The 57,671-nt window shown below is 29.1% G+C and carries 56 protein-coding genes and 2 other annotated features (1 of these 58 running past the window's edge); of the genes, 15 read left to right on the top strand and 41 right to left on the bottom strand.

Annotation, left to right across the window (positions count from 1 at the left end; all coding sequences use genetic code 11):
* Positions 1-960: the 3' portion of a glycosyltransferase family 4 protein gene (locus V7Q02_RS03735; protein WP_333859636.1), read on the top strand. 159 nt of this gene lie to the left of the window's left edge; only the last 960 of its 1,119 coding nucleotides appear in the window; its start codon lies beyond the left edge, outside the window; its stop codon occupies positions 958-960.
* A 189-nt stretch (positions 961-1,149) separates the two neighbouring features.
* On the opposite strand, the gene V7Q02_RS03730 is transcribed toward V7Q02_RS03735, so the two are convergent.
* On the bottom strand, positions 1,150-2,415 hold the full coding sequence (locus tag V7Q02_RS03730; protein ID WP_333859635.1) for an ABC transporter substrate-binding protein: 1,266 nt from the start codon (positions 2,413-2,415) through the stop codon (positions 1,150-1,152).
* A 100-nt stretch (positions 2,416-2,515) separates the two neighbouring features.
* Entirely contained in the window at positions 2,516-3,730 is a 1,215-nt protein-coding gene (locus V7Q02_RS03725) for a radical SAM/SPASM domain-containing protein (protein ID WP_333859633.1), read from the bottom strand.
* 205 nt (positions 3,731-3,935) lie between these two features.
* Between V7Q02_RS03725 and V7Q02_RS03720 the strand changes: the two genes are divergently transcribed.
* On the top strand, positions 3,936-4,547 hold the full coding sequence (locus V7Q02_RS03720; protein ID WP_333859632.1) for a DNA-3-methyladenine glycosylase: 612 nt from the start codon (positions 3,936-3,938) through the stop codon (positions 4,545-4,547).
* Positions 4,548-4,566: 19 nt separating this feature from the next.
* On the top strand, positions 4,567-4,842 hold the full coding sequence (locus V7Q02_RS03715; RefSeq protein ID WP_333859630.1) for a GIY-YIG nuclease family protein: 276 nt from the start codon (positions 4,567-4,569) through the stop codon (positions 4,840-4,842).
* Between the two features lie 44 nt (positions 4,843-4,886).
* On the opposite strand, the gene V7Q02_RS03710 is transcribed toward V7Q02_RS03715, so the two are convergent.
* The 6 genes from V7Q02_RS03710 to V7Q02_RS03685 form a co-directional block, all read right to left on the bottom strand.
* Entirely contained in the window at positions 4,887-5,954 is a 1,068-nt protein-coding gene (locus V7Q02_RS03710) for a mannose-1-phosphate guanylyltransferase (RefSeq protein ID WP_333859629.1), read from the bottom strand.
* Positions 5,955-6,099: 145 nt separating this feature from the next.
* Positions 6,100-10,155, bottom strand: a complete 4,056-nt coding sequence (locus V7Q02_RS03705) for an AAA domain-containing protein (protein WP_333859628.1) — start codon at positions 10,153-10,155, stop codon at positions 6,100-6,102.
* Positions 10,156-10,366: 211 nt separating this feature from the next.
* Positions 10,367-10,975, bottom strand: a complete 609-nt coding sequence (locus V7Q02_RS03700; RefSeq protein ID WP_333859704.1) for a DedA family protein — start codon at positions 10,973-10,975, stop codon at positions 10,367-10,369.
* Between the two features lie 114 nt (positions 10,976-11,089).
* Positions 11,090-12,115 (bottom strand): LacI family DNA-binding transcriptional regulator, encoded by a 1,026-nt coding sequence (locus tag V7Q02_RS03695; protein WP_333859627.1) that lies wholly within the window; start codon positions 12,113-12,115, stop codon positions 11,090-11,092.
* Positions 12,116-12,182: 67 nt separating this feature from the next.
* The gene (gene ileS, locus V7Q02_RS03690; protein WP_333859625.1) at positions 12,183-15,287 is read right to left on the bottom strand and encodes an isoleucine--tRNA ligase; all 3,105 of its coding nucleotides are present in this window, start codon (positions 15,285-15,287) and stop codon (positions 12,183-12,185) included.
* A gap of 145 nt (positions 15,288-15,432) precedes the next feature.
* Positions 15,433-15,656, bottom strand: a binding site (T-box leader).
* Between the two features lie 83 nt (positions 15,657-15,739).
* Positions 15,740-17,545 (bottom strand): N-acetylmuramoyl-L-alanine amidase, encoded by a 1,806-nt coding sequence (locus V7Q02_RS03685; RefSeq protein ID WP_333859624.1) that lies wholly within the window; start codon positions 17,543-17,545, stop codon positions 15,740-15,742.
* 225 nt (positions 17,546-17,770) lie between these two features.
* Here V7Q02_RS03685 and V7Q02_RS03680 point away from each other — a divergent pair, with 225 nt between their 5' ends.
* Positions 17,771-18,403, top strand: coding sequence for an MBL fold metallo-hydrolase (locus V7Q02_RS03680; protein WP_333859623.1), 633 nt, complete (start codon positions 17,771-17,773; stop codon positions 18,401-18,403).
* Between the two features lie 63 nt (positions 18,404-18,466).
* On the opposite strand, the gene V7Q02_RS03675 is transcribed toward V7Q02_RS03680, so the two are convergent.
* The 3 genes from V7Q02_RS03675 to V7Q02_RS03665 form a co-directional block, all read right to left on the bottom strand.
* Positions 18,467-18,832, bottom strand: coding sequence for an ArsR/SmtB family transcription factor (locus V7Q02_RS03675; RefSeq protein WP_333859622.1), 366 nt, complete (start codon positions 18,830-18,832; stop codon positions 18,467-18,469).
* 34 nt (positions 18,833-18,866) lie between these two features.
* On the bottom strand, positions 18,867-19,391 hold the full coding sequence (gene nrdG, locus V7Q02_RS03670) for an anaerobic ribonucleoside-triphosphate reductase activating protein (protein ID WP_333859621.1): 525 nt from the start codon (positions 19,389-19,391) through the stop codon (positions 18,867-18,869).
* Positions 19,392-19,533: 142 nt separating this feature from the next.
* Positions 19,534-21,639, bottom strand: a complete 2,106-nt coding sequence (locus V7Q02_RS03665) for an anaerobic ribonucleoside triphosphate reductase (protein ID WP_333859620.1) — start codon at positions 21,637-21,639, stop codon at positions 19,534-19,536.
* A gap of 263 nt (positions 21,640-21,902) precedes the next feature.
* Here V7Q02_RS03665 and V7Q02_RS03660 point away from each other — a divergent pair, with 263 nt between their 5' ends.
* Complete coding sequence (locus V7Q02_RS03660; RefSeq protein ID WP_333859619.1) at positions 21,903-22,094, top strand: hypothetical protein; 192 nt, start codon at positions 21,903-21,905, stop codon at positions 22,092-22,094.
* Between the two features lie 102 nt (positions 22,095-22,196).
* Here V7Q02_RS03660 and V7Q02_RS03655 read toward each other — a convergent pair whose 3' ends face one another.
* The 12 genes from V7Q02_RS03655 to V7Q02_RS03600 all read right to left on the bottom strand — a co-directional run bounded on the left by V7Q02_RS03655 (position 22,197) and on the right by V7Q02_RS03600 (position 33,729).
* Positions 22,197-22,385, bottom strand: coding sequence for a ferredoxin (locus V7Q02_RS03655; RefSeq protein ID WP_333859618.1), 189 nt, complete (start codon positions 22,383-22,385; stop codon positions 22,197-22,199).
* 163 nt (positions 22,386-22,548) lie between these two features.
* Positions 22,549-23,397 carry a hypothetical protein gene (locus V7Q02_RS03650; RefSeq protein ID WP_333859617.1) on the bottom strand — a complete coding sequence of 283 codons (849 nt, stop codon included), beginning with the start codon at positions 23,395-23,397 and terminating at the stop codon, positions 22,549-22,551.
* A 115-nt stretch (positions 23,398-23,512) separates the two neighbouring features.
* Complete coding sequence (locus V7Q02_RS03645; RefSeq protein WP_333859616.1) at positions 23,513-24,109, bottom strand: hypothetical protein; 597 nt, start codon at positions 24,107-24,109, stop codon at positions 23,513-23,515.
* 4 nt (positions 24,110-24,113) lie between these two features.
* Entirely contained in the window at positions 24,114-25,421 is a 1,308-nt protein-coding gene (locus tag V7Q02_RS03640; RefSeq protein WP_333859614.1) for a DUF7922 domain-containing protein, read from the bottom strand.
* A gap of 91 nt (positions 25,422-25,512) precedes the next feature.
* Positions 25,513-26,358 carry a 16S rRNA (adenine(1518)-N(6)/adenine(1519)-N(6))-dimethyltransferase RsmA gene (gene rsmA, locus V7Q02_RS03635; protein WP_333859613.1) on the bottom strand — a complete coding sequence of 282 codons (846 nt, stop codon included), beginning with the start codon at positions 26,356-26,358 and terminating at the stop codon, positions 25,513-25,515.
* A complete protein-coding gene (gene rnmV / locus V7Q02_RS03630) occupies positions 26,351-26,911 on the bottom strand; it encodes a ribonuclease M5 (RefSeq protein WP_333859612.1) in 561 nt (186 codons plus the stop codon). The genes rsmA and rnmV overlap by 8 nt, the downstream gene beginning before the upstream one ends.
* A 434-nt stretch (positions 26,912-27,345) precedes the next feature.
* Positions 27,346-28,401, bottom strand: a complete 1,056-nt coding sequence (locus V7Q02_RS03625; RefSeq protein WP_333859611.1) for a ubiquitin-like domain-containing protein — start codon at positions 28,399-28,401, stop codon at positions 27,346-27,348.
* 366 nt (positions 28,402-28,767) lie between these two features.
* Positions 28,768-29,541, bottom strand: a complete 774-nt coding sequence (locus V7Q02_RS03620) for a TatD family hydrolase (RefSeq protein ID WP_333859610.1) — start codon at positions 29,539-29,541, stop codon at positions 28,768-28,770.
* A 136-nt stretch (positions 29,542-29,677) separates the two neighbouring features.
* A complete protein-coding gene (gene metG, locus V7Q02_RS03615) occupies positions 29,678-31,633 on the bottom strand; it encodes a methionine--tRNA ligase (protein WP_333859703.1) in 1,956 nt (651 codons plus the stop codon).
* Between the two features lie 37 nt (positions 31,634-31,670).
* Positions 31,671-31,917 (bottom strand) — a binding site (T-box leader).
* A 22-nt stretch (positions 31,918-31,939) separates the two neighbouring features.
* Positions 31,940-32,518, bottom strand: coding sequence for a uracil-DNA glycosylase (locus tag V7Q02_RS03610; protein ID WP_333859609.1), 579 nt, complete (start codon positions 32,516-32,518; stop codon positions 31,940-31,942).
* An 87-nt stretch (positions 32,519-32,605) separates the two neighbouring features.
* Complete coding sequence (locus V7Q02_RS03605; protein ID WP_333859608.1) at positions 32,606-33,124, bottom strand: spore maturation protein; 519 nt, start codon at positions 33,122-33,124, stop codon at positions 32,606-32,608.
* A gap of 29 nt (positions 33,125-33,153) precedes the next feature.
* Positions 33,154-33,729 (bottom strand): nucleoside recognition domain-containing protein, encoded by a 576-nt coding sequence (locus tag V7Q02_RS03600; RefSeq protein WP_333859607.1) that lies wholly within the window; start codon positions 33,727-33,729, stop codon positions 33,154-33,156.
* Between the two features lie 190 nt (positions 33,730-33,919).
* Between V7Q02_RS03600 and V7Q02_RS03595 the strand changes: the two genes are divergently transcribed.
* Complete coding sequence (locus tag V7Q02_RS03595) at positions 33,920-34,162, top strand: metal-binding protein (protein ID WP_333859606.1); 243 nt, start codon at positions 33,920-33,922, stop codon at positions 34,160-34,162.
* Between the two features lie 79 nt (positions 34,163-34,241).
* Here the strand turns inward: V7Q02_RS03595 and V7Q02_RS03590 are convergent, their stop codons facing one another.
* Both V7Q02_RS03590 and V7Q02_RS03585 read right to left on the bottom strand, forming a co-directional pair.
* Positions 34,242-35,735 (bottom strand): N-acetylglucosaminidase, encoded by a 1,494-nt coding sequence (locus V7Q02_RS03590; RefSeq protein WP_333859605.1) that lies wholly within the window; start codon positions 35,733-35,735, stop codon positions 34,242-34,244.
* A gap of 39 nt (positions 35,736-35,774) precedes the next feature.
* Positions 35,775-36,650 carry a polysaccharide deacetylase family protein gene (locus V7Q02_RS03585; RefSeq protein WP_373844394.1) on the bottom strand — a complete coding sequence of 292 codons (876 nt, stop codon included), beginning with the start codon at positions 36,648-36,650 and terminating at the stop codon, positions 35,775-35,777.
* 653 nt (positions 36,651-37,303) lie between these two features.
* Here V7Q02_RS03585 and V7Q02_RS03580 point away from each other — a divergent pair.
* Positions 37,304-37,465 carry a hypothetical protein gene (locus tag V7Q02_RS03580; protein WP_333859603.1) on the top strand — a complete coding sequence of 54 codons (162 nt, stop codon included), beginning with the start codon at positions 37,304-37,306 and terminating at the stop codon, positions 37,463-37,465.
* A gap of 187 nt (positions 37,466-37,652) precedes the next feature.
* On the top strand, positions 37,653-38,147 hold the full coding sequence (gene ispF / locus V7Q02_RS03575; RefSeq protein ID WP_333859602.1) for a 2-C-methyl-D-erythritol 2,4-cyclodiphosphate synthase: 495 nt from the start codon (positions 37,653-37,655) through the stop codon (positions 38,145-38,147).
* A gap of 79 nt (positions 38,148-38,226) precedes the next feature.
* Here the strand turns inward: ispF and V7Q02_RS03570 are convergent, their stop codons facing one another.
* Both V7Q02_RS03570 and V7Q02_RS03565 read right to left on the bottom strand, forming a co-directional pair.
* The gene (locus V7Q02_RS03570) at positions 38,227-38,823 is read right to left on the bottom strand and encodes a DUF1836 domain-containing protein (RefSeq protein ID WP_333859601.1); all 597 of its coding nucleotides are present in this window, start codon (positions 38,821-38,823) and stop codon (positions 38,227-38,229) included.
* Between the two features lie 293 nt (positions 38,824-39,116).
* The gene (locus V7Q02_RS03565) at positions 39,117-39,632 is read right to left on the bottom strand and encodes a hypothetical protein (protein WP_333859600.1); all 516 of its coding nucleotides are present in this window, start codon (positions 39,630-39,632) and stop codon (positions 39,117-39,119) included.
* Positions 39,633-39,859: 227 nt separating this feature from the next.
* Here V7Q02_RS03565 and V7Q02_RS03560 point away from each other — a divergent pair, with 227 nt between their 5' ends.
* Both V7Q02_RS03560 and V7Q02_RS03555 read left to right on the top strand, forming a co-directional pair.
* On the top strand, positions 39,860-40,510 hold the full coding sequence (locus V7Q02_RS03560; protein WP_333859599.1) for a PspA/IM30 family protein: 651 nt from the start codon (positions 39,860-39,862) through the stop codon (positions 40,508-40,510).
* Positions 40,511-40,518: 8 nt separating this feature from the next.
* A complete protein-coding gene (locus tag V7Q02_RS03555; protein WP_333859597.1) occupies positions 40,519-41,172 on the top strand; it encodes a DUF1292 domain-containing protein in 654 nt (217 codons plus the stop codon).
* A gap of 134 nt (positions 41,173-41,306) precedes the next feature.
* Here V7Q02_RS03555 and V7Q02_RS03550 read toward each other — a convergent pair whose 3' ends face one another.
* Complete coding sequence (locus V7Q02_RS03550; protein ID WP_333859595.1) at positions 41,307-42,710, bottom strand: HD domain-containing protein; 1,404 nt, start codon at positions 42,708-42,710, stop codon at positions 41,307-41,309.
* A 380-nt stretch (positions 42,711-43,090) separates the two neighbouring features.
* On the opposite strand from V7Q02_RS03550, the gene V7Q02_RS03545 reads away from it, so the two are divergent.
* Positions 43,091-43,336: an AbrB/MazE/SpoVT family DNA-binding domain-containing protein gene (locus V7Q02_RS03545; protein ID WP_012104103.1), complete on the top strand. Its 246-nt coding sequence runs from the start codon at positions 43,091-43,093 to the stop codon at positions 43,334-43,336.
* 127 nt (positions 43,337-43,463) lie between these two features.
* Here the strand turns inward: V7Q02_RS03545 and V7Q02_RS03540 are convergent, their stop codons facing one another.
* From V7Q02_RS03540 to V7Q02_RS03480, 13 genes are all read right to left on the bottom strand, one after another.
* On the bottom strand, positions 43,464-44,549 hold the full coding sequence (locus V7Q02_RS03540; RefSeq protein WP_333859594.1) for a C40 family peptidase: 1,086 nt from the start codon (positions 44,547-44,549) through the stop codon (positions 43,464-43,466).
* A 345-nt stretch (positions 44,550-44,894) separates the two neighbouring features.
* Complete coding sequence (gene rsmI / locus V7Q02_RS03535; protein ID WP_333859593.1) at positions 44,895-45,734, bottom strand: 16S rRNA (cytidine(1402)-2'-O)-methyltransferase; 840 nt, start codon at positions 45,732-45,734, stop codon at positions 44,895-44,897.
* Positions 45,735-45,749: 15 nt separating this feature from the next.
* Positions 45,750-46,490, bottom strand: a complete 741-nt coding sequence (locus V7Q02_RS03530; protein ID WP_333859592.1) for a tRNA1(Val) (adenine(37)-N6)-methyltransferase — start codon at positions 46,488-46,490, stop codon at positions 45,750-45,752.
* Positions 46,491-46,621: 131 nt separating this feature from the next.
* Positions 46,622-47,386: a flagellar motor protein MotB gene (locus V7Q02_RS03525; protein ID WP_333859591.1), complete on the bottom strand. Its 765-nt coding sequence runs from the start codon at positions 47,384-47,386 to the stop codon at positions 46,622-46,624.
* Complete coding sequence (locus tag V7Q02_RS03520) at positions 47,383-48,177, bottom strand: flagellar motor protein (protein WP_333859590.1); 795 nt, start codon at positions 48,175-48,177, stop codon at positions 47,383-47,385. The genes V7Q02_RS03525 and V7Q02_RS03520 overlap by 4 nt, the downstream gene beginning before the upstream one ends.
* Positions 48,178-48,387: 210 nt before the next feature.
* A complete protein-coding gene (locus tag V7Q02_RS03515) occupies positions 48,388-48,561 on the bottom strand; it encodes a DUF362 domain-containing protein (RefSeq protein ID WP_333859589.1) in 174 nt (57 codons plus the stop codon).
* An 88-nt stretch (positions 48,562-48,649) separates the two neighbouring features.
* A complete protein-coding gene (locus tag V7Q02_RS03510; protein WP_333859588.1) occupies positions 48,650-48,853 on the bottom strand; it encodes a heavy-metal-associated domain-containing protein in 204 nt (67 codons plus the stop codon).
* 15 nt (positions 48,854-48,868) lie between these two features.
* Entirely contained in the window at positions 48,869-49,780 is a 912-nt protein-coding gene (locus V7Q02_RS03505; RefSeq protein WP_333859587.1) for a PSP1 domain-containing protein, read from the bottom strand.
* A 7-nt stretch (positions 49,781-49,787) separates the two neighbouring features.
* Entirely contained in the window at positions 49,788-50,732 is a 945-nt protein-coding gene (locus tag V7Q02_RS03500; protein ID WP_333859586.1) for a DNA polymerase III subunit delta', read from the bottom strand.
* Positions 50,733-50,747: 15 nt separating this feature from the next.
* Positions 50,748-51,077, bottom strand: a complete 330-nt coding sequence (locus V7Q02_RS03495; protein ID WP_333859585.1) for a cyclic-di-AMP receptor — start codon at positions 51,075-51,077, stop codon at positions 50,748-50,750.
* A 119-nt stretch (positions 51,078-51,196) separates the two neighbouring features.
* Positions 51,197-51,883 carry a dTMP kinase gene (locus tag V7Q02_RS03490; RefSeq protein ID WP_333859584.1) on the bottom strand — a complete coding sequence of 229 codons (687 nt, stop codon included), beginning with the start codon at positions 51,881-51,883 and terminating at the stop codon, positions 51,197-51,199.
* A gap of 18 nt (positions 51,884-51,901) precedes the next feature.
* Positions 51,902-53,341 (bottom strand): aminotransferase class I/II-fold pyridoxal phosphate-dependent enzyme, encoded by a 1,440-nt coding sequence (locus V7Q02_RS03485; protein WP_333859583.1) that lies wholly within the window; start codon positions 53,339-53,341, stop codon positions 51,902-51,904.
* The gene (locus V7Q02_RS03480; RefSeq protein WP_333859582.1) at positions 53,320-53,532 is read right to left on the bottom strand and encodes a sigma factor G inhibitor Gin; all 213 of its coding nucleotides are present in this window, start codon (positions 53,530-53,532) and stop codon (positions 53,320-53,322) included. The genes V7Q02_RS03485 and V7Q02_RS03480 overlap by 22 nt, the downstream gene beginning before the upstream one ends.
* 313 nt (positions 53,533-53,845) lie before the next feature.
* Between V7Q02_RS03480 and V7Q02_RS03475 the strand changes: the two genes are divergently transcribed.
* The 4 genes from V7Q02_RS03475 to V7Q02_RS03460 all read left to right on the top strand — a co-directional run bounded on the left by V7Q02_RS03475 (position 53,846) and on the right by V7Q02_RS03460 (position 57,384).
* Entirely contained in the window at positions 53,846-54,790 is a 945-nt protein-coding gene (locus V7Q02_RS03475) for a magnesium transporter CorA family protein (protein WP_333859581.1), read from the top strand.
* 18 nt (positions 54,791-54,808) lie between these two features.
* The gene (locus V7Q02_RS03470) at positions 54,809-55,723 is read left to right on the top strand and encodes a S66 peptidase family protein (protein WP_333859580.1); all 915 of its coding nucleotides are present in this window, start codon (positions 54,809-54,811) and stop codon (positions 55,721-55,723) included.
* A 129-nt stretch (positions 55,724-55,852) separates the two neighbouring features.
* A complete protein-coding gene (locus tag V7Q02_RS03465) occupies positions 55,853-56,596 on the top strand; it encodes a peptidylprolyl isomerase (protein ID WP_333859579.1) in 744 nt (247 codons plus the stop codon).
* Between the two features lie 62 nt (positions 56,597-56,658).
* Positions 56,659-57,384, top strand: coding sequence for an NAD-dependent protein deacylase (locus V7Q02_RS03460; protein WP_333859578.1), 726 nt, complete (start codon positions 56,659-56,661; stop codon positions 57,382-57,384).
* Positions 57,385-57,671 lie beyond the last annotated feature (287 nt).

The raw sequence follows: 57,671 nt of genomic DNA, 5'->3' as shown, positions 1-57,671 counted from the left end.
AATACCAAAATAATAATGACCTCTAAAAGGCAACATAGATTTTTTGAGCAATACTACTTTCCAGTAAATTTAAGAAAAGAAAATATAGATATATACCATATTCCTCAAAACGGTATTGGCATATCCGAAAACATAGGATGTAAGAAAATAGTCACCATCCATGACTTGATACCTTATATACTTCCTGAAACAGTAGGAAAAGGATATCTATTTAAATTTTTAAAGGAAATACCTAAAATTATCAATTCATCTGACGGAATAATAACTGTTTCTAATTGTTCAAAAAGAGATATTTTGAAATTTTTTCCTATAAAAGAGGATAAAATATTTGTAACTCCTTTAGCTGCAGATAAAAAATACAAACCCCTAGATAAAGATAAATGTAAATATAAAATACATGCCAATTATAATATAGAGAATCCATTTATTCTGTATATAGGAGGTTTTAGCCCCAGAAAAAATGTGTCTTCATTAATTACTGCTTTCTCTAAAATTCATAAAAAATTAGATAAGAATTACGATTTAATAATTGTAGGTTCCAATAAGGACGATTCTGATATATTAAAGAATTTAAGCATAGATTTGAACATAGATAAAAATATTAAATTTACAGGATTCGTAGAAGAAAAAATGATGCCTATTTTTTACAATGCCTGTGATATATTCATATATCCATCTTTATATGAAGGTTTTGGACTCCCTCCTCTTGAAGCTATGAGCTGTGGCACTCCCGTAATAGCTTCTAATATTTCATCTATTCCAGAGGTAGTAGGAGATGGTGGAATTCTTATAAACCCCTGTGACATGGAAAACTTTATGTATTCTATAGAAGCATTGATAAATGACATCAACATAAGAGAAGACTTAAGTTCAAAAGCTTTAAAACAAGCAAATAACTTTTCTTGGGAAAAAACAGCTGAAAAAACCATTGAAATTTATAAAAAAGTTTTAGAAAGTTAAAAAATTTAACTTAAATATAAAAACTATTTAATATAAGCAAAAGCCCTTTAACTACTTACGCTCCTAGTTAAAAGGCTTTACTTATATGTTAAAATTCCCCACATGATTAATCCCTGTATACATTATATCTTAAATTCGAGATTTTGTAAACGTTTTATGGTATTTATTTTTAAAATAATTCTATAAATTCTATTTATGTTTTAAGGAATTTTCTATGGTTTCAACTATAGTTTTAAAATCCTGAATTTTCATATTATAGCTAGTTAAAGTATTCTTTGTTGTTTCTCTTACTTTAGGGAAATTTTTAGTATAGTTTATATTAAAAGCTCCTGTTTCTACACTAGCAAATAGATTCCATACTTCACTATTAAAATAAGAGATATTTTTATTAAAATTTATAAAATTATATGCACTCATATTTACTGGAAACCTGCCATAATCATTTAACAAGTTCATTTGCAATTTATCATCTGTAATCGTAAATTTTACAAATTCCTGTACTAAATTAAATGATGATGTATTCTTATTTATGAATAAATTTATTCCACCCAAAGATACATCTCTATTTCCACCAGATTCAAAAGCTGGTAACTTTATCACTCCCCATTTACCCGAATCCTTGGAATATTTCATTAAGTTTACGACATAAGCAGGATCTCCTATAAATGATACTATTTCATCGGCCTGTGCTTTAGCCACAATTTTATTTTCAGAATTAAAATCTTTAAGTAGTCCTTCCTTATATAAAATATTAACTATTTCAATTAGCCTATTCCAACTTGAAGATTGAAAATCCAACTCTCCTTTTTCATTAAAATAGCCAGTCCCTAATTGATTGGCAAGTAATAAATATATATCACTATTGCCGCCTAAAGTATTAGCTATAAATATCTTCTTTGTATTCTTATTTATCTTTCTACCTGCCTCTATATAATCACTCCAGGTTTTTATAGTTTCCGCATTTATACCTTGTTCTGAAAATATGTCCTTTCTATATATTAAAGCTCTAGGATGAGTATCCCAAGGAACAGCATATATTCTTCCTTTTATGCTATTATTATTAATTTTATTACTTAAGAGTACACTTTTATATGGATTAATTATATTCGTAACTTCCAAAAATTTACCTGGATTTTCAGAGAGTACATGTTTTACATAACTATCATCTATTGTTATTATATCTGCATCATATTGAGAATCATTTAGTATAGATTTAACGTTATTATTTACATCATTTAATACTTTAATATCTACATTAACCTTTTCATGCAATAATTTAAATTTATCTGCAGCCAATTTAAACTGTGATTTATGAATTTCATCAGTAACAATCCTAATATTTCCTTTTAATACTTGTTTATTTGTTTCTCCATTTTTTCTTTGAATGGTGAAAAATACCATAACTATAATAACTAATAGTATTAAAAATAACACTATTTTCCTGTATATTTTCATAATAATTCTCCTATTATCTATAACTTAATATATATGTTTTATACTAACAAATATAATTTTATCTTTCAATATGTTATCTGGAATATATGCCTAAATATACTTACCACTTAGACATATCATAATTACCTTTAGGCTTAAAGCTTTCTTCCCATGCTTTTTTTGCATGAGTTTGTCTATGTTTAATTTCTCTAAAAAAATTTGAATTACACACATCCTCAAGCTTTTTTCCCTTTAAATTGTCTACTGAAAAATGTGCAAGTATGCAAGGCTCCACATCTTCTTTAGAACTTATATGACAATAATACTTTCCTGCAATACATCCCTCTGCATAAGGTACATCATTAAAAAGATCTATAGCAAAATAAGGCTTTGTACTTCTTATTTCTCTTATTCTCTCGCCTAAATATATTCTTTGCTTTGGAGTAAGCATTAAATCTACATCAGGTTCTCTACCTACTGGCATAAATATGAAATACCATCCCATCTTTGCTCCTTTTTGTGTAATCATATCTATGAATTCATTCGATGTAACCTTATTTATATTATATATACTAACGGCAGTAGATACTCCAAATAAAACTCCTCTTTCTTTTAAAAGTTCCATAGCATTCATAACTGAATTGAATATGCCTTTCCCTCTTCTCCTATCAGTTTCCTCTTGAAACCCTTCAACAGAAAACATAGGGAAAACATTCCCAAGCTTTTCTATTTTATCTGCTAATTTTTCATCAAAAAGTGTGCCATTTGAAAAGGGTACAAATATACAATCATTATATTTTTCATACACATTCAACATGTAATGATTTATAAAAGGTTCTCCCCCAAGAATCACAAAAAAGTAAACTCCAAGTTCTCTAGCTTCTCTAATAATTCTATCCACCTCTTTTTCTGAAATGTCATCTTCTTTACTGTAACTTTCAGTATAACATCCCTTACATTTTAAATTACATCTCATGGATGGACTTATAAGAATTGTAAAGGGTATTTTTACATTTCTCTCATTTAAAATTTTCTTTCTTTTTGGCATTCCATACCATACTGCATTTCCCAAAAAGTTAGCAAAAAGCTTATTTCTACATTTTTTGTTTGAATCCCTTATAATATTTATCACAAGTTCATGAATTGCAGGATTAGTTTTATATAACTTTTCTACTTCTTTAATTTTACTTAAATTATCTTTATCTTTCTTTATTGCTTTTTTTATAAGAGTAAATAACCTATAAATATTTTCTTCAGGATTTTTATTAAGTAATTCTATGCCTGTCTTAATTAAAGTATCTTTAACCTTTTTCTCAAAAATTTCAGTGGTTTTCATATGCTATTCCTCCCAATTATTTTGTAAAACTAGTTCCATTTAATATTTATCTGATATTTGATATATATTCGATAAACTAGTTTTTATTCTATCTCACTAGGTATTTACATATTAACCACATATTCAATTATTAATGAAATTTGACAAAATATCTTATTCATATATAATTATTATTAAATTTAAATATTAAAGGATTGTGTTACTTTTGAAAAAATTACTGCGAAATTTTTATAATAGAGATACAGTATCTATAGCCAAAAATCTTCTGGGAAAAATATTGGTTCATGAGATAAACGGTAAACAATTATCTGGAAGAATAGTTGAAACAGAAGCTTATAAGGGAATTAAGGATAAAGCTGCCCATTCTTATATGAATAGGCGTACAAAACGAACAGAAGTGATGTACGGTCCCTGTGGTTTTTCATATGTATTTATGATATATGGTATGTATCATTGCTTTAACGTTGTGACTGAGGCTGAAGGCATACCTGAAGCAGTACTTATAAGAGCCATAGAACCTGTTCATTGTATAGATGAAATATCTTTTAACAGATATAAAAAGAAATTTGAACATTTAAACAAAAATCAAATAAAAAACTTGACCAATGGCCCTGGTAAACTATGTAAAGCATTACTCATAGATAAGGAACAAAACAAAAAAGATCTCTGTAACAGTGACCTCTATATTATAGAAGATGATTTTACAAGTTTCAAAATAAAAAGCGCAAAAAGAATAGGTATAGATTATGCAGCAGATGCAGCAGATTATCTCTGGAGATTTTATATAGAAAACAATTCTTATGTATCTGTAAAGTAATTTTGGGAAAGTGGATTATATGGAATACGTTTATATAGTAAAATGCAATGATGGAACATTATATACAGGCTATACTAATAATTTGGAAAAAAGAATACGTGCTCATAACAACAAAAAAGGAGCCAAATACACTAAAGGCAGGCTCCCTGTAAAGCTTGTATATTTTGAAAAATATAATTCCAAAAAAGAAGCTCTGCACAGAGAATACATTATAAAAAAAATGACCAGAACAAATAAATTGGAATTAATTAAATCATTTGAGAACTATACTAAAAGTATATTTAAATTTCAATAAACATATATAATTGTTAAACTGTGGAATATATATTTTCAACTTCACTATAAATATTTTTTCAAATTATTTTTCTTTTTTAAAATATCCACCAGATATTTTATTTCTTGATCCTTATTTTTATCCATTATCAAAAGCACATCCTGACAATCTACTACTATTAAATCTTTTACTCCGAATACTATGATAAGCTTATCCTCACCATATACAGTACAACTCTCACTAGCTTCCAATACTGCATTACCCTTTACATTATTGCCATTAAAATCTTTCAAAAATCTTCCTAAAGCATTAAAAGTTCCTATATCATCCCATAAGAACTCACATTTAATTACATAAGCCTTTCTAGTTTTCTGCATCACTCCAAAATCCACAGATATTCCATCTATAGAACTATATTGTTCTTTTATAATCCTTTCTTCTTCTTCTGTGTCCAGACCTTTATATATGGAAAGCATACTTCTATACATTTTAGGAAGGTATTTCTGCATTTCTCTTAAAAACACATCTGCCCTCCATACAAATATACCACTATTCCACAAATAAGTGCCTTTAAATATCAAGTCCTTTGCAACTTCTAAGTTAGGTTTTTCTAAAAATCTTTCCACTTTGAAGGTAGCAATCCTAGCATTTATCCTTTCTCCCATATTTATATAACCATATCCTGTCTCAGGTCTTGAAGGTTTAATTCCCATAGTTACAAGACCCTTTCTTCTTTCTGCTATTTCCACTGCTTGAAAAATAGTATCTATAAATAATTTTTCATTTTCTATATAATGATCCGACGGCAAAATTATCATAGTAGCAGTAGGATCTTTTTTCAATAATTTTACTGCAGAAAATCCTATACACGTAGCGGTTTCCTTGTTTTCTGGTTCTGCAAATATATTTCTTTCGTTTATATCTGGAAGTTCTTCTTGAACTTTATCTATATATTCTTTATTAGTAATTATATATATATTTCTCTCATTAACCAAAGGCTTAATCCTATCTACCGTATTTCTTAAAAAGCTCTTATTATTTATAATCTTTAAAAACTGTTTAGGATTTTTAGCCCTTGATAATGGAAACAATCTTGTTCCTTTACCACCTGCAAGAATTAGTGCATATAACAATAACTTCACTCCAAAAATGCTTGCTATGCTTTATAATATGTATAGGTAGTTATAAATGTGAAATTTAATATAGTGTTCAAAGGTTCAGATGGAGAAAGGAATTCCCTACAAGAAATTCCTTTCTCCATCTGAACCTCGTAAAAATCTAAACCACTCTAAGATTTTTAGCATCAACCTCTTCCATCTTATATTGTTCTATTCCTGCATCACTTAATTTTTCCCATAACTTACTCATTACCCTTTCTGGGTCATAATAAAATTCACTTCCTCTTATTCTATAAAATATCCATCCCACTCTCTCTAAATCTAACTGTCTTTCTACACTTTCTTTCCAATTATACTTCTCTGAATACATATCTCCATCACATATAATAGCTACTCTATTTCTGAATCCTTCTACTATAAAATCTATTTTATATTTACCTATTTTCACCTCTGGAATTACATTATACCCTTTATTCTTTATAATATTATATATATCCTTTTGGAACCTAGACTGGAATATGCAATCCACATTCTTATTATTCACATAATATTTATCATAATTTAAACAATAATTTAAAAGACAATAACGTGCACATTCCACATTTAAATCTTCTAATTCTATAGAATAAAACAACCACATTTGATTTCTGGCTCTACTAGCTGCTACATTAAACCTCCTAATATCATTTTCTCTCATGAGAGGAGCAAACTTAACCTCATTAGATATTACCATAGACAAAAACATTATATCTCTCTCATCCCCCTGGAAAGAATAAGCATCTCCACATATGATCTTCCTTTTTATCATTTCTTCCACACCTATCTTTTCCCTTAGCATACCTTCTATCAATTGTCCCTGAGCTTCTCCAAGTAAAGATATAACTCCCATAGTCATATTCGAATATTTGCTATCATTGCAACAGGATACAACTTTATCCACTAAACACTTTGCTTCTTTTATATTGATAGGTTTTACAGGATCCCTTGTTCCATCCTTTACTCTAATGGTGTTTATCGGAGGATAAAATTTTTCATAACTCCTAGGATACCTTAAAGGTATTATCTCTCCAGAGTAACTTAGATTATTACTAAAATTTATTATTTCAGGAATACATCTAAAATGCTCTTTTAACATCAATCTACTTGGAAATACTCTGATGGCTGTATCATAAAGACTCGTTTGAAGATCAAACCATTCTTTTTGAGGTATATCTTTTAGATATTTGTCTATCAAATTATATATGTTACTTTGATCAACTCCAATAATTTCAGGACTTATTTGTTTATCATCCCCCACTATTACCGCTCTTTTGGCTCTCATAAGTGCACATAATGAAAATATGTCACTTTGACTGCTTTCATCAAATATTATTACATCAAACATATTTTTAGATAATTTTATATTTTCAATAATTCTATTTAGAGGCATAATCCATACTGGAATTACTTCTTTACACTTCTCCATTTCATTTTGGGCTATTTTTCTATATTCAGGTACCATTTTACCTCTACCCTTGCCAATTCTCTTTACCGCTTGAAGCCATGAAAATAAACTTCTTTTCTGGTTCTCAGTAGTTTGGCGTATTTCATTATACCAGGTTTTTTTAGAAACTATATCCTTTATAATTATCTTTTCCTTATTTTTTTCATCTTCTATGCTTTCTTCTAATGCTTCTGGACTTAAACTATACATATCATTTAAAAAACTGTTCCATTGATTCCATCTCCATGCTTGTTCCCAATTTTTAAATTTCTCTCCTGCTAAATTCCAATTCTTCATTATATTTTCAGCAGTATTAGGGCATACTTTACTCATTCGATTTAATAATTCATCTATTTTTGCAGATTTATTCTTTATAATACTCATTTCTTTCAATTTTGCCAAAGTCTGTTTAACCTTATCCACATTCAGATCTTCTATGGCCTTGTGAAGATTCTTCAATTTTTCTGAATTACTTATTGTCTTCTTAAAAACCTCTATATATGCCTTGACCTGATTATACTTATTTATATTTTTTATAGCTTTTACACATCTAATTAAATATTCATAAGTTTCTTTTTTATACCAATTGATATATGGAGGAACCGATATTCTTCCGAAACTATCCATAATAGGTCTTTTATGCTTTGTATTCCAATTTACAATTTCACTTAAATATTCCATATTTTTTTCAATGGAAATAAGATCCGTTTCTTTCATGTTAGCATTTATTATTTTTCCGCCATAATCTTTTATGGTGTTATTCCAAATTGCTTTCAATTCTTTAAATATTTGTTCCTGCTGCGTATAAAGCTTAACTGTCATCGCTTGGCTCATAGTTTTTAAAGGCTTACCATCTACCTTACAATTGTCTAATATATAATTATATTCCGAATGAAGCATAATAAAAAGTTTACTTATTTTCCCCCCATCGTTCAAAGAATTATATAATGCATTAAATTTTTCTATGAACTTGTCCATATTAATATCTTTAGGAATTTCCACCTTATGATTTCTTAGTTGATTTCTAATCCTGCCAAGCATTAATATATAATTATTACTTTTATATAATAAATCCTTCAGTGTTTCCCTTGTTATATTACTGGTATAATAATTATACATCATATTTCCCCACATACCCTCTTCAAAATACGAAATTCTATTCCTACCTTCTTCAATTAATTTTAATAATTTATCATAATCACACCTATCATTATAGGGTATATGCCATCCTTCCACTGTTTCAAGGCATTTTTCATATTCCATAGTTAATTGTTTGTATTCTTCTATTTTTTCACAAAACTCCTCTTCATCAGGTAATCTAGTTACTATATTTTTTATGCTGTCAAAACGGCATTTTTCAGTTTTATCCAATTCCCCTAATAAGTAAATTAATATCTCAAACTCTTTTTCTGAAATAGGTATATTTTCATTAATATCTACTTTGTCCTCTATCCAACTATACTTGTCCTTATTATCCTTTATCCACTTTGCCATATACATAGTATTATAATTTTTTCCGTTATAATTTACATTATAATTTTCCAACTTTTCTACCTGTTTAAGCTTTTCATACAAAACTTGCTGATTTTTTCTACAGTAATTTAGTTTTCGTTCCAGTATTTTAATATCATCATACATTGCTTCAGGATCCTCTGATAAATTATCTGCTATTTTCCTCACAGATTCATTAAGATCATTTAAAGATGCCGCATCATTACCTAATATGCTTATACATAACGGCTTTATTTCATCAGGTATTTTTTCTGTTAATACTCTAAGTGCCCTGCTTGTCTGACTCGTTACCAATACCCTTTTTCCATAAGCAAGAAGATGACATATTAAATTTATTATAGTATGACTTTTACCAGTACCGGGAGGACCTTGTACAACTACTCCATAATTTTCGGATATACGTTTTATTATTTCTTTTTGCTCCGAATTTGCAGGCAACGGGAAAAGCAAATCTTGCCCAATATTCTTCCATTGATTTACATCTTCTTCACTATAATTTATATCTTTTTCATCTACTAAAGCTTTAATAGTCTCAGGTATTTTATATCCATTATCTATTCCTTTTATTATATTATTAATTTCCATCTCCCATAATTTCATACTATTTTTCCGTGCTAAAATAATAGCAGTATTATAAATAACCGGAAATTCTTCAAGATTGACTTTTTTCTTTGAAAACTTATTTTTATTAACTACTCCTCTAGTATCTATACTAGAAAATAGTTCTAAGAAGATATGCTCAGTTTCTATTATATTTCTGGGATCCAAATTACTGTCATTCACCCTATCCTCAAGTTTAAAAATATTAGCTACATCACATTGCTTTAAATCTTCAAATAAAAAAGTTTCAAGAACCGTTTTGCCAGAAGGAATTAACATAAAACTTCCTTTTACCTTATTAAACTCTATTTTCATTCTAGTTGTTAAAACTGGATAAATGATCTTATCATTTTCTAATTTCCATACTATTAGTCCGTTGCCAAAAACTATCTCAAAATTCTCTCCATTTTTCTCACTTTCTTGGTATAAACTAAAAAATTCTTTGTACAGCTTATTATCTTTATTTATTTCTACCCAAGAATCATTGCTAGCTGTATGACAAAAATCTTCTTCCCAATATAACTTATCATAATCATAAATATTCTTTATGCATTTTTGATTCAGTTCCTTTAAATTTAACAAGTAATAAAATATTCTTTTTACCTTATCCCTATAATTCATAATTCCCCTCCTATAATGGCAACCAATAATTATATTTACTTTTATGTTAAATTATACCATGAAATAGAAAAAATTTCAAAAAATTCGTTAAACAAAATTCAGATATCTACGACAATATTTTTTACAATGTCTAAATATAGAAAAGACCAGTAAATTAATTACTGATCTTTCAAAATAATATTAACATTTTTAAATGGAATAATGTTAATTCCTAGGAATTTTCTGTTTGTATTTTCTTAAATATCAACTTATAAAAAATAAATGCCACTATTAAAACTACTAAGGCTATATCTGCAAAATGGAACCACTCACGTATAATAGTCCAGTTTTCTCCCATTTTATAACCGGCATATCCTAAAAGTACACTCCATATAGTAGATCCTAATAAAGTATATATAGTAAATTTCTTCACATCCATTTTACTTATACCTGCCGGAAGAGAAATAAATGTTCTAATTATAGGTAATAGTCTAGAATAAAATACTATCTTTTCTCCATACTTATTAAAATAATAATCACTCTTTTCAATATGAGATTTAGATAATCTAAGCTTATCAGCATATTTTTCAACTAGAGGTCTTCCACCTATCTTTCCAATGTAATATGCCCCTATAGACCCTACTGTTCCTCCAAGTGTTCCAAAAATTATAACCAGAATCAAATTTAACCTTCCTGTGAAACTCAAATATCCTCCAAAAGGCAATATAGCTTCACTCGGAATAGGTATACAGGCACTCTCCAGAGCCATAGCTATGAACGTACCTGCATAGCCTGTTTTGTCCAGGACAAAAATAACTGCATCAATTAGTCTTTCTACCATCATACATTCCTTTCCCACGAAAAATATGTATTTTATTTATATTCTATTATATATCATATCCCGGAATTTTTGTATTAACTTTCTATAAACAGTATTAAACAAGTTTACGTTTACTTATACAGTCCGTGTGCCATGCCGTGTACTATTTTTACAGGAGTCTCTTTCAATTAACTGATGAGGTAATATATAATTTGTATTATCCATTTTTTGATTGTTTATTAATTTTATAAGCATTCTCATACCCACAGAACCCATATCATAAATAGGTTGAGCTACAGTAGTCAATTTAGGATAAAATATAGATGCTGAGTATATATTGTCAAACCCCATGACATCTACATCTTCAGGTACTTTAATTCCCCTATCCCTTAGTGCATTTATGGCTCCCATGGCAATTTCATCACTACTGCAAAATATAGCATCCACATCTACTTTATCTAGTATTTTATTTATGCCCTCATACCCATCTTTTGCTTTCAAGTTGCCAAAATAAGTTCTGTTTTCATCCATCTGTAAATTATTTTCTTCCAGAGCCTTTTTATATCCTTTGTATCTTACTGCACTTGCATTAGCCATATCTCCACTAGCACCTATATAAGCTATTTTTTTATTTCCCTTATTTATTAAATAAGTTACTCCATCATATGCTGCCTTTTCATTATCAATAGTTACACTAGGAATATCTTCTTTATCATTTGTAGTTTCTACTAGTACCATTGGGATCTGAAGTTGTTTTATAAGATTTAACATATCTTCTTCCAATGAATTACTCATATATAATACTCCATCTGACATCTTCTCTTTTAAAACCTTTAAATATTCCATTTCCTTTTCTACATCCAAATCAGTATTACACAGCATTATATTATAATCATATATATTTGCTACATCTTCAGCTCCTCTTACAATTTCAGGATAAAATTGATTGGATATATCAGGAATTATTATTCCTATAGTTCTTGTCTTTTGAGTTTTGAGACTTCTTGCTACTATATTAGGTCTATATCCTAGTTTTTTAATAGCTGCTAAAACCTTTTTTTTAGTTTCCTCATTTACAACATCTACATCATTGAGTACTCTGGAAACCGTGGCTATAGAAACTCCTGCCTCCTTAGCAACGTCTTTAATTGATGTGGCCATTTTATCACCTACCGATTTGTTTTTTTATAATTATACTTACAAAATTACTTTATTACAAGACAATCCACTATTTTAATACTTCTACTGCAATATTAAGTTTTTCTCCATTAATATTACAATCACTATATTCTCTATTTTCATTGTAAACAACTTCTACTGCAAGAGTTTCTTTTTTAATTTCAACTTCAAACTTTTTAATTACCTTTTCAAGATTTTCATTATTTGAAATATACAACTTTATTTTATCTGCAACTTCAAATCCACTTTCTTTTCTCATGTTTTGTATTTTACTTAATATCTCTCTTAGGTTTCCCTCCTCTTTAAGTTCCTCTGTAATTGTAGTCTCTAAGACTATTCCTTTACTTCCCTCTCCAGAAAAAGCAAAACCTTCCAATCCTTCCATGGTAATAAGTAGATTTTCTGAATTCAATTCTATTTCAGTTTCATCTATTTTTATTTTTACTACTTCATTATTATTTATTTTGCCTGCCAAATCCATCTGATCCATGGAAGATATACTTTGTTTTATTTTAGGTATCATTCTTCCATATTTTTTCCCTAGTACAGGAAGATTAGGTTTTATAGTAAAATTAACATATTTTGATAGATCTGCATTAAAAACTATACTTTTAATATTCAACTCGCTTTTTATTATCTCACCATAATACTTAGGAAGTGATTTTACACTTACAAGCATCTCAGATAATGGCTGTCTATTTTTTATATTTGCTGCATTTCTAGCGCTCCTACCCAATTTGACTATTTTATAGCATTCCTCCATATTCTTTTCCAAGTCATTGTCCACTAGACTTAAATTATACTCTGGCCATTTACATAAATGTATACTTTCCGGTACATCTTTATTTAAATTCAAAACAAGATTTTGATAGATTTCCTCTGTCATAAATGGTATAAAAGGTGCTGCAATTAAACATAATTTATTCAATACATTATATAAAGTTACATAAGCTCCTATTTTGTCTTCTGTTAACTGTTCATTCCAAAATCTAGTTCTATTTCTCCTTACATACCAATTTGAAAGTTCATCTACAAAATCACCAATATTTTCTGCTGCCTGCGTAATTCTATAGCCATCCAAACTTTCCTCTGTCTTTTTTATTAGCGAATTCAACCTTGAAATAACCCATTTATCCATTACATTTTCACTTGCAAAATCAGAATATTCTAAAGGATTAAATTTATCCAAATTTGCATAAAGTACATAAAAAGAATATACATTCCAAAGTGTTCCTAAAAATTTTCTCTGACTATCTTGAACTGCTTCTTCATAAAATCTAGATGGAAGCCATGGAGCACTTTCTGTATAAAAATACCATCTAGTAGCATCTGCCCCTTCATTTTCAAGTACTACTTCAGGACTCAATACATTTCCCTTATGTTTTGACATTTTAAGACCATGTTTATCTAATACGTGACCTAAGACCAGACAATTTTCAAAGGAACTTTTGTCAAACAATACTGTAGATATAGCCATAAGAGTATAAAACCATCCTCTAGTCTGATCCACCGCCTCAGAAATAAACTGAGCTGGAAAATTTTTTTCAAAAAGTTTCTTATTTTCAAAAGGATAATGATGTTGTGCAAAAGGCATGGATCCTGAATCAAACCAACAATCAATTACTTCTGGTACCCTTTCCATTTCTCCCTGGCATTTATCACATTTTAATTTAACTTCATCTATGTATGGTTTATGAAGTTCTATATCATCTGGTACATTAATTCCTTTTTTCTTAAGTTCTTCAATACTTCCTATACATTCTCTATGCCCACACTTACATTCCCATATAGGCAGCGGAGTACCCCAGTACCTTTCTCTGCTGAGTCCCCAGTCTATCACCCCTTCAACAAACTTTCCAAATCTTCCTGTTCTTATATTATCGGGATACCAATTTGTGTCATTAGTATTTTTAATAAGTTTATCTCTCATGGCTGACATTCTAATAAACCAAGTGTCTCTTGGGTAATATAAAAGTGGAGTATCACACCTCCAGCAAAATGGATAAGAGTGAGTAAATTTTTCTGCTTTATACAATATATTTTTATCTTTCAAATATGCTATTATTTTGGGATCCGCATCTTTTACAAAAAGTCCTTTCCAAGGAATAACTTCATCTTTGAATTTTCCTTGCGTAGTTACAGAATTTATCATAGGTATATCGTATTTCATGCATGTAATACTATCATCCTCACCAAATGCCGGCGCAGTATGCACAACTCCAGTACCATCTGTAAGAGTAACATAATCACCATGAACAACATAGTGAGCCTTTCCTTCAAAAGATGTGAAATTAAACATAGGTTCATACTCTATTCCTAGCATTTCTTCACCTTTAAATTTCCTCACAACTTCATATTCCCCTTCTAACTTTTCGAGAAGTCCTTCTGCTAGTATCAAGTGCTCTCCATTATTAACTACCTCTACATAATCATAGCTTTTATTTATTGTTAGAGCCATATTATTAGGTAATGTCCACGGTGTTGTAGTCCATGCCAGAATATATTTATCTTCATTTTTAATTTTAAATTTAATATACACAGATGTTTCTTTTACATCTTTATATCCCTGTGAAACCTCATGTGAGGAAAGGGCAGTACCACATCTAGGACAGTACGGTACTATTTTGTGACCTTTATACAGGAGATCCTTATCCCATATTTGTTTTAAAGCCCACCATTCAGATTCTATGTAATGGTTGTGATAAGTTACATAAGGGTTATCCATATCAACCCAGAACCCTATCCTGTCAGACATTTTTCTCCATTGACTTACATAAGTAAAAACACTGTCTTTACACTTTTTTATAAAATCCTCTACTCCATATTTTTCGATTTGAGGTTTCCCCGAAATTCCAAGACTTTTTTCAACTTCTAGTTCCACAGGAAGCCCATGGGTATCCCAACCTGCCTTTCTTAAAACCTTATATCCTTTCATAACTTTATATCTGGGTATAAGATCCTTGATAACTCTTGTCAAAACGTGTCCTATGTGAGGCTTCCCATTAGCAGTTGGAGGTCCATCATAAAAAGTAAAATATTCTCCGTCTTTATTAGAATTAAAGCTTTTTTCCACCACTTTTCTGTCCTGCCACAATTTTAAAATATCTTTTTCCATTTGTACAAAACTTTTATTATTATCAATTTTTTTATACATAAATTGAACTCCTTTCATCTTTAATGTTAATTTTTTACCACTTACTTTGTTTTATACACGAGTTAAACATGCTATTTAAAATGCATATAGTTATATTCAAATTTAAATTAGCTCTTAGATTATTTAAAATAAAAAAACTTCATCCAAATAGGACGAAGTTAAATTCGCTATACCACCTATGGTAATTCTAGAACACTAACATGGTATTCTATAACGCAGAACTACGTAAGAATTTAATCAGATAGTTAAATACTTTTCAATTCTCAAACTCCCAGGTGATTTTCTCTAAGTTACCCTACGGATTCTCACCAGTGGCCGCTCTCTGTAAATGATATAAACTCAAATACTTTTCCTGTTCAAAGTTTTTAAAATGTTTACTATTGAATTTTTCTCTATTATATTATATGAAAATTTTATTGTCAATTTATTTACAACAAAATTTAAAAACTCAATTAGTATCCCAGTGCCTTTAGTATACCATCAGCTATAGCTTGTGCAAATTTAGCTCTGTATTCATCACTACTTAATTTTGCCGCATCATCAAGATTTGTTACAAAACCTAATTCTGTTAATACTGCAGGTGCAATTGTATTCCTTGTAATATAAAACCAACTTCCATCCTTTAACCCCCTATTATATGTTCCAACCTCTTCTATAATACTATTTTGTATATATGTGGCTAACTTTTTACCTTCTTCATTCCCTGTATAGTATAAAGTTTCTGTACCATTAGCTGAAGGAGCATCAAAGGCATTAGTATGGATACATACAAAATATCTAGCATTTGCATTATTTGATATGTCACAACGCTTTTGAAGACTCTCTGTGATACTCATTGGAGTAGCACTCATATCTGTCGTTCTGGTATATACTACATTTACTCCGTGCTCTTCAAGTATTTTACCTGTCTTTAACCCTACTGCCAGTGTGATATCATCTTCTTGTAGCTCATTTATACCAGTGGCACCTACATCACTTCCCATTCCATGCCCCGGATCTATGACTACTACAGGAGCCGTATTTGAAGGCGGTGTCTGATGAACTTTTGCAACTATGGTTAAAGTAAGAATTATTTGCTTTCCATACCCTGCAACAGTACCTTTATATGTAAATGTACCTGTTTTAAAAGAGTCAACTTTCTCTGAATCCCATATAATCCCCAATTTTTGAATAGATCCATTGCTCATAGTAGCTTGTACACTAAGTGGAAGAGAATAGTCATCTCCTTCGGTTATCTGACTGGCTAGATCTGATATGGAGCTTACCGTTAAATCTTTATCTTCATTTAATAAATCTAAAGACTCCAAAATTCCATTTGCAATAGCAGATGCACTTTTGTTTTGATAATCGCTACTTCCAAGTAAGCTGCTTTCCTCAGAATTACTCATAAATCCCAACTCCACCATAACTGCCGGTGATACGGTTCCCCTCAGTATTTCATGTTGAGATTTGCCTTCTTTTATTCCTCTATCCACACTGCCAGTGTAACTTACCATTTTACTTTGTATATTTTGGGCAACATTTTTAGCTTCATCACTATAAGTTGAATAATAGTTTTCTATTCCCTTTACTGCTGAACTTTCCGCATAAGTGTTACAATGTATTGTAACAAATAAATCTGATTTTGCATTATTTGCTATATCAAAACGAGATTTCAAATCAGAACTGCTGTCCCAAGAAATAGTATCATTTTTTCTGGTATACACTACGTTTATTCCACTTTGCTCAAGTATATTCCCTACTTTTAATGCCACAGATAAATCTACATCCTTCTCATTTAAACCTAAATCACTAACATTTCCCTTATCATTTCCTCCATGACCTGCATCAATGGTAACCGTATATTTTGAATTAGTATTAGAGTTGGAATTGGATTTCACATTAAATTGCATTTTAGACTCACCATAACTTTTACCACTTATGGACTTTAATCCACTTTTCACAATTAAATTGTAGGTTTTACCGTAGGAATACTGAGTTTTAGGTGTACCTACTAGATCGCTGCCATTACTGGACAGTTGTACAGATATTGGTACAGAGTTTCCATCAATATCTGCAACTACTATATTTGAATCATTTACCGTACTCTCATCTAGCTGCATATTAAACTTTATTTTCCATGATTTATCAATTTCTATGTCCTTTCCTATAATTGTTCCATTATATGCAGAAGCATGAACTATACTGATTTTTATAAAAGCCACAAACATAAATATAAAGCTTAAAAGCATAATTCTATAAATTTTTGTATCTCTCAAAAAATCACCTCCTTATCATAGATTTCTAGATAATAAGATTTTAAAGTCTGCATCTATAAAATTTTCCATGTAACATATACTATTATAATATAAAAAAGGTTAAGTTTATAGATTTTTATAAATAAAGTTAACTTCATTTAAATATTAACTTTAATACAATTTATTTTTTATATCAATTGCCATAATCTTATTTTAAAAACATATACAAAGGAAGGAAAAAATTTTATGGAAATACAATGGATAGCTCATTCTTGTTTTTTATTTAAAAATTCAAAAGGAAAAAAGCTCTTAACAGATCCTTTCGATGAAAGCGTTGGATATAATACTTTTCAAGGAGATGTAGACATAATCACCACAAGTCATAACCACTTCGATCACTGTTATACTGAAAAAATAAAATATAAAAATCTTATAAATACTGCAGGTTTCTATAAGCTATTTGAAATGAATATTTGGGGCATACCTTCTTACCACGACAAGGTACAAGGTGCTAAAAGAGGAGAAAATATAATATTTATTATAGAAATGGATGACTATAGAATATGTCATTTAGGCGATATAGGTTACATATTAACTGAAAATGAATTAAAGAAACTAGGCAATATTGACATACTTTTAATTCCTATAGGAGGTAATTTTACTATAAACGGCAAGGAAGCTGCCAAATTAGCAAAAGCTATCAACAGTCATATAGTAATTCCCATGCATTATAAAACTTCCTGTTTGACCTTCGAACTCGAGGGATTAGAAGAATTTCTTAAATACATGAAGAACGGAAACAGAATTAAAAGTAATATCCTAAAGATAGAAACCAAACTATCCGATTATAATGTAGTTACTATACTTAATTTTACATGAAATACAAGGCACAATCAGCTTTAAATAAAAAGATTTCTAAAAATTTTTAAATCTTTAGAAATCTCAATTATGCCTTACATGTTCTAATCCTGCATTAAATAATCTATCTATATGTTCATCATCTAAGGAGTAATAAATTGATTTTCCTTCTCTTCTGAACTTGACTAATCTTGCAGTTTTTAAAATTCTTAATTGATGGGATATGGCAGATTGACTCATTTGAACTACTTCTGCTATATCACATACACATAATTCTTTTTTAAATAAAGAATATATTATTTTAATCCTTGTATAATCGCCTAATATTTTAAAGAGGTCTGATAATTTCATGAAGGTTTTTTCACTTAACATATTTTCTTTTACATATTCTATATTTTGATTATTAATTTCATTACAAGAACAAATTTCTGCACTCGAATCATCTTTCAAAAATATCACCTCACTATGAAATATTATATTATATTTATCTATAATTTTTCAACTTAAAGTTCTCAATTATAATATTACCATACTGTAAACTTTTCTTAACATCAATAATTCTTTGATTTTTCGAGCCTCTAAATTTTAAGCTCTTATCTTTTTTATCTTCTTCAAATTTTCCATCTACTAATACATCTATATTCCTTAATAACTCTTGCCAGTACTTATTATCCACATTATTTAATATATATTCAAACGTATACCCTGTATAACACCATATATTCAAATTTAATTCTTTAATTTTATAAGCCATATAAGCAAAAGCTTCTGCTTGTTCAAAAGGATCTCCTCCTGAAAAAGTAACTCCTTGTATAAGGGGATTGTTCCTTATATCGTGAATTAAAACATTTATATCTTTTAATTCTCCTCCTTTAAAAGAATGAGTGGATGGATTAAAACATCCTTTGCAATTATGTCTGCACCCTTGTGCAAAAAATACTCTCCTCATGCCAGGTCCATTTACAAGACTTTCATAAGCAATACCTGCTAACCTAACCTTATTATTCACTGTTATTCCACTTCCTTTATTAAAATATATAAAATCAAGTGATTCTTAGGCTCAGATGGAGTTTGCTTATAAGGAATACCTTTTCCATCTGAACCTTATTAACAGTATTCTTAGTGTCTTTAAGCACTTAAAATACATTATCCTAATGATAAACTGATTTATTGCTCCCCTGTGATATTCTGTCTTTCCTCTCTGCAGTTTTTCCTGTTCCAAATCTTTCATCCAGGGATAAATATCCTGTTACTCTGGATATACCTTGTATATTATTACTGCCACAATAAGGGCATTTATTCTCGCCATGTAAATAAGCACCACATTCCCTACAATACCTTATGTGGAAATTTATTCCCAAATAAGATATATTTGTATTATTATAAGCATAGTTAATTATATCTCTAATAACTTTCTCTGATGGATAATCATCTATTTCTATATAACTTATATGCCCTCCATTACAAATTTTATGATAAGGAGCTTCAATATCTATTTTATCTTTTATAGATATTGGAAACCCTACAGGTATATGATAAGAATTAGTATAATAATCTTTATCCGTTACCCCTTGTATTTCTCCAAATATTTTCTTATCCTGTAATATAAATTTTCCACTTAACCCCTCTGCAGGTGTAGCATAGCAACTCCAATTCAAATGAGTCTGTTCTATAAATATATCTGTATACTTTCTTATATGGGAAATTATTTTCACTCCAAGTTCCCTTGAATTTTCATCTTCCCCATGATGTTTCCCATTTAATGCGGTTAATGTCTCTGCAAGCCCAATAAATCCTATAGCCCAAGTGCCTTGTTTTAATATAGGCTCTATAGAATCATCTAATTTTAAATTCTCGGAGCCTTTCATAAGCCCTTGGCCTACTACAAAAGGTAAATCTTTAACCTTTAATCTCTTTAAAATATCATACCTGTGCATTAGAGATTCTTTAGCTAAATTCAGCCTATTATCCAATAACTCAAAAAACTTATCTATATTCTTTTTAGCTATAATTCCAAGCCGAGGTAAATTGATTGTTACCGGAGCTATATTTCCTCTCCCTTTTGTCCCTGGTTCTCCATTTACGTTTGAACAAACATAAGTTCTGCATCCCATGGTAGCAGGTATTACATCTCTATCATAATACATTTTATTAAAATCAGCATCTAAGTTCATGAAAGTAGGATTCATCCTCTTTGAGGCCACCCTACATGCAATTTTAAATAAATAGTAATAAGGATCATCTTGTTCTTTATTTACTCCCTTTTTAACTCTAAATATTATGTTAGGAAATATAGGTTGTTCTCCCTTTCCCAAACCTTTTTCATATTCAGTTAAAAATACCTCACATACTAAAGCAGCATCTTTAGATTTAGGTATACCTAAATTTATTGAACTAAAGGGCACTTGTGAACCAGCCCTTGAATGCATAGTATTTAGATTGTAAATTATCCCCTGCATTGCCTGCTCTACATTTTTTCTCAATCTCTTTTCTGAAATATCTTTTATCCTATACTCTTCCACTCCTACTTCCCTAAGATACTGTATTATCTCTCTTCTCGTAGGTTCCACAAAAACAGCCATATCATTATCAAAATCAGGGTGAGATTGTCCTCCAAACATGTCATTTTGAGATGATTGCAATAATATACAGGAAAGTTCCGCTGCAGACTCTATTCTCTTTGGAGTTCTAATATTTCCATACCCTGTATTAAAACCAAATAAAAGCATTTCTTTAGTTGGTATATGAAGACAATTTATAGTTAAATTATAACTATCTAAGTCATGATAATATATATCCCCATTTTCATGAGCTTTTGCTAGATATTTAGGCATAGTGCCTAAATTATGCCACTTATTTGATTCACTAGCTATTCTAAGCAACTTAGAACTAAAGTTATTTCCCACATTAGCATTATCCCTATCTGTTTCTACACCTATTCTGTCAATAACTTTCATAAGCTCTGACTTTATATCTCTTATTTTAGTTCTTTCATTCCTATAATTTGAATATACCAGCCCTATTTTTCTATGGCCATTTTTTAAAAGAACTTCTTCAACTATATTTTGTATTTCCTCTACATCCATTTCTTTTACATTAAGTTTTTCTATTTTCTTTATAACTTTTTGAGTTAAATCTATAAAGTCGCTCTCTTTTAATTCACAGCCTATTTCTTCTGATGCACTTTTTATAGCATTGGTTATTTTTATAGAATTAAATTCTACTTTTCTACCATCTCTCTTCACAACATGTAGCATACATCGTGCCTCCTAACCACCATATATTGTGTATGTGTCTTATCCATTATACTATTTAAAATTTAAAATATCAATTTTGCAATTTAGCTTTATCACAATTTAACAAACTCACCAAGTTATATTTCTTCCATTTCTTTTAATTATTATCCCTAAGTGGTACTTGATATTTTTTTATGCATCATATAGCAAAATATGCATAGTAATTAAATACATAGTTAACACTAAATAAAATGGTAAATTAAACTTTGAGGAGGAAACATTTTATGATTGGAGAGATAATCGATATGAACATTTCTTATGCTCTTGTAAGTTTTCAAGACGGAACTACTAAGGACATAAGCATTACTTACCTGCCTTCAAATTCAAAAATAGGTGATAGAGTAAATATAAATCCTAGTTCTTCACCTATTTTAAATGATAAATTAAATAACATACATACTATGAATATATTTTAAGAATCAAAACAATAAAAACTGTGTATAAACCCTTTTAAAATATTAATTTAAATACTTCATGATAAATTTATACACAGTTTCTCATTAAATTTTATCGCAATGCTATTCTACTGTAATAGCAGAAACAGGACAACCTTCTGCTGCTTCTTTAGCAGAATTCTCAGAGGTTTTTGGTACATCACTTTCTGTAGCTACTGCTTTTCCATCATCATCCATATCAAATACCTCTGGACATACCTCTGGACACAATCCACAACTTATACAGGTAGCTTTATCAACTAATGCTTTCATAAATATCATCCCTATATTAATTATATAATATAATTAATACATACTGGGATTTTCACCCCTTTCATCTATAATCATGAAATTATAAAACATACTTTCTAACGTTAAGAAAGCTTATTTTAGTATTCTCAAAAATATAATTTATTATAGATGAATTAAAATTATTTTAAAATCCCTCTAGTTTATCTTCAGATATGGTAACATTCCATCTCCCATTTTCATAGATATCCTTTATGTAGTATACTTTCTCACTTTTCTTTTTTACATCCCAAAATTTAATAGTAGCTTTATAAAGTGTAGTTTTATATCCTTCCGTTTTTACTGTAACCCACACATCATACTTTTCCTTATCATTATTTCCAATATTAGCATTTTTAAATTTATCAGTAAGTTCAGATTTAAATTCCTCTAAATCTGTAGATAATATAAACCTTGCTGCATCTATATCTTCATTAAAATTTATACCAATTTTTTTATCCTTATCCTTGAAATATTTATTTAATGTTTCTATTATAGAACCATAATACACCTCTGTAAAATTACTTGGAGGCATTCTTATGTTCCAGAAACTATTTATTATATTATTATCTATCCTCTTTTGTACTATATATATTTGCTTTCCATTATAGAGGTTTCCTGCTTCATCCTTATCCATCCCTGCTACATAGGAAAACTTATGACTCTTATTATTTGCATCTATTATTTCCAGTGTGTAATCTGGCTTCAGAGAAGATTTTTTAGACACTTTCTTAGCTGAAGACAAAATTTCGTATAAATCTTTAATAGTATCTTGATCAGTAACTACAAATTTAAATCCTTGATCTCTGGTACTTTGAATAGTTATTTTTTTTACCTTACCTTGCTTTATGTACTCAAAATCAGAATTTTTCAATCCAACTTTTACCTCTAATTGATCTAACTTACTACATCCACATAATAAAAATATCCCTATTAAAATTATTAGTATAGAAAACATATTTATTCTTTTTTTTATATACCTACCTATTACCTTCATATCTTCACCTACTGTTAACAATATTAAAAAATCTCTAAATAATTATATCACATTTAAATATAAAAAATCCCTTCCATAATGATAAACTGAAAGGGAAGAATTATACGTACCTCTATTATTTATATTCTAGTGTTTTAACAATAGTCTCAAATATAGTTGGCATATTTTCTTTAAAATCCGACTCATTTACAAAAAAAGAAAATCTACAAAATTGAGTTCCCTTTTTCAAAAAATATTCTATACCTTTATAACTATCTCCCACTTCCTTTGTAATGGTATATTCAATTAAGCACCCATCATTTCCATTAATTTCAATTTCATTTATACGATAATTTTTATATAAATTCTGTTTTTGAGATATAACTTTACTGTTTTCTAAAAATGATTTTAAACTTCCATTTAAATTCCATACCTCAACAAATCCTCTTATTTTGTTATCCTCACTTTTAAAATCACTATGGTATAATATCTCATTTCCACATATATCTTGACTTTTAGAAGACCACTTAGAAGGCAGTTTATACTTTAATTTACTTTCCATTCCTTCATACTGAGTTAAATATTTTATATTATTTTGCATAAGAGCTGTAAACTTTAATTTCATATCGAAATTTTTTTCAAGACCTAATAGGATTATCATAAGACCTATTATAATTATTGTAACTCCAAGTTTTCTCTTATTTATTACTATTGATTTAATAATTGGTGCCATAATTTCACTTTTTTACTGGTATGACTATGGTGTTTGTTTTAAAATCATAGAACATTAACCAGTATCCCATTTTATCCTTACCGTCTTTAGGTATCCATGTAACAAATCCTGATTTTCCTCCATAGGGCTGATCTTTCTTACTATTAGTTCCTGGTATACCATATATCAAATATTTTACTCTATTATTATTATCAAGTTTATATCCCGTTAAATAGTGGAAGTGTTTCTTTACATAAGGATAATATCCTATCATAGGATAGTAAACTAAAGCATATCTATTGTAATCGTCCATATTATACATGTCTTCTATAGAATTTACAGGTACTTTGTACCACTTACACCTTTTTAATTCTTTATTTAAATTCTTTATTTCTTTAAATCCATGTACAAGCTTATTGAAAAAATTCCCCTGTGAGTTTCTTGTATACCCTCTTTTCATGCACCTGTCTTCACATTTATTATCACTTGATTTTAGCCCATCACAATAATTTTCTACAGAATTTTCTACACATAGAGAGTCTTCTTGTGGTTCCTGTTTTAAGACTGTATTTTCATCTTTAAGATCCTCTCTTATTTTTGATTCAAATCCATCCTCTGATATGGGTTCTTCTTCTTCTGCAAAGGCCTGCTTACTTTTTTGGTTATCTTCCTTCTCCTGATTGTTTTCAACTTCTTCTAAAAGCTGCTTGTCTTCTTCATTATCCTTTTCAATTTCATCTTTTTCTCTATCACTTTTAGCTCTTTCTATGCTCTCTTCATACTTATCAAATATACTTTTTTCATTATTTTCCGCAGATTTTTCTACCACTTCATTTTTGTCTATTTCATCTTCACTTATTTTATTTTCATCTTGTTCCACATAATTCTCTGTTTCATTCTCTTTATCTTCTATTAACTCAAAAGATCTCCAATTTGGTATTTCAGTACTTGAGAATCCACTCATTACAGGTATTATATTGTTATCTAACATTCTAACTATAGCAGCTCCCGACACCTTATCCATAGATATTCCACTTCCTGCTATATCATTTATGTCATATTCATAAAATGTATCTGCTCTTCCATAATCATCTATGTTCATTTCACCAATTTTAATTATATTTTTTATACCTTTTTTATTGCATATTAGCATCATATAATAAGGAGTTTTCTCTTTTTTTAAATTTTGTACGTAATAAGATATTTTGCATTTGTCATTTTTCGTTTCCAATTTTGCATATCCTGAAGCAATCTTGTCAGAAGCTAAAGAGTATCCTTTTTCATCTTCTTGTAATATTATAAAGTATCTACTATAACTCTTTTTTTGTGCCAACTTCTATACCTCCATATATTATCTTCATTATAATATATGAGATAACTCTCAAAAAGTGAACAAATAGTTTTATCCTCAATTAGAAAACATATTATAAGCCACTTGTTAATTCATATATACAATCTGATAATATGCCAAACTCTTCTATAGAAAGAGTTTCTCCTCTTCTTTTCGGATCTATTCCAGCTTTATCAAAGGATTTTTCCATATACTGCCTTGATAGTTTCAGTGATTTTAAGGAATTCCACAAAGTCTTTCTCCTCATATTGAAAGAACATCTTATTACCTTAAAAAATAAATCTTCACTTTTAACCTTAACTCTAGGATTCTTCAATTTAGTTAACTTTATAACTATAGAATCAACTTTAGGTGACGGAATAAAGGCATAAGGACTGACTTTTCTAATTACTTCTACATCACAATAATATTGAACCAACAAAGAAATAGCTCCATACTGCTTACAATTAGGTTCTGATGCTATTCTCTCACCTACCTCTTTTTGAATCATTATAGTCAAAACTTTAAAATTATATTTATTATTTAAAATCTTAGAAATAATGGGAGTAGTAATATAATATGGTAAATTAGCTACAATTTTAACACTTGATTCATCTTTTATTATTTTATCAAAATCTGTTTTTAGTACATCTTTATGTATTAATTCAAAGTTAGAATAACCCTTTAACTCTTCCTGTAATATAGTAATTAAATCCGAATCCAGTTCTATAGCACAAACTTTTTTAGCTCTTTTTAAAAGTTCTTTTGTTAATGTTCCAACTCCTGGCCCCACTTCTATAACAAAATCATCTTTATTTATATCTGTACCTTCTAATATGTCCTCCAACACTGAATTGTCTATTAAAAAATTTTGTCCCAAATTTTTTGAAAACCTAAAATTGTATTTTTCCACTATTTCCTTAGTAGATAAATTATTCATCTTCTCTCCCCTTCATTAGATTACTTACTTTATCCATAGCTTTTTTAAACTCATCCCTTACTATTCCATAATTATTCAATCTCTTTAGAAATTGAGATGCATTACAATATCCTATGCCTAATTCTCTCCCGAGCATATCTCTTTTTACCCTAGATTTTATATTTCCTGTAAGTTGAAAAAACACCATATCTTCCATCTTGAATTCTTTTCTTTCTTCTTTTAATTCACATTTAGCATTTTTTAGGGCAGTAATTATGGTATCAGGTGATGCATTTTCAATACCAATATTTCCGTTTTTTATCCCATCTTTTTGAGATATATAGGCATGCTTTATTCCCTTAACTCTTTTAGATATAATTTTTCTTATTTTTTCCCCTGCAAAATCAGGATCTGTCATAACTATTACACCTTGTCTATTTTGAGCTTCTTTTATCTTATCAATAACTTTGTTATTTATTCCAAAACCGCCTACAGCTATTAATTCTGCATCTACAGCTCTTTTAACTGCAGATATATCATCTTTTCCCTCAACAACTATTACTTCTTTAATCATATGTCCCCCCACTATCATATAGTTTTTTATTCGAAAACTACCATTGTTAACACCCCCATCTTCTTCAAAGTGGGGGAATAAACACTTCTACACTCCTTAGTAAATTCTTCCCCTAAAGGATAAACGTATTCTAAGTGTTAAAGACACTAAGAATAGTTCAGATTACGATACGTATTCCTTATAACTCATATTCCGCACAATGATTTTCATATTTACGATATTTAAATTTTAGACTTAAGAATTCGTTAATTATTAATGGATTAATCTAAAAATATAGATAAATATTCGCAAGTTAATACCACATAAAGGTAAAAACTGCATACAACTATAAAATAATTTATATTTTCATGCATTCAGCGGAATATGAGTTATAAGCAAACTCTGCCTGAGCCTAAAAATCATCTGATAAAAAGAAAAAATAGGAGCACATGCCCCTAATCCATAACATAAACATTAATCCATTGCACACCCCAGTCATTCGCTTCAGAAGCAGAATCAAAAAATAAATCTACCCTATCACCTTTAATAGCACCACCTGTATCTTCAGCTATGGCATATCCATATCCCTCTATATAAAGCTTGGTGCCAAGTGGTATAACTCTAGGATCCACTGCCACAGAACTATAACTTCCACTACTTCTTCTGGCTACAGTTCCTGTAGCCGTTATGCCAAAGTCTGGATGCCCAGGTCCCTTGCCTGTACTTTCATAATCTGCAGTATATGCGGTTGCCTTCATATGCAAAGATTTAGCATAACTAAAGTTCCCTCCTCTAGAAAAAGTATGATTACCATTTAATGCTCCTACTGCTACTACTTGCTGTACTGGTTCTTTCTTTACAATTTCACTTATAACCTTTCTGGAGACTTCCTTACCATCTTCATATATTATTCTGGTAATGGTCTGCTTCTCTCCATTTTGCCCCTCTTGTAAAACCTTTTTTTTCCCACTTTCAACTTCACTATCATTTTTTATAACTATATTATAGTCTATATTTGTAATCTCTTCTATGTCTTTAGTTTTTACCCTAGTCACTGTTACTTCTAATCCTTTTTTAATTGCATAGTTTCTAGATGGATATACTTTATCAAGATTTGAAAGTTTAATTTTTTCTGCTCGTAACATATCTTCTACATTATGTTCAGCAGATTTTATATCTAACTTTCTTCCATCTACTTTTACTTTAACTAATACTGCTCTTGTAATTAACAATTTACTTTTATCTTTCACTCTACTGTCTAGACTAGGCTTTACTTTATCCTTTGATCCTAATTTAATTCCATTATTTTCCAAAACATCTTTGTAAGTACCACTAAAAGTAACAACTTTTTTGTCACTGCCATCTACTGAAATAGTTATAGTTTTTATCATGCTAAATATTGTTAAACTTATAACTACTAAAATTATTGTTAAACTTATAACTATAATAGATTCTATCTTAGGACCATCGGAAAAATATTTCTTTAAGTAAGTTTTAAACCTTTCCACCATAAAAATACCTCCTCTGGGCAAGCGCGACATACCTCATTATAAACGGATCTTAAATTTATGTCAAATACAGCCCAGGATAAATTGTAAAATATTCTAAATGCAGCTTTGTGCATAAATTATAAATAAAAAATATTTATTTATGATACCAGTGTTATTAGTTAATAAAATATAAATTTATACCTAAATTTTAGATAAATAGATAATTTATGCTTAAATACAAAACCAAATTACATTTCAAAATTACAATTTATGTTATTTCAAGGTGGTACTATTGTGATCTTATTACATATTATTCTAAAAATATATTTTAAATTGCTCATTAGGTAACCAATGGATATAATTATAGTATATTCATATTTATAAATATTATGTTAGATTAAGAAGATGTTTAGTATTGGCAATTGTTGCCTTGCTTACTTCTTCTTCTGTAATTCCTCTTATCTCAGCTATTTTTGATATAATAAACTTCACATATTCTGATCTATTCCTTTTTCCCCTAAAAGGTACCGGAGCCATATATGGACAATCAGTTTCCACCAAAATTCTATCCATAGGTATTTCTCTTACTACATCTAGTGATTTTTTTGCATTTTTAAAAGTCACTACTCCAGTAAAACCTATATAATAGCCAAGCTTTATACATTCCTTTGCAAATTCTACACTTCCTGAAAAGCAGTGTATTTCTCCAACAACACCTCTGAATTGTTTTATTATATCTAAAACATCTTTATGTGCTTCTCTATCATGTATAATTACAGGAAGATTTAGTTCCTTTGCTAGCTCCATTTGTCTTATAAATACAGATTTTTGTACTTGCCTAGGTGGATTTTCCCTATAATAATAATCAAGACCTATTTCTCCAATAGCCTTTACTTTTTTGTTTTGAGACATAATTTTCAACTCATTTTCTATGCTATCATCAAATTCATCTGCAAATTCTGGATGTATACCCACCGCTGCATAAAATATATCATGTTCCTCTGCTAATTTAACAGAAGTTCTGGCACCTTCTATAGAAGAGCCACAATTTAACACTCCAATTATATTATTTTTTTTTAATTCATTTATCAGTATATTCCTATCGCTATCAAATTGTTCATCATCATAATGTGCATGCGCATCAAATATATTCAACTTCATACTGCCTCCTTAGCTTTTTTAAAATCAAATTCCTCCCAGATCTAGATGAAGGAGAGGCTCCAACATCTAAACCTAAGAATCTTTAATCGCATTTAAAAATACTATATTTTCATCATAAACTCATTATAACTACATATTATTTTACTATGCTTCCAGTAGGAAGTTCCCCTGGAATAGATACTGTAAATAACTGATCCTCATCTTCTGAAGCTGCACACAATATCATTCCTTCTGAAAGCTCTCCTTTTAATTTTACTGGCTTTAAATTTGCTACAACTACCACGTATTTCCCTAAAAGTTCTTCTGGCTTATAATATTTAGATATACCCGACACTACCTGCCTTTTTTCCTGTCCTAATTGAAGCTTGAGTTTAAGCAGTTTTTTAGAACCTTTTATAGATTCGCACTCCAACACTTTTGCTACTCTAAGATCTAATTTTTCAAAATCATCTATAGTTATTTCTTCTTTTATGGGTTTTATTTTAGTATCCTGCAGAGCACTCTTTTCCTCTTTTAACCTATTTAACTCTTCTATCTTTTTATCCACATCTATTCTAGGAAATAATATATCTCCCTTATTTATTTTAGTTCCTGAACAAGTTCCATCAAAAGAAGCTATGCTGTCCCAAGATGTAACCTCTACATTAAGCTGCTTATATATTTTTTCACTGGTGTCAGGGAGAAATGCCCAAAGACATACAGATATTATTCTCAATGATTCCGATAAATTATAAAGTACTGTTCCCAATCTATTCTTTTTATCTTTATCCTTAGCTAATATCCATGGAGTAGTTTCATCTATATATTTATTAGTTCTTGATACAAGTTCCCATATGTTATCTAAGGCCTCTGGTATTCTTAAATGATTCATATGTTTTTCCATTTTTGCAGGCGTATCTAAAGCTAAACCTATAAGTTCATCATCTATAGCTTCTTTTTCTTTTGGTGACGGCATAATACCCTGAAAATATTTTTCTATCATGGTACAAGTTCTCGATAATAAATTTCCTAAATCATTAGCTAAATCCGAATTAATCTTCTTTATAAATATTTCATTATTAAACAATCCATCGGCACCAAAAGGAATCTCTCTAAGCAAATAATATCTAACCGCATCTGCACCAAAATGATTTACTAAAACTACAGGATCTACCACATTTCCCTTAGATTTTGACATTTTTCCTCCGTCTACTAGAAGCCAACCGTGTCCAAATATTTTCTGTGGAACTTCTTCTCCTAAAGCCATAAGCGTTATAGGCCAATAAATTGTATGAAATCTCAATATATCTTTACCTACCAAATGTACATTTGCCGGCCAGTATTTTTTATATAAATTATCATTTTCACTGCCATATCCTAATGCTGTTATATAATTTGCCAAGGCATCTATCCATACATATATTACATGCTTGTCATCAAAAGTTACAGGTATTCCCCAATCAAAAGAAGTTCTAGACACACAAAGATCCTGAAGGCCTGGTTTTAAAAAATTATTTAACATTTCATTTTTTCTAGACTCCGGTTGTATAAAATCTGGATGAGTTTCAATATGTTTTATAAGGGCAGGTGCATACTTTGACATTTTAAAAAAGTAAGCTTCCTCTTTAGCTTTTTCCACTGTTCTGCCACAATCAGGACATTTCCCGTCTACTAATTGAGTTTCAGTCCAAAAAGATTCACAGGGAGTACAATACCATCCTTCATAATTTCCTTTATATATATCACCTTTATCATATAGTTTCTTAAATATTTTCTGAACTGCTTCTATATGATATTTTTCTGTGGTTCTTATAAATTTATCATAACTTATATTCATTATTTCCCATAAATCTTTAATTCCTGCTACTATTTCATCTACATACTCTTTAGGAGTAACTCCTTTAGCCTCTGCCAATCTTTGAATCTTTTGTCCATGTTCATCTGTACCTGTTAAAAACATTACATCATAGCCTGTAATTCTTTTAAATCTAGCAAGAGCATCTGCTGCAACAGTAGTATATGTATTTCCTATATGAAGATTTGCCGATGGATAATAAATGGGGGTAGTAATGTAATATGTTCCTTTAGTCATGTTTATATCTCTCCTTTTTATATAAAAATAAAAAACCTCTATATGAAAATATCTTTCATATAGAGGCGTAAACTACGCTTTACCACTCTATTTCATCTTTATCTCACAATAAAGACATCTATAAGTAACTAACATTACTTTTCAATATAACGGTTGCTGCCGTACCATCCTAATTATTAATTCTACTACTTCAAATGGTATACTCCAGAGCCATATTCATAAATCATTTTGTTTTCGATTTTCACCAACTTATCGACTCTCTTTGCACAAAATCAATTTACTACTCTTTCCTTCATGGTATTTAACACTATAATATGTCATATACTTTTATATGTCAATATTTTTCATCTGAAAAATTTCTTCATATTTTCTTTTTATATCTTTTAAGTCTTGCCAAAATAAAGGTTTTTTATTCTCATCCCTCAATATGGCAGAAGGATGAAAAGTAGCGGTTATATAAAATCCTTTTCTTTCAACCCATTTTCCTCTATCCCTAGTAATTCTCCAATCTTTTCCTAATATACAACTCATTGCAGTAGCTCCAAGACAAACTATTATATTAGGTTTTATAAGTGCTATCTGATTTCTCAGGTAAGGAAGACATTCCTTTTCTTCATCTTCATGAGGAGTTCTATTGTTTTTAGGTCTGCATTTACAAACATTACATATATAATAATCTTTTTTTCTATACAAATTCAATGCTTCAAGCGCTTTAGTTAAAAGCTTCCCTGCTTTTCCCACAAAAGGTACCCCAACTCTATCCTCATCTGCTCCAGGGGCTTCTCCTATGAATACCAAACCTGCTTTAGGATTTCCATCTCCAAAAACCATATTTATTCTGCCATCGCCTAAACCACATTTATTACAATTTATACATTCTTCATATAACTCTCTCCACTTCAACAACTCTAATCTCACCTCAAAGTACCATTATAAGTTATATTATACAACTAAAAGCTTAAAATAAATACATTATTTTTATACAAAATCTGATTAAAACATAATTTTAACTACTGCTACCGCTGCTATCACTGATACCAGATCTGCCATTATAGCCGCCCAAAGAGCATGTCTTATTTTTTTTATTCCCACTGCCCCGAAATAAACCGTCAATGTATAAAATATAGTTTCTGTGGAGCCCATAATTACAGAGGCTACCCTGCCTATGTAACTATCTGTTCCAAAATTACTTAATATTTCACTAAATACCCCAAGAGCACCACTTCCAGATAAAGGTTTTATGAATACAAGAGGTACAACTTCTGCTGGAATACCTATAAAATTTACTATTGGTTTTATAAATCCTATAAAATAATCTAAAGCTTTAGATTCCCTAAATACTCCCACAGCTATAAGCATTGCAAGCAGATATGGAAATATTTTTACACATATAAAAATACCCTCTTTAGCTCCTTCCACAAAGCAATCATATACCTTAACCTTTTTTACTATACCATAAGTAATTATAGAGACTATAATTATAGGAATTATACTCTTTATTATGTAGTTCAAAATTTTCCTCCTTTTACTTATCTTATTTATCAGAAATATTTATCCATTATTTTACAGCACATTACTCCCACTATCGCCGCTATAGTAGTGGTAATTACAGCTGGTATTATTGTTTCTGCAGGGTTCTTTGAACCCATGGCAGCCCTGATAGAAATGACTGTAGTAGGTAAAAATTGTATACATGCTGCATTTAATACCAAAAAAAGTACCATATCATCACTAGCTTCTTCTTTTTTATTATTTAAACGGCTCAATTCCTTCATTGCTTTTATGCCAAAAGGAGTAGCTGCATTTGACAGCCCCATCATGTTAGCTGTAATATTCATAACTATTGCACCCATAGCTTTTTCATCTTTAGCAGCTTTTTTAAACAATAGTTTTAATATTGGCTTCATAAGCTTGGCTATTTTATATGTAATCCCACTTTTTTCTGCTATTTTCATTATCCCACACCAAAGACACATTATTCCCACAAGATTTATTATAAGCTTTACGGTTGAATCTGAAGAAGCTATAATAGACTTAGATATTTCCCCGCCTCTACCGCAGACAATCCCAAATATTATTCCAAAAGCCAAAATAAAAAACCATATAATATTGATCATAATTAACTCACTTTCTATCTTTAAAAATTGTTATAAAAATTATTTTACTTCTACATAATTAATATATGATGATTGTTACATATAAAATTCCTATTTAAAATATATAAAATTTATATTGAAAATATTTTTTAATAATGTTAGTATTTTTCATATGATGTTTTTATAAGAATCACTTAATGGGAGGTAAAAAATGATATTTAAAGATATAATGAAATATATAGAAAGTGAATATTCAATTATAAATTATACTCCTTGTAAAATATGTGGTGGAAATTACATAGTAAAATATTCAAATGAGATTTTGATTGATAATATTCCTTATGATATATGTCAATGTGTATGCTCCAACTGCGGTTATGAAAAGATCTTTCAATTTTGTGCACCCTTTTTAAAAGAAACTCTTCCTATGAACATAAAAGCTATGTTAAATTAAAAACTTTAGTTTTAGAATAAATAAAAAAACACTATGAAACTTAATTTATCTCATAGTGTTTTTTTATTTCACTAAAATTTTATTTTAATTTAGGTATTTCAAATTTCAATTCAGTATTAGACTTTGAAGATATCTCTTTTATTCCATTTATTATATTTGGAATTTGCTTATATGCCCAAGCTATATCTGTAGCATATTGATGTTCCCCTGGATTCGCAGGATTCCATCTCATCTTATAGAGGGTATCCTGATTTCTTTCAGGGTTATTTATATATTTAGAAGCTATCCAAGCTGTTCCTCCTGAAATGGCTTCTTCTGGAGTAACCCATCCATTATCATATGCCGTTTTGGTACCATTGATTAGTGGATTATCATCAGTAGCTCCTATACCAAAAAAATTATATACTGGCTCTCCGTATATATAACTACCGCTACCATCAACAGCTCCTCCCGTAGCCAATTTTGAGGTCCCATTCCCCGTCTCAAGCATTGCATGCGATACCAAATAAGCCACACTTATATTATTGTCTTTAGCTGCATTTAAAAACGCTTGTCCCATTCCCTCGAAAATTCCTTTGTCTTCCAAATAATTATTTAAATTCTCTACTTTAATTCCCTCAGAATATGTAAGTTTTAAAAACTGGTATTTTCCATAGCCATCTAAAAAATTATCTGGATTGACATAATACCCTATTTGATTTTTAGTTGCAGCATTATCCATTACATTAGTTTCTACAAAAACTGGTCTACTATATGAATTAAACTGTTTTTCTACCATATCATCCAAAGTAACATCGTATTCTACATATTCATTATTATCATTATTAACACTATTTATGCATCTAAAGTAATTTACTACATAATTATCATAATCTGTATTCACATCCTTATGTGCTCCTGTTACTCCTTGTCTTTTTACATATATAATTACCTTATACTTCTCTCCATTAGTTCCTGAATCCAATGTACTTGTTGCTGTTACTTTCCCCTCTGGCGCAGTGGTATATCCTTTAGTAAGTTCTGTATATACTCCACCTTCTCCCGACTGTTTATTTACAAAAACCCTATATTCAACATCTGCTGTATCAGAACTTACCAAAAACCCTTGATATTGAGATGATAATAAAGGTGTATATTCAAATTTACTGGAAGTTATTTTGGGAAGTTCTGAATAACTTGTGCCATCTGAATATTCATTTATTGTTGTAAATTGAAGGCTTATCGGACTAGATAAGTTCTTACCTGAAATTGATTCAAGTCCAGTTCCTATAATTATGTTATACGTTTCACCAGGATTATATCCCGATACCTTAGGATTTATTATTATGGTACTTAAATCACTTCCCTGGTTTATCACCACCGGTACCTCCATATTGTTTTTATCCATAACCTTTATGTTAGTATTATTTACAGTAGTTGTCTTTAATTCAATATTAAATTTAACAGTCCATTCTTTATTAGTATTAATGTTCACCCTAGGTTCTGTCAGAGAAGAACTTGCATATGCTTTAAATTGAAAAAATGTCATAAAAAATAATATCATCAAAATAGATACCTTTAGCCTCTTATTCAAAATTATCCCCCCTAAAAATATGATTATAATAAATTTTATTTAATTTGAAACTTCATACTGACTATTTGTCAGCCTTCTTTTAAATTCATCCATATTATGATTATTACTGACATAAACTCTATTTAGAGTATATATTCCCTGATTTTTATTGGACCATCCTCCTACAGTAGTAAAAGCCATATTGTATCCTGCTGATTTCGCCGCTTTTAAAGTATCATCGTTCCATTTTCCATAGGGGTATGCAATATATTTTACTTCCTTCTGTAGAATCTCTTCAAGGAATTCTTTGGAGTCTTTAAGAGTATTTATTTGAGCATCATAATCCAGACTGCTTAAATTATCGTGATTTAGAGTATGACTTTCAATATCTATATTAGAATTAGACATCTCTTTTAATTCATCAGAAGTTAAAAACTCTTTTTCTTTATCTATAGCACTTGTAATTACAAATACAGCAGCTTTATAACCAAATTCTTTTAATATGGGAAAAGCATTTTCATAATTATCTCTATAACCATCGTCAAAAGTTATAATTACAGACTTATTTGGTATTGGAGTATTTTCTGTTAAAAAATTATAAAACTCATCCAAACTAAGTGTGGTATATCCATTATCTTTTAAGTATTGCATTTGCTGCCTAAATTTTTCTTTTGGAATTCTAAGTTCATTTCCTTCTTCATAAGCTATAGAATGATAATATAATACAGGTATAGATTGTGAGTTGTATATTAAATTACTTTTTGTAGAGTCATTACCTTTATCTGCAGATTTATTAGTATATTGATTCTTCTTATTACTTTCAATTTGATTAGAATTTAATTTTTCAGTTACATTACTTTTTTTTTTCCCATCTATAAATAAAAACCTGGTTTTATAAATCACAAATATTCCAGATAAAACAAATAATATTATCATTAATTTAATTAAAATTTTTTTTATATTATTTTCCATTTTCACACTTCCATGTTAAAATATACTTAATATTTTACGAATTATACACATTATCCACAGCCACCTGTGGACAACTTCTTATTTTCATGCCAACATTATCCTATCTAATAATACTTTTACGTCGTTAAAAAAATACTTACCATATGAATATCATAATTTTGAAAATTTTTTATATATATACACCTATACTATAAAATCTTTATTTAATGTAAATTATACTAAAAAATTATTAATTTGTCTAAATTTAATTAACCATATTCAACATACATATATATCTAAATGTAAGAATAACTTTGATATTTAAATTTAAAAATAAATATTATCTGTATTTATTTAAAATAATAGTAACTAAATTGTCTCTATTACCATATACTATTAATACCCACACAGTTACAAAGCTCATATATTAAAACTAACATTTCCTCGTACAAAAAATATACCTTTTTATCTCAAAAAATTAAGAGGATTAATTGTCCTCTTAATTTTTTACTTTAATGACATATACTTTAATTTTTCACTAAAATAATTTTTATATTTCTTATAATTTTATTAACATTTGTTTGAATTTATGCTATTATTTAAATTAAGTAAATATTTTATGAAAGGTGGGGTTATTTATGAAAAATAACGTTACCAAAGTAGATTTTTCAAAAAATAAAAGAACTGAAAAGAAGATATCATTTTTCTCACTAAAAAAATTTTTCATAGGTATTTTTGGTTCTAAAAAGGCTAAAAAAGAAAATAACAAAATAATTCCATATTCTCGTTATATATCCTAGGTGCCTAATGATGCACCTTTTTTATTTCATATATGAAATGATTCAGATAAAGTTCCGTAAAAAATTTCTCTATATCTGAATTAAAACACCTTATACAGATACACCAGTGCTTATATCTAACTTTATATTAATCTTAGAATGCTAACAATGCAGCATTTTAAATACACTAAGAAGGGGAAGATTTACTATGAGAGTAGGACTTGGTTATGACGTACATAGATTAGATTATAACAGGCCTCTTATATTAGGTGGTGTGACCATTCCTTTTAATAAGGGATTGGTTGGACATTCTGATGCAGATGTGCTTGTTCACGCAATAATGGATGCTTTGTTAGGGGCCTTATCTTTAGGAGATATAGGAAAACATTTTCCTCCAAGCGATATAAAATACAAAAATATATCTAGCCTTAAATTATTACATAATGTATCAACTCTAATAAACAGCAAAAGATATTGTATAGGCAATATAGATTCCACTATAATAGCTGAAGAACCCAAATTATCTCCTTATATACCTGACATGAGAATAAATATAGCTAAAATCTTGAAAGTAGATACATCTTTAATAAGCATAAAAGCTACCACCGAAGAAGGTCTAGGATTTACAGGTAAAAAAGAGGGAATAGCTACTCAGAGTATATGCCTCTTATATAATAATTTAAACCAAACTAAAGGCTGTTAACTTATTACAAATTATATGTTGTTAATAAACTTCCTCATTATATATCTTAATAAAAACCCTAAGGAAGTTTTTAACAGCCTTACTTTTCTTCATAATTATTTACTATATTTTGAACTAACTTTTTAATTGCACTTGCCTGACAAATCAAAGACATAACCATAAAAAAAACCATTATTTTTTCTTCTTCGTGAATCTTTAAATTCATATCTTTTACTATATTTTGAAATTTATCCTCATTAAAATATTCTTTTTCTATTAAACTTTCAAAGCTATCCTGCTGCAAGTCAGAAAATATCTTATAAGCATTTTCCCATGATATTATATCATCTTCTCGATCATTTATCTCATTGAAGGCTAATCTAAATACTTTTTTTATTTCTTCAGTAGTTAATATAGGTCTCATATAACTTAATAAAATCAGTTGAACTAAATGAACTTTGGTATAACCTCTTTTTTTGCCATCTTCCGGCTTAGATATAACTTCATTTTTTATATAATTTTGCACTATATTATTAGTATATTTTTCTCCTTTAAATTTATCATTTAAATAATCCGTTACCTGAGATAAAAACAAATCATATCTTGGTAAGTCTTCATAAGGTACTATATTATTATCTGATATATTCTTAGCGATCTTATTTATATATCCTATTTCAAAATTATGTTCATTCAACATTAACATCCTCCAAACCAATGTATTTCTACAAAAAATTTAAAACTTTAAATTATACCTATATTATATTGTATATGTTTATTGTTTACAAATGAAACATTCTACAAAAATATGAGATTTTATTAGAATATCATAGATATATGGTATTAATATACTTTAAATAGGTTAATTATATACTTGTTATATATTATTATATACTGTATAATAATTTGTGTACAGTGATAAATATAATATGTTACTATTATAATAGAAAACATATTATATTACTTTAGGTATCTATGTGGCAATCACAACTACTAAATACTTCTAAAGAGGGAGGTGTGTAAAATTAAGTTAAATAAAAAATGTTTTATCATATCCCTGTCACTCACTTTTTTATTTTTATGGGTATATGTTGTTACTCCACAATCAATCAATTTAAGTACAAACACGGATTCTAACAGCATACATGCTAAGAGTTCAAGATCCGGGGGTTCAAAATCCAGAAGTTCTTCCTCAACTAGAAGTACCTCAAAATCTTCTGGAAGTAGCTTTAAATCCAATAGTTTTTCTCCATCAAAATCTAATAGCAGTACTAGTTCCAAAACTACTACTAAAACTACCACTAATTCTAGTTCTAAAAGTAGTAGTGGTGGAGATTTTAAATCCGGCAGTTTTTCTTCACCTAAATCCAATAATAGCTCTAATACCAATAGTTCCAAAAACACAGATAGTTCTAGTTCCAAAAGTAGTACTGGTGGGGATTTTAAATCTGGTAGTTTTTCTTCATCTAAGTCTAATGATAGTTCTGCTACATCATCTGCTAATAACAACTCACAATCTAATAAAAGCTACAACAATGAAAAAAAACGCTCTATTTTACCTATACCCATCCCCATATTCTGGGGAAATAACCACTATGCAGGTAATGGAAGCAGTAATTTATTAGGTTTTTTCTGGGGTTTTGTGAAACTTATAATATTTGTTATCATATTAATATTTATTATAAAAATGATAAAGAAATATATAAAAAATAAAAAATAAATTTAGGAGGATTTTTATGGGAGTATTAAAAAGAATATCTAATATTTTTAGGGCAAAGGTAAATGACACCTTAGATGGGATAGAAAATCCTATTGAATTGCTTGACCAAAAGCTGAGAGATATGGAGGACAGCTTAAATAAAGCTAAATTGTCTTCGGCCCAAATATTAGGTAATGTACATGAAATTAAAAAGAAAATGGAGAATTCAAAGAGGATATCTTCAGAATTTGACGAAAAAGTTAAACTGGCCTTAAGTAAAAATAATGAGGAATTAGCTAAAAAGGCTTTAGAGAGGAAATTAGAAGCTGACAAAACTTACGCTTCCTTGGAATCAAGCTATAATGATGCTATACAAAAAGCAGAGGCAATAAAAGCTAAATTAAAAGAATTAGAAGAAGAAATTAGAAAAACCAGATCATATAGAGATGAGGCTGCCGCAAGATTTAATAATGCAGAAGCATCTAAAAAAGTAAATGAAATACTGGCAAACGTGGAAACAGGCGGTAACAAAATAAACATGGATGACATTGAAAGAAAAATTCAAAAAAAGGAAGCCTTGGCTGAAGGACTAGGAGATCTAAGACAGGAAGACTCTCTGGAAAAAGAGTTTGAAAAATTGGATCAGGTCAATCTAGATGAAGAATTAAAAAAATACAAACAAAATTAGGTGATACTATGGCAAAGACAGATCAGTTTATACAAACAGAGAAAGATAAATATGGAAAAATATTTGTAGATATAAATTATGCTATAAGTTCTGTTTCTCCATTTTTGGACAAGGATACTTTAAACATAAGAAAATATGTAGCTAAAGTATCAGTTTTAAAAAAATATATAGATTTAATTGAACAAATAGAAAGAGAATTTAAAAATGCAAGTTTTTTTAATAAATTAAAGAGTACTAACTATATATCTCCAATAAAAGACTATAAAAACGATAATTATAAGGCTCTATTACAACTTGAAAAATGTTCTACTTGTGAATGCTTAAACTGTACGGCACCCTGTAATTTTGACAGCTGTCTTAGCTGTAAATCCGCTTCTAAAATTGTATATTGTGATAGACAAAGAATAAACGTTTCAAAATATGATGCATTCTCTGTAGACTTAATTAACAATACTACTGGTAAAAATAATAATTATACTGTACTTGCAACACTTCAGGATGTTAAATTAAATAAAAGATATATAATTATCGAAAATATTGCCTTAAAAGAAAAATTCATATTATATTATTATCCTGGAATTTCCGAGGATAATTATGGTGAAATATCAAATAGCCAGGAATTTGACTTTATAGTTTCAACTTTTCAATCCATAGAAGAATAAATATTGCCAATTCAAAATATTTGTCCACAGAAAACATAAAGTTATCAACAATTTCTGTGGATAACTTATACATAACATGTTAAATTAAAATAATACTTGGTTAAATTGCAACTAAGTATTATTTTAATTTTTGATTAACTATATGTTTTTACCGTTTGTAACTTTAAATAATCCAGGGCATCTTTCCTGGTAACTATTTCTCCTAAATATCTCAGTCTATGAATATTTTCAATTGCAGTTTTTACCTGTGGACCTGACTTAACTAATACTTCAACAACCTCTTCCCCACTTAGGATTTTATTATCTCGTATACTGCAGTATAATTTATACTCTTTTAACATATCTTCAATAAATTCTTTAAATCCTAAATTTTTATCTTTTATTTCCAATAACATTTTAGTAGCACAATTGTCACAAAATGCAGTAATAATTATTTCTAATACATATCCTTCATATTTACTAAAAAACTTATAAAAAGCTTTTTTTCTATCCACAGTTTTGTTGGTAAATATACTTAATGGATACATATGACCTTCTACTATATTTTCTATATATTTTACTGCTTTTTTAGATAATTTCATATCATTGCAAAAGTCCCTACATATAGCTGCTCCTTTTATTTCATGTTTATGAAAACTTACTTTATCTCCTACCTTTTTATACACTTCATATTTACCTATATCGTGTAAGAAGCACGCTAATGCTGCATATTCTTTTAATGTAAACTCTCCCATTTTAGTATCTAATATACTAATATCCAAATTTTTAAGATTTATGCTGCCATTTAAAATATCCTTAAATATTCCATAAGTCAGATTCAAGTGAGTGAATACATCTTCTACATGATATTTACATTTTCCTATAGTTTTAGATTCTTCTATATAGGGAATTATATTTTTTAATATTCCATAATTGTCAAGAATTTCAAAAGCTCTTCCATATTTATCACTTTCTATTATAAGCATTAATTCATTGAAAACTCTTTCTTTAGGTAAATCCATTATTTTATCTTTGAATTTTATAATATTGTTTTCAGTTTCCAAATTAAAGTGCATTCCTAAACTTATACAAAATCTAATACCTCTCAGTATTCTACAGGGATCCTCCTCTAAGCTTCTATCAGTAACATTTTTTAGTATCCTATTTTGAATAGCCTTTTTACCATAAAAAAGATCTATTATTTTATTATCACTAAGTCTTAAGGCTAAAGCATTAATAGTAAAATCTCTATTTTCTAAATCTTCCTCAATTGAATTTCCTTTCATAAGAGATACATCTATTTTACTTTTACCTTTTACACATCTATATATAGATATACTTTCTTTTATAGGAAAAAATTTATAATTTTTATCTTGGAGTTTAATCATAAGTTCGCGAATATCCCCTTTAAACACAAAATCTGCATCCTTAGGCTGGGAGGCTATATTCATCAGTTTATTTCTTATATATCCTCCTACTAAATATAATTCTCCTCTTATTTCATTAGTTATATCCTTTACATCATAAATAAATTTTCTTATATAGTTCAAATTGATCACCTACTCCCCTACTTATTTTATCATACAAGAATACTAAATTTCTACAGATAAAATTTCTTTATTTTAAAATTAATATATCCATAATATCCCACCTAAAAATTCGACATATAATATAAATTATCCACTTAATTACTTTTTTCTTGTATATATTTCAAGAATCATCTAATTTTTTCTTTCGTTTTATTATTAATTGCAAGATCAAATCATTATAAAATTGTAATTATTATTGACTTTTGTATATTCTGGTAGTATATTAACTTTAGATGGAATTTGATAAGAAATTTGTAAATATATTATGAAAATGTGTTGACTTTTAATGTAATTTTTGCTATTATTTAATTGTATCTATGTCGAATTATGGAATCAAAGGGGGAAAACAAATGAAATCGACAGGTGTTGTAAGAAGAGTAGACGAGCTAGGAAGAATTGTTATTCCTATAGAATTGAGAAGAACTCTAGACATCGCTGAAAAGGATGCCTTAGAAATATATGTAGACGGCGAACAAATCATATTGAAGAAATATGAACCTGCATGTATTTTCTGTGGAGATGCACGTGATGTAGTAAACTATAGAGGCAAAAACATTTGTAAAAGCTGTCTAAATGAATTAAAAGAAGGAAGATAGTAACATATAAAAACTGACACCGAAATTTCGATGTCAGTTTTTTATTTTTCTTTAGTGAATGATAACATTTAGATAAAATAACACTAACTATGTATATATATTTTTTCATTCCGTATATATTATTATGTTATTTAACTCGTCTTCCCCCACTAAAATCAGATCTGGCATCCAAAGATGATATCTTAACTACATCTCCTGTTTTAGGTGCATGAAGGTATGCTCCATCACCCACATATATTCCAACATGGTGTGCAGGATAACCAAAAAATACTAAATCTCCTGGTTGAAGTTCATTTCTGGATACAGCCGTACCAGAATTTTGCTGATCTTCTGCTACCCTTGGAAGGCTAACTCCAAAATGTGCATATACATATTGAACTAAACCTGAACAATCAAAACCTGAAGGAGATGTTCCTCCCCATACATATGGAACTCCTAAAAAGTTAGAGGCATATGCAACCACATCACTAGAAGATACTGATTGTCCTCCTCTTGAAACACTTATACTAGAACTTCCATCTGAATTTGTAATTCTTGGAGCTGAGTCTCTCATCTGCTGTACATTATTCGATGCTACAGCTATTACTTGTGAGGTACTGGTATCTACAGCTTCAAGTGCTTCTTCTTTTTTATTTAAATCCGCTATTAAATTAGTTTGAGTTTCTTTATCACTATTAAGCTTGGCCAATTTTTCTTCATTTTCAGTCTTTAATGCTAAAAGTCTATTATTTTCACTATCTAGTTTTTGCTTGTCCTTATCTAATTGTTCCTTTTTATCCGTTAAAGTGCCTATAACTTGTTTATCAAAGCCCATTATCTTTTTTATATTATCTATCCTAGATATAAAATCATTCAAGTTATCCGCATCAAGTATAACACCAAGATAACTATCCATGCCATTTATATACATAACTTTTACTCTCTTGTTAAACAAATCCTGCTGGCTTTCTATGCTCTTTTCCGTAGCTTTTATATTATCCTGAGTTGCTTTTATATTATCCGATACTTTAGCAATGTCTTTTTTATTTGCATCAACTTTCTGCATAACTTGTACTATTTCATTATCTAATTTTTCAACTTTAATTTCTAACTGTTGCTTTTCCTGCTTGATTTCGGTTAGTGAACTTGAAGTCCCAGGTGCCGCTAGTACATTTCCAGTTATTGATAATGACATTGCTAAGGCAATTACAACAGATAAGGTTCTTTTATTCAATATTTCATACCTCCTTGTAAATATTTAACAAATCCCTCCCCTAATATACATAAGAAGAGTAATGCTTTAATCTAAATTACACATCTAGAGTCTCCTTTAAACAAAACTTAAAACCATACTCAATTCACATTAAGTATAGTTTTAAATTTAATATGTGTACATTATATCATTAAATTGTAATACTTCTCAACGCTTATATTAAATTTTCTTAATATAAATTAAATTTTTACTGCAAATCTATAATTTTTATTGATAAATCAATTATTTTTACCTGTATTTTTTAACGATATAATATTATATATAGTTGTTATTTTTATTATTTCATTTTAATTTTATATTTTGCTATTATAAATTAATAGAATATTTATAAATTTGGGATTTAGAAATATTTCTATCTCTAGCTACTTTTTTTACAGCTTCTTTTTTATTTAACCCTTTTTCAATATACATTCTTATATGATCCTCTACAGATAAATTAATCCATATCTCCATTTGTTCTTCTAAAAGTTCTTTTTTATCCCTACCTTCTATTACAAGAACAAATTCCCCCCTTATATTGCTTTCTAAATAATATTTTATGGATTCTTCTATAGTAAATCTTAATATTTGTTCATAAATTTTAGTGAGCTCCCTACATATAGCTATATTCCTGTTACCTAAAACATCTTTCAAGATCTCTAAAGTATTCATTAATCTATGTGGAGATTCATATATTATAAGAGTTTCACTCCTATCTTTAATCCCCTGTAAAAAAGCCCTCTTATCCTTGTTCTCTCTAGGTAAGAATCCTATAAATACAAACTGAGAAGTATCCATACCAGAATACACTAAAGCTGTAGTCACAGCTGTAGCGCCAGGCAATACTTCAAAATCTATACCTTCTTCTATACATTTACGCACAATTATACTTCCAGGATCTGATATTCCCGGAGTGCCTGCATCACTTACTAATGCTATATTTTTTCCGTCCTTTAGTTTTTCTATTAACAATTCGCTCTTATCCTTTTCATTATATTTATGATAACTCATAAGCGGTTTTTTTATATTAAAATAATTCAATAATTTTAAACTCTGCCTAGTATCTTCCGCGGCTATTAAATCCACTTTTTTAAGTGTATCTAAAGCCCTTAAAGTGATATCTTTCAAATTTCCTATAGGCGTTGCCACTAAAAAAAGTTTACCCATGTTTAACCACTCCTCTTATCTTCCATATATCCTATTAATTTCTCCACTATAGCTTCCATCTAACTCACGTACATATATAGGTACACCCCATTTTAAAAATCGCCCTCCATTGTTTTGTCCCTCTATAAGTACCATATTAGGAGCCTTATTTACACTTGGCTGAACCATTCTTATGAATTTAGGTTCTATCTTATACTCTCTCATGGTACAAATAATATCTGCCATTCTATCTGGTCTATGTATCATATAAAATCTGCCATTATCTTTTAATACAGTTTTAGCTGCTTTTATAACATCTTCTAATTCACAACATATTTCATGTCTGGCAATAGCATTTTTTTCTTTCAAATTTATTATTCCAGAATTTTTTAATTTATAAGGGGGATTAACTGTAACTATATCCACTTTGGACATACTCCTTAAATAATTTAAATCTCTTAAATCCCTATTAATAAATTTTATAAAATTTCCCATATTATTAAACTTTACAGTTCTCATAGCCATTTCTACCATGTCTTTTTGTATTTCTATACCTATTATTTTTCCCGCCTGTGTTTTTCCAGCTACTATAAATGGAACTATTCCTGTACCGCTACATAAATCAATTATACTGGCTCCTCTTTTTATTTTAGCAAAATTAGCCAACAGCACCGCATCTACTCCAAATCTAAATGCATCTTTTTTTTGTATAATACACAATCCCTTTAGTTGTAAATCATCCAAAGTTTCATTATTTTTTAATAAATTATTATTCACATAAATACCTCATTTTTTAAATTGATATTTTCAATTATGCTTTAAATGCTTTATATTGTCAACTTACTACGTAGCCCATATACAAAAATCCCAGAACATATAATTCTAGGATTTTTAAGTACTATATTATTTTATTTATTAGTAGAACTGCTACTGGCTCCACTTTCCTCAACTGCATTAAACTTGCTATTTAATATGACTATATCAACTCTCCTATTCTTAGCCTTGCCTTCATCTGTAGAGTTATCACCTACTGGTCTATATTCTCCATAGCCAATTGCAGATAATCTTTCTGGTTGAATACCAGCATTTTTTATAAGAAACTCGGTAACATTAGATGCCCTATCACAGGATAATTTCCAATTAGAAGAATATTGATTATTACTAATAGGCATGTTATCTGTATGCCCTTCTATCCTCATATAATTTCCAAGCTGATTTAAAATTTTACCTATTTCTACAAGCTTTTGCTGAAACTCCGGTTTTATATCTGCTCTTCCCGTATCAAACAACAATGTATCGTTCATACTTACAATAAGTCCTCTTTCATTTATACTGGTGGATACACTTCCACTCATTTCACCATTTTGTAGGTATTTATCTACCTGTGATTTTAATTCAGATAACTTTTTTTCCTGATCATCTGTATCAGTTTGCTGTGTTTCTTCAGGATCTACAGTTTCTTTTATACTTGAAGTATCGTCACTTCCTATTACACTTTTTCCTCCACCCATAGACAGTTTTAAAGATTCTGCTACCTGTTTATATTTAGATGCACTTATATTGCTCATGGAATACATTACAACAAAAAATATCATAAGCAAAGTTATTAAATCAGAATAGGTAAGCAGCCATCTTTCTGTATTTTCTTCTGCATGCTTTTTTTTCTTCTTCATAATTGCTGTTTACCATCCATTTCTTCAAATCTAGCTAATTCTTGTTTATTTAGAAAACTTTTTAATTTCTCTGCTATGGTATTTGGGTTTATTCCTTCTTGTATGTATAATATTCCCTCAACTATCAAGGTTTTCTCTTTTACCTCTTTATCATCAAGTACATTTAATCTATTGGCTATAGGAAGCCATATAATATTAGCAGCTCCAATACCATATAGTGTTGCTAAAAATGCCACCGCTATCTTAGGTCCCAATGTAGATGGATCTTCCAAATTACCTAAAACATGAACCAATCCCATAACTGTACCTACTATTCCCATAGTAGGTGAATATCCTCCAGCACTTTGAAATATAGATGAACCTTGTCTATGCCTTTCCGATGTAGATTCCAGTTCCAACTCCAATATGCTCCTAACTGCCTGTGGATCCACTCCATCTACCACAAGCTGCAATCCCTTCTTTATAAAGGGATCCAGATTAGGATCATTAGATATTTCTCCTTCCAAGCTTAAAAGCCCGTTTTTTCTAGTTTTATAAGATACATCTTTAAAATAAGATATCAAAGAAGGCAAATCTGTTTTTGGAGGGTTTATCATAAACTTAAATATTTTTGGAATTCTTTTTAGTACATCTACAGGAAAAGACATCCCTATAGCTCCAATTGTTCCACCAAATACTATCATCGCTGCTGTAGGTCCCAAAAGAGCTGAAAGAGTTCCACCATCTAATATGAATCCTCCACCTAGAGCTAATAGTCCAAAAATCAAGAATAAAATAATAGATATATCCATATTGTACCTCCACTTAATGCATTTTGCTACTAAAACTCTTATTTGAATCCTTTCACCTATATTTTATTAATCGGTTAAAATAACCTACTCTTTATACAATGTTTTATGTATTTATAAATATAAGACCATAGTACTTTGTTTCAAAACTTGTCCTAAAATTAAAAAGACTACCCTAGGCAGCCTTTTTAAAAATAACTTTAATCATTTACACTAGTCCGCTTGAACTGGTGCTCCTACAGGACAGACACTAGCACAGCTTCCACAATCTATACATGTACCCTCATCTATTAAAAATTGAGTATCTCCTTGACTTATGCATTCAACTGGACATTCTGAAGCACATGCTCCACAATTCATACACGCATCTGTAATTTTATATGCCATTATACTACACCTCCTTAATTTAAAAAATCATATGTTTTTTATATCCTATAACATTTTATCATATTTATTATAATTTTTAAAGATAATTTTAGAACACCGTATAACCTACATCTTCAAGACATTGTATTATCTTATCTTCTGTTATGAAATAATCATCATATACTATACTAACCTCGCATTTTTGTGTATTTATCTGACATGCTATTACTCCCTGATTATTAGAAATAATTTTTTTTATTTTATTTACATCTCTGTTATTACGTATGTTAGGAATTTTAAATACAGATTTCATACACTAACCAACCCCCTAGTTATCATTAAATAAATGCTTAATTATATCCTCATCTTCATCTTCAGCTTCTATATCCATCTTTATCTCATCTTCATTTATACTTCCCTCAAATCCACCAGATATCATATGAACATCATGTATAGATATGTCCTTTATAATATCCTCTCCATCTTTAACTTTTATTTTTACCTTAACTAGCTCCTTTACCACGGAATTGCTTATAATTTCCCCTCGTCCATCAGATGTATCCACAATGGAACCTACTTTGGGCAATTTTTTTCTTATTCTTTCATAAGTATCCTGTTCATAATTTAAACAACACATAAGCCTTCCACACATACCTGATATTTTTGTAGGATTTAGAGACAAATTCTGTTCCTTAGCCATTTTTATAGAAACAGGTACAAAATCTCCTAAAAATGTAGAACAGCACATGGTTCTTCCACAGGGTCCAAGGCCTCCCACCATCTTAGCTTCATCCCTCACTCCTATCTGTCTCAGTTCTATTCGAGTTCTAAATATTGAAGCAAGATCTTTTACCAGCTCTCTAAAATCCACTCTTCCATCTGCAGTAAAATAAAAAATGACCTTATTATTATCAAAAGTATATTCTACATCTATAAGTTTCATTTTCAAATCATGCTGTTGTATTTTTTCAATGCATACCTTAAACGCTTCACTTTCCTTTTCTTTATTTTCATTATGTTTTTTTATGTCTTCTTCTGTAGCCACTCTTAATACATTTTTAAGTGGTGACACTATATTACTTTCATCTATAGCTTTAGGAGCTATAACACATTTACCAAATTCTACACCTCTAGCTGTTTCAACTATTATGTTGTCATATTTTTTTATATTTAAATTGTCTGGTGAAAAATAATATATCTTTCCAGCCTTTTTAAATCTCACTCCTGCAACTGTTACCATATTTTATTTATACCTCCTGCATTTTCATCAGCATAGAATCAAAAACTAATGTTGAACTTACATTTCTATCTAATTTTTGTCTGACACTTCCTATAATATTAATAATAGCATTTAACTTATTAAATGAAAACATTTCTCCTATAGCTTTTAAATCTTCAAATTTATCCCTATTTATAATTAAATCACTACTACCTGTTTCCTTATATATTAGAACATCACGTATGTAAGATAACATACAGGTAAGTATCTCTTCCCAATTATCTCTTTCTTTAAATAAATAATCGGAAAATTCTAAAGTAATATTTATATCTCTGTCATATAATTTCTTAAATATATTTATAGTCATATTCCTTACTTCCCTTAAAGCTGAACTTGAAATAAACTTCTCTGCTCTTCCAGGTACACCACCACTAAAAGCCATAATAGAAATTAATTCCTGGTCAGATAATCTAGGAAACTTACTATTTAAAAATACCTTCATATCTTTTGAATTTAATCTATTAAGTTTATATATCTGACATCTAGATTTTACTGTATCTAAAATTCCATCCAGCTTTTCGCATAATAATATAATAAAACTCCCTTGGGGTGGTTCTTCTATAGTTTTCAATAATGCATTCTGAGCAGCTTCTGTAAGCTTATCAGAATTATATAATATTACTACTTTTTTATCTCCTTCATAAGGTTTTTTATTAATCTCTTCTATTATATATTTTATCTCTTCTATACCAATAGATTTTTTATTTTTAAATAATTTAAGTTTTATTATATCTACATATTGTTTAATTTCATCTTTACCTAATATTTTTACAGCCAGTTCTTCAGCAAACAAACTCTTTCCAATACCATCCTCCCCCACAAAAATACTAGCATGGGAAAGCCTACCCATCTTTATAGAATTTTCTATCTGAGATTTTATTATGTCATGGCCTATTATCCTATAAAAACTCACCTTTAAAATTACCTCCTAAATTTTAACGAATTTATCCACATCTATTACAAATATATTTGCTCCTCCCACCTCTATTTCCATAGAATAAGGCATATATACTCCCGTAGCACTTGCAACTGAAGAAGGAGTTGTTATAACCTGTTTTCTTGTCTTACATACCTGTTCAACATAAGCTATCACTTTATCTACACCCTCTTCTTCCACTCCTATCATTAAAGTTGTATTGCCTGCTTTTAGAAATCCTCCTGTAGTAGCAAGTTTAGTGACTTTGAATTCATGTTCCGTTAAAACTTTTAATAAATCTCCCGCATCATCATCTTGAACAATGGCTATAATCAATTTCATAAAACATCTCTCCTTCTGACTTTATAATAAAAATCATCTGAATTTTTAAAATTAACTTATAATAATTATAGCATAGTCGCTTATTTCAACAGATATACTTCCTCGCTATATTATTTATATTAAATTAAAATGCTTTTTATTAAACTATATATATTTTCATGAATTTTATCTACTGTATTTATTCTATTTTTTTCAATACAACAAATCTTGCTCCATTTATACTTATCTGCTACATATACTGCATTATTATATGAATCAACTAAGTAGTTATAATTACCTTCATGTATATCCTTTTTAGTATTTCCAGTGAATTTATTACTCCTGCCACTCATAAGATCTTTACTATATTTTGGGGGCATATCTAAAAATATTACACAATCAGGTACTGGTAACTTAAATATATTAAATTCAAAATCCCACAGCCATTTTAAAAACCTATCTTTCTCTTCTACATTATGGATCTTTGAAGCTTGATGTATCATATTTGATGTAGTATATCTATCTGACAGAACTATACCTCCTTCCTCATAGAATTTTTTCCACTGAGTCTTATAAGAAGCAAATCTGTCCACACCATAAAAAGTAGATGCAACATAGGCACTTACATCTTCAGGATTTTTTCCAAAGTCCCCATTTAAATACATTTTTACTAAAGCAGAGGATTCACTATTATAATTGGGATACTCCACCTTTTTTATGTTATATTTTTCATCTAAAAGTCTATTATAAAGTTTTCTTGTCTGGGTAGCTTTTCCGCTGCCATCACATCCTTCTATAACTATAAGTTTCCCTTTTAATAATTTCATTAAACTTCCCCCATCAATTTATTTTACAACTGAAATCTTATTATCTTTTATCCCTACTATATCTAATCCAGCTTTCACATAATACCTTATAATACTTAAAATATTCCTATCTATTATCTCTCCCATCAACAATAAAGGTATTCCTGGAGGGTATGGTATTATATTAACCGCTGATACTCTTCCCAATGAGGTTTCTGTATTTATTATTTCACTTTCCAAATTTACAACTTCATAAGGACGTAGTTTCATTCTTGGCATTTCATACTCTATCATATCTATTTTTCTATGCCTAATTTTTTTTAAATTGCAATCTTTTAATACTCTATACAATTTTTCGAATTCTTCTTCTTTATTAAAAGGAGAAAAAATTAATACTACATTAAAGTCATCACTCATTTCAGCTTGAATTTTCGATTTTCTTAAATAATCCAATAATAGATTAGCACTATGCCCTTTTTCCAAATTTATTATATATCTGGTAGAATCTAAATTCCACACACTTGGTGGTAATTTTTCATTATGTACTAATATATCTTTTTTTTCAATTATACTGAACCCTTTTATACTGTTTATTTTATCCCTGTAATGTTTACTTATTTCAATAAGCTTTTCATAATCTCTATGGCCATATTTTTCAAGATAAAACCTGGCATAATCCATAGAACAAAGTGCTATATAAGAAGGACTTGTACTTAAAAATATTTTAAAATAAAAATCAACTTTATCTAAATCTTCCTTATTATTAACATGTAAATAAGCAGTCTGCGTAAGACTTGACAATGTCTTATGCGCACTTGTAACTACCATATCTGCTCCCATTTTAACTGGACTTTTAGGTAGTTTTTCATGAACTCCAAAATGAGATCCATGAGCACAATCCACTAAAATTTTCATATTATATTCCCTGGCTTTTTCTATTATAAATTCTAAATTGCTGCATATGCCATAATAGTTAGGGTATGTAATAATTATTCCTTTTGCATCTTTATTTTTATCTAATATTTCTAAAAAATGCTCCAAATTTATACAAATAGGAGCATTTAATCTTGTACTTATAATATTTTTTAAATATACGGGATTTAATTTTCTTATAATTATCCCGTTAAATATGGAGCTATGACAATTTCTTTCTACTAAAACTTTATCCCCTTCGTTAAAACTGCTAAATAGCATTATCATATTTCCTGAAGTACTGCCATTAACTAAAAAGTAAGATTTTTCACTTCCATAAAAATCTCTAAGATGCTCACTGGCATCTAATATTATACTTTTGGGATTATGCAAATTGTCAACTCCATCTACTTCTGTAATATCAAACTTTAAAATATTATCTATAAATTTCCTTCCTATTGAAGTATTAAAAAATCCCCTTCCATTTTTATGTCCAGGCATACAAAATGATATATTATTTTCTTCAATGTATTTTAAAACTCCTTCTAAAAGCGGTAATTCTGACAATGGATTATCTCTCCTTTTATAATAAAACGTACTATAGTCTTTTTTATTCTCTGTTTATAATACTCATAAAAATCTAAATTATTTTCTAGTTTTAGTAATCTTTTTTCACAAGTTTCACATATTCCTCTACCATATATTATTATACCATTACTTAAAGGCTTTCCACATATTATACAATACTTTTTTTTCATTCATATCCTCCCAGCAAGTCCTATTATGAATTAACAAATTAATTTTATCATTTAGATTCTCGCCTTTTAATGTATATAATATTCAATTTAATTTTATTTTTATCCTAGTATTATATAATATTCAATTTATCCTTAAATTTATTTTGTCCACATAAATAAATTTAAATTTTAATATATTATTATCATATATATATTAATAATATCATATTCAAAAGTATACTTCATAAGCTATAATGTAAATAGTCATCAACATAATTTACCCACTTAACCAAGGATAATAATTATATCACATATATACTTAGGAGGGCATTATATGATATCAATTTACAAAACTATAGATGATACATCAAATAAATTACAATCTATAGACACTATAGAACATGGTTGTTGGATTAACATTATAGCACCTTCTGATGAAGATTTACTCTTAATATCAAAAAAATCTGGTGTCTCACTAGATTTTTTAAGAGCTGCCCTTGACGAAGAAGAAACATCCCGTATAGATATAGAAGATAATAACTTACTCGTAATAGTGGATATTCCTTTTACTGAAATGGAGGTCAATTCTTTAACTTATGACTCTTATCCCCTTTCAATAATCCATACAGAGTCCATTTTAATAACGGTTTGTTTAAAAAACAGTAAAATTCTCACAGATTTCATAGCTGGTAAAGTAAAATCCTTTTACACTTTCAAACGCTCCAGATTTATATTACAGATACTTTACAGGATAGCGAGTTATTACCTTCTTTACTTAAGACAAATAGACAAAAAGAGTGTAATGATTGAGCAAAGACTTCACAAGTCCATGAAAAACAAAGAATTTATTCAGCTTTTATCCCTAGAAAAATCTTTAGTTTATTTCTCTACATCTTTAAAGGCTAATGAAATAACCTTAGAAAAAATGTTAAAATTAGAACTTTTACAAAAATATCCTGAAGATCAAGATATTTTAGAAGATGTTATTATCGAAAACAAACAAGCTATAGAAATGACCAATATCTATAGCAATATTCTAGCTGGAACTATGGATGCTTTTGCCTCAGTGGTATCTAATAATTTAAATATAGTTATGAAACTTTTAGCATCCGTAACTATAGTTATGTCTATACCAAATATAATATTTGGTTCCTTTGGTATGAATGTATCCGGCATACCCTTTGGAAAATATACAAATGCTTTCTGGATTATATATGGAATTACAGCCTTAATTTGTGTCATATCCATAATATTCCTTAAAAAAAAGGATCTATTCTGATTTTGGAAGGTGATGGTTTTGTTAGGAAAAAAATTAGAAAAAGGAGATACTATAGGCATTGTATCTCCTTCAAGCAATGAGGAACCCAAAAAAATAGAAGAAAGTATTAATTTTTTGAAACACCTGGGATTTAAAGTTAAAAACGGCAGACATATTTACGATAGATGGGGTTATCTAGCTGGAAAAGATAAAGATAGAGCACAAGATCTTATGGATATGTTTTTAGATAAGGATGTAGATATGATACTGTGTATAAGAGGAGGTTATGGTGCTATGAGACTTCTTCCTCTTATAGATTTTGATATTATAAGAAATAATCCTAAAATATTTTGTGGATTCAGTGATATAACTACCTTGTTAAATAACATATATCAAAGATGTGATTTAATTACCTTTCACTCTCCCATGTGCAATTCTAAATTTGATTCCTCTACATTAAAAACCTTTTTAGATACATTAATGTTTGGATATAATCCTTTTACTATAGAAAATACTGATAATATACCTACAGATCACTTTAACGGCGACTATGTAAAAGGAGAACTTGCAGGAGGTAATCTATCTTTAATATGCAGCACAATTGGTACACCTTATGCGGTAAATACCAAGGATAAAATATTATTTATAGAAGAAGTAAATGAAGAACCTTATAAAATAGATAGAATGCTCACTCATTTACATTTAAGCGGAAAACTTCAGCAATGTAGAGGATTTATTATAGGTCAGTTTAGGGATTGCGACTTTTCTGAATTTAAACAAAGCCTAACTTTATCCGAAATATTTGAAAATAGAATACTGAGTTTAAAAAAACCCACTTTAACTAACTTCCAATCTGGCCATTCATATCCCAAAATAACTATTCCAATTGGAGCAGAAGTAGAAATAGACTTAAAAAATGGCAAGATACATTTATTGGAACCTGTAGTAATTTAAGATACTTTTTACACTAAATCCAAGTTTTCTATGACAAATACTTTGCTAGCTCCTATTTTATATAGAAAAACTACGCAAAGTATGTAATAATTAATTATGAGTTATAAATTATATTTAAGGAGAAAATATATGCAAAATAATATATTGGCAATTGTTAACAATGTGGAAATAACTGAAACTGATTTTCAAAATGTAATAAAGAGATTTCCCGGAGAAAGGCAGCAATATTTTAGTACAGATGAAGGTAGAAAACAGTTATTAGATGAAATGATATCTTTTGAACTTTTTTATAATTATGGTAAGGAAATTGAATTAGAAAAAAATAAAGATTATTTAGTTAAATTAGAAATGGCCAAAAAGGAATTACTAATTCAAGAAACCATATCTAAAATTATGGAAAATATTAAGGTTAGTAATAAAGAAGTAGAAGATTATTACACCAGTAACAAATCTATGTACAAAAAACCTGAAAATGTCACTGCAAAACACATATTAGTAGATTCTTTTGAAAAAGCTACCCAGATATCCAATGAAATAGAAAAAGGGTTATCCTTTGAGGATGCAGCGAAAAAATACTCCTCATGCCCATCTAAATCTGAAGGTGGTAACCTAGGTACCTTTACTAAAGGACAAATGGTACCCGAATTTGAAGCAGCAGCCTTCCAATTAGAAATAGGTGTATTAAGCAAACCTGTAAAAACTCAATTTGGATACCATCTTATAAAAGTAGAAAATAAGGAAAAAGACTCCATAAAAAGTTTTGATGAAGTAAAAAATGCTATAGAAAATGGACTATTACAAGAAAAAAGAACCCTTGAATATTCAAAATGCATCAATAACTTAAAAGATAAATACCCAATTGAAATCAGGTGATTAAAAGGTTCAGATGTAGTGTTGGAAGAAAATAATATTTAATATAAATTAGGGGTGATTTTATGAGTTACGAAAACTTGAAATCAATTGTGCACTCAAGTCAAAATATTGTGTTTTTAGGAGGTGCTGGAGTTTCCACTGAATCAAATATACCTGATTTTAGATCTGAAGCAGGTATATATAAGACTAAAAATAACTTTTCATATCCTCCTGAAATAATGCTAAGTCACACATTCTTTATGTCTCATACTGAAGACTTCTTTGATTTTTATAGAAAAAAAATGATATATAAGGATGCAAAACCCAATGATACTCATTATGCTTTGGCAGAACTAGAGAAGAGAGAAAAACTAAAAGCTATAATAACACAAAACATCGATGGACTCCACCAAATGGCAGGCTCCAAAAATGTGTTAGAATTACATGGTTCAATCCACAGAAACCATTGTATTAAATGTAATAAATTCTTTGATTTAGACTATGTAATAAAAAGTAAGGAGCTTATTCCAAAATGTGATAAATGTAATGGTTTAGTTAAACCAGATGTAGTCTTATATGAAGAAAGCTTGGACACAGATGTATTAAATACCTCAGTGGAGTATATACGTAATGCAGATATTTTAATTGTAGGAGGTACATCCCTAGTAGTATATCCTGCAGCAGGATTAGTTGACTATTTTAATGGCAGCAACTTAGTTCTTATAAATAAATCTACTACTCCTTATGATAATAAGGCTAATATAATTATACACGATAGCATAGGAAAAGTTTTAAAAAGTATACTTTAAAAGTATACTTTTTAAAACTATATTCTTAAATATAATCAAGTAGATGGTTTGTGTTCCTCAGACCGAGACTTTGCCTCCGACTTTCTTCAGATTCCACCTCACGATGGACACCCTTGTCTTTGGCTAATGGTTGCTACTACCAAGCCCACAACAGACTTTCACCGTCAAGCTATCGCCCATGCTGGGCGCACATATAAAAATAGAATGTCAATGTGACATTCTATTTGAAACATATCCGGCAGCGACCTGCTCTCCCACAGGGCCTCCCCTGCAGTACCATGGGCACT

Source organism: Clostridium sp. (assembly GCF_036781005.1).
In the GTDB taxonomy this organism is placed as follows: domain Bacteria; phylum Bacillota; class Clostridia; order Clostridiales; family Clostridiaceae; genus Clostridium_B.
This window is presented reverse-complemented; position numbering and strand designations above follow the sequence as displayed.

Excerpts from the sequence above, each read along its gene's own strand:
- V7Q02_RS03475 (WP_333859581.1), top strand. The coding sequence starts at position 53,846 with ATGATATCAATTTACAAAACTATAGATGATACATCAAATAAATTACAA.
- V7Q02_RS03545 (WP_012104103.1), top strand. The coding sequence starts at position 43,091 with ATGAAATCGACAGGTGTTGTAAGAAGAGTAGACGAGCTAGGAAGAATT.
- V7Q02_RS03510 (WP_333859588.1), bottom strand. The coding sequence starts at position 48,853 with ATGAAATCTGTATTTAAAATTCCTAACATACGTAATAACAGAGATGTA.
- rsmA (WP_333859613.1), bottom strand. The coding sequence starts at position 26,358 with ATGAATAATTTATCTACTAAGGAAATAGTGGAAAAATACAATTTTAGG.
- V7Q02_RS03480 (WP_333859582.1), bottom strand. The coding sequence starts at position 53,532 with ATGAAAAAAAAGTATTGTATAATATGTGGAAAGCCTTTAAGTAATGGT.
- V7Q02_RS03655 (WP_333859618.1), bottom strand. The coding sequence starts at position 22,385 with ATGAAAGCATTAGTTGATAAAGCTACCTGTATAAGTTGTGGATTGTGT.
- V7Q02_RS03595 (WP_333859606.1), top strand. The coding sequence starts at position 33,920 with ATGATATTTAAAGATATAATGAAATATATAGAAAGTGAATATTCAATT.
- V7Q02_RS03520 (WP_333859590.1), bottom strand. The coding sequence starts at position 48,177 with ATGGATATATCTATTATTTTATTCTTGATTTTTGGACTATTAGCTCTA.
- V7Q02_RS03525 (WP_333859591.1), bottom strand. The coding sequence starts at position 47,386 with ATGAAGAAGAAAAAAAAGCATGCAGAAGAAAATACAGAAAGATGGCTG.
- V7Q02_RS03570 (WP_333859601.1), bottom strand. The coding sequence starts at position 38,823 with ATGTTGAATGAACATAATTTTGAAATAGGATATATAAATAAGATCGCT.
- ispF (WP_333859602.1), top strand. The coding sequence starts at position 37,653 with ATGAGAGTAGGACTTGGTTATGACGTACATAGATTAGATTATAACAGG.
- V7Q02_RS03695 (WP_333859627.1), bottom strand. The coding sequence starts at position 12,115 with ATGGCCACATCAATTAAAGACGTTGCTAAGGAGGCAGGAGTTTCTATA.
- V7Q02_RS03490 (WP_333859584.1), bottom strand. The coding sequence starts at position 51,883 with ATGAAATTATTAAAAGGGAAACTTATAGTTATAGAAGGATGTGATGGC.
- V7Q02_RS03705 (WP_333859628.1), bottom strand. The coding sequence starts at position 10,155 with ATGAATTATAGGGATAAGGTAAAAAGAATATTTTATTACTTGTTAAAT.
- V7Q02_RS03700 (WP_333859704.1), bottom strand. The coding sequence starts at position 10,975 with ATGGTAGAAAGACTAATTGATGCAGTTATTTTTGTCCTGGACAAAACA.
- V7Q02_RS03650 (WP_333859617.1), bottom strand. The coding sequence starts at position 23,397 with ATGAAGGTAATAGGTAGGTATATAAAAAAAAGAATAAATATGTTTTCT.
- rnmV (WP_333859612.1), bottom strand. The coding sequence starts at position 26,911 with ATGATTAAAGAAGTAATAGTTGTTGAGGGAAAAGATGATATATCTGCA.
- V7Q02_RS03585 (WP_373844394.1), bottom strand. The coding sequence starts at position 36,650 with ATGATAATATTATTTGTTTTATCTGGAATATTTGTGATTTATAAAACC.
- ileS (WP_333859625.1), bottom strand. The coding sequence starts at position 15,287 with ATGTATAAAAAAATTGATAATAATAAAAGTTTTGTACAAATGGAAAAA.
- rsmI (WP_333859593.1), bottom strand. The coding sequence starts at position 45,734 with ATGGGTAAACTTTTTTTAGTGGCAACGCCTATAGGAAATTTGAAAGAT.
- V7Q02_RS03600 (WP_333859607.1), bottom strand. The coding sequence starts at position 33,729 with ATGATCAATATTATATGGTTTTTTATTTTGGCTTTTGGAATAATATTT.
- V7Q02_RS03660 (WP_333859619.1), top strand. The coding sequence starts at position 21,903 with ATGATTGGAGAGATAATCGATATGAACATTTCTTATGCTCTTGTAAGT.
- V7Q02_RS03465 (WP_333859579.1), top strand. The coding sequence starts at position 55,853 with ATGCAAAATAATATATTGGCAATTGTTAACAATGTGGAAATAACTGAA.
- V7Q02_RS03625 (WP_333859611.1), bottom strand. The coding sequence starts at position 28,401 with ATGGTGGAAAGGTTTAAAACTTACTTAAAGAAATATTTTTCCGATGGT.
- V7Q02_RS03560 (WP_333859599.1), top strand. The coding sequence starts at position 39,860 with ATGGGAGTATTAAAAAGAATATCTAATATTTTTAGGGCAAAGGTAAAT.
- V7Q02_RS03715 (WP_333859630.1), top strand. The coding sequence starts at position 4,567 with ATGGAATACGTTTATATAGTAAAATGCAATGATGGAACATTATATACA.
- V7Q02_RS03555 (WP_333859597.1), top strand. The coding sequence starts at position 40,519 with ATGGCAAAGACAGATCAGTTTATACAAACAGAGAAAGATAAATATGGA.
- V7Q02_RS03460 (WP_333859578.1), top strand. The coding sequence starts at position 56,659 with ATGAGTTACGAAAACTTGAAATCAATTGTGCACTCAAGTCAAAATATT.
- V7Q02_RS03730 (WP_333859635.1), bottom strand. The coding sequence starts at position 2,415 with ATGAAAATATACAGGAAAATAGTGTTATTTTTAATACTATTAGTTATT.
- V7Q02_RS03580 (WP_333859603.1), top strand. The coding sequence starts at position 37,304 with ATGAAAAATAACGTTACCAAAGTAGATTTTTCAAAAAATAAAAGAACT.
- V7Q02_RS03680 (WP_333859623.1), top strand. The coding sequence starts at position 17,771 with ATGGAAATACAATGGATAGCTCATTCTTGTTTTTTATTTAAAAATTCA.
- V7Q02_RS03515 (WP_333859589.1), bottom strand. The coding sequence starts at position 48,561 with ATGGCATATAAAATTACAGATGCGTGTATGAATTGTGGAGCATGTGCT.
- V7Q02_RS03495 (WP_333859585.1), bottom strand. The coding sequence starts at position 51,077 with ATGAAATTGATTATAGCCATTGTTCAAGATGATGATGCGGGAGATTTA.
- V7Q02_RS03725 (WP_333859633.1), bottom strand. The coding sequence starts at position 3,730 with ATGAAAACCACTGAAATTTTTGAGAAAAAGGTTAAAGATACTTTAATT.
- V7Q02_RS03505 (WP_333859587.1), bottom strand. The coding sequence starts at position 49,780 with ATGGTAACAGTTGCAGGAGTGAGATTTAAAAAGGCTGGAAAGATATAT.
- V7Q02_RS03645 (WP_333859616.1), bottom strand. The coding sequence starts at position 24,109 with ATGGCACCAATTATTAAATCAATAGTAATAAATAAGAGAAAACTTGGA.
- V7Q02_RS03665 (WP_333859620.1), bottom strand. The coding sequence starts at position 21,639 with ATGCTACATGTTGTGAAGAGAGATGGTAGAAAAGTAGAATTTAATTCT.
- V7Q02_RS03620 (WP_333859610.1), bottom strand. The coding sequence starts at position 29,541 with ATGAAGTTGAATATATTTGATGCGCATGCACATTATGATGATGAACAA.